The sequence below is a fragment of the Flavihumibacter fluminis genome (assembly GCF_021491375.1).
In the GTDB taxonomy this organism is placed as follows: domain Bacteria; phylum Bacteroidota; class Bacteroidia; order Chitinophagales; family Chitinophagaceae; genus Flavihumibacter; species Flavihumibacter fluminis.
Map to the genome: position 1 here is coordinate 286,979 of NZ_JAKEVY010000002.1, position 56,743 is coordinate 343,721.

Below are 56,743 nucleotides of genomic sequence, written 5' to 3' on the forward strand. Positions count from 1 at the left end.
AGTATTATATCATCGCCGGTGAAGCCAGTGGCGACCTGCATGGCAGCAACCTGATCCGCGAGATAAAGGCAAGAGATGCGGCAGCGGAAATCCGTTGCTGGGGGGGCGACCTGATGGAAGCTGCAGGAGCTACCCTTGTGAAACATTACCGCGACCTTGCCTTTATGGGATTTGTGGAAGTGGTGGCAAACCTCCGGACGATACTTCGCAACCTGGATTTCTGCAAGCAGGATATCCGGAAGTTCCAGCCGGATCTGCTGATCTACATTGATTATCCTGGCTTTAATCTGCGCGTGGCGGACTGGGCAAAAAGAGAAGGCTTTCATAATGTTTACTATATATCTCCACAGGTTTGGGCCTGGAAAGAAAACCGGGTGAAAACGATCAAAGCATCCGTTGATAGGATGCTGGTCATCCTACCCTTTGAGCTGGATTTCTATCGCAAATGGAATTACCCCGTGAGTTATGTAGGGCATCCCCTGGCGGAAGTGATAGAAAAATACAAGCAGGACAATGCATCGCTGCAGCGCAATCCGAAACTGATTGCCTTACTTCCCGGAAGCCGCAAGCAGGAGATCCTGAAAAAATTACCGGTGATGTTGTCCGTGACGCCTTCATTTCCGGATTATGAATTTGTAGTAGCAAAGGCACCGGGAGTAAGCGATGATTTTTATGCACCCCTGCTGGCGAAATTCCCCAATGTACGCACCACCAGCAATGCAACCTATGCGGTGTTGATGCAGGCTGAAGCAGCATTGGTCACCTCCGGAACTGCAACATTGGAAACGGCCCTGTTTGGAGTGCCGGAAGTCGTTTGTTATAAGGGTAACAAGATTTCTTATCTCATCGCGAAGCGCCTCATCAAAGTCAAATACATTTCATTGGTAAACCTGATCATGGACCAGCTGGTAGTAAAGGAGTTGATCCAGGACGATATGAATACACAAAACCTGGTGCAGGAATTGAAAAATCTCTTACATAATCAGGAGTACCGGAATCGCATAATTGGGGATTACAACCAACTTCGGCAGCTCCTGCAGAAGGGAGGAAATGCTTCTGCGAAAGCCGCGGAGGAAATTGTAGATTATGCAACCAGTTTGATCAGCAAAACAACAACGCCATAAATAAGCGTTGATACAAAAACACCTTTGGCGGTTTTATCTTTTCGGCTGTTGATATAAATCGTGAAGAGAATGGCATTCGCAATTAATGAAATGCTGCTAACACCAGTCAACAGTGATTTCAGTTGCTTCAGGTAACCAAGGTATTCTGTGAAACTCACATGCCGGGGCATGAACACGATCAGGTAGTAAATGACCAGTCCGATTAAAGGTGCAATGAACCCTAATACAAGTCCCAGTTGAAGATTATCTTTTTTTAGCATCGAGTTTCCAGCTTTTTTCAAGTTTGGCTTTAAGAACGTAATTCGTAAGGTCAAATTGTACAGGTACCACACTTACATAGTTATTCTGCAAGGCCCAAACATCTGTATCTCTTCCTTTATCAAAGTTGAGAAATTCTCCGGTAAGCCAGTAATAGCGGCGACCGTGAGGGTCCTGGCGCTCCAGAAAATCTTCCTGGTATTTGGCATAGGCCTGGCGGCAAAGCTTTATTCCTTTGATCTGTTCTTTTGGAACAGCGGGGATGTTCACATTTAGCACCAGGTGTTTATCCTGTTTTTTGCTCAGCACCATTTCCGTGATGATGCGTGCATAATGTGCCGCGGCGGTAAAATCAGCTTCGATGCTGTAGTCCAGCAGGGAGAAACCGATGGAAGGAATACTTTCAATAGCTGCTTCCACAGCAGCTGACATGGTGCCGGAATAGATCACATTGATGGAATGATTCGCACCATGATTGATACCACTCAGGCAAATATCCGGTTTGCGATGTAATACTTTATCTACCGCGAGTTTTACACAATCTACCGGGGTGCCAGTGCAGCCATAGGCTTCAATGCCTTCATATAATTGAACAGGGTGTAACCGGAGGGGAGATCCAATGGTGATGGCATGTCCCATACCCGACTGAGGCTTATCTGGCGCAACCACTACAATTTTCCCCAATCCGCGTACTGCTTCTACCAGGTTCTGGATTCCAGGGGCAGTAACGCCATCGTCATTCGTGATCAGGATAATAGGTTCTTCTTTCTTCTTTCTGCTTGGCATGGAGCAAATATACGTGAGACGTCAGACGTGAGACGTGAGAAGGGGGAGAAAATGGTATGGAAGAGGGGACAAAGGAGACGGGAAACGAAGGAGAAGGGGGGCATGGAAGATGGGCAGAGGAAGATGGAGAAAAGGGGGAATGGAAGGGGGAAGACAGGAAGAAGGGCAATGGAGGAGAGAAAGGTCTGATTCAGATTTCTGGGAAGTATCCTTGAGTGCTTGGACACTAGTTCACTGACGGTTCATTAGTGCTTCAATAATAGTGAAACAGTAGTGTGGGAGTGGTTGATATTGACTGACTGGATAGAGAAAAGTGGTCGAATGGTAAGAAAAAGTGATATGTCAGACGTGAGATGTGAGAAGGAAGAAGGAAAAAGGAAGAAGGAAAAAACACGATCTTATGAGCGTTGGGAATTTTTTCACGTCTCACGTCTCACGTCTCACATCTCACGTTTCACGTCTGACATCTCACATGTATCAAATATTTTTCTCAAAAAAATTTCTATTTGATAAATTTCTTAGTATTTTCGTACTAAATCTGTTAGCATGTCATTTGCCGGAAAAAATCTAAAGCATTTACGTAAACTGCGGGGATGGACGCAGGAGGATTTTGCTGCCAAATTGAAGATCAAGCGTTCCTTGCTGGGCGCTTATGAAGAAGAGCGGGCGGAACCGCGACTGGAAGTACTGGAAATGGTGAGTGAGTTGTTTAAAGTGAGTCTGGATGAGCTCTTCCTGAAAGATTTGTCTGAGACCAAGGGCAGTTATATTGCAAAACGCCGCGCTCAGAAACTGGCTGCTGAGCCCACTGTTATTCAGTATGTGCCGATGAAAGCAGCCGCCGGTTATTTGAATGGTTATGCAGATCCGGAGTTCATTGATGAGTTGAATACCTTCACCCTGCCCATGCTGGCCCCAGGTTCTTATCGTGCCTTTGAAATCGTAGGGGATTCCATGTTGCCAACCCCCAGTGGTTCTATCATTGTGGGGGAAAAGGTGGAAGACACAGAGAATCTTAAAACCAGCAATACCTATATCGTGGTTTCCCGCCAGGAAGGAATTGTTTACAAACGCATCATGAAAAATGGGCGGTCTAAACAGAAACTTACCCTGGTTAGTGATAACCCGGTTTACCAGCCTTACCAGATCGATGCCAATGATGTGCTGGAAATCTGGCAGGCACAGATGGTGATTACCCGGGCCAACCAGCAACAGCGCTGGGATGTGGATCAATTGGCTTCGATTGTTTCCAATCTGCACGACCAGGTTAATTCCCTGAAGAAAAAAATGAATTAGCAGGCTTACCCCTGAGATAAATCGGTTGTTTTTAGTACTATGGGTTAGTAAGGCCCCGTTTTTACGGGGCTTTCTTTTTTAGTATATACTAAACGCTTCTTTAAACGTGTTGCAATGCGCTTCTACTATATCCCGGATATCCGGAGAATAACCCCCACCCATGGATACGGCGCAGGGGATACCAGCTTTTTTAAGCGTGCTGAATACCATATGATCTCTTTCGCGGCAACCTGCTTTGCTTACTTTCAGTTTACCAAACTTGTCGGTTTCCAGGATATCCACTCCTGAAATATAAAAGGCAAAATCAGGTTGTACGTTTTCCAGCAATGCGGGCAGGTGTTTTGCTAGTAGCTCCAGGTATGCTTCGGTTGTGGTTCCATCTTCCAGCGGAACATCCAGATCCGATTGCTCTTTATGAAAAGGATAATTGTGCCGGCCATGCATGCTGAAGGTGAATACCTTCGGGTTTTGCTCAAAAAGTTTGGCGGTTCCATTGCCCTGGTGTACATCGAGGTCAACAACTATTGCCTGCTTAATTGTGCCCTCTTCCAGCAATACATTGGCTGCTACAGCTACATCGTTCAACAGGCAAAAGCCTTCGCCTCTGTCAGCAAATGCATGATGGGTTCCTCCTGCTACATTCAGCGCTACTCCATGCTGGAGGGCATGCCTGGCACAATCAAGCGTGCCCTGGGTGATGATAAATTCCCGTTTGGTTAAAGCCTCCGATTGAGGAAATCCAATATGACGCTGTTCTTTTGCTGAGAGTGTCTGATCAAGGAGCTTCTGCACATAACCGGCATCATGGGTTTTCAGTACCAATTCGGTAGGGCAGCTAGCCGGAGACACCAGTGCTTCTTCTGTGATGATTCCTTCATAGAGTAACTGCTCAGGTATCAGTTCATATTTCAACATGGGGAACCTGTGCCCGGGAGGTAATGGGTGTGCATAGATCGGATCAAATGCTATAAATCGTTCGCTGGGCTTCATTGTATGGGGATGATTTCCTGTCCGGCTATAGCAAATACCGCAGCACCTGGTTCCGGTGAAACTAATGCCAATCCGGAAAATCCACTGAATGCCGGCAGGATCGCTGTTGCTTTACCAAAATAGAAACAGGGAAGGCGAAGCGATTGTTTACCAGATCCACTTAGCAGTACTCCCGGATGCAGGTGACCTGAAAAAGTATAGGTATCGTCTTCTTCTTCTGGTAATTCTTCCGGGTCATGAATAAAACGGAACGGACCTTTGGTAAAAATGCCCTGCTGTACCTGGATATCCTGTTCCTCGTACCAGGATGCCTGTAAAATATCGTGATTGCCTCTTACCAGGGTAATCGCTAAGGCAGCATGATCCTTTCTCCAGCGCGCAAACCAGTCCGATTCCAGGTTGTGACTGCTATGAAAAAAATCACCTACAATAATGAGTTCTTTCGGTTTATAATACTGAACCAGGTGGAAGAGGCGCTGCAGGTCCTGCTTGAATACTTCCTGAGGTACCCCGATGCCGGATTTTCTGAAATGGCCGGTTTTCCCGAAATGCAGATCAGAAAGGATCAGAGCAGCTTGATCCTCCCAATAAATCGCTTTCATGGGGGTAAGCCAGAGCTGCTGACCGAAAAGGGTAAAAGAATGCGGCGCTTTCATCGGAGGACAAAGCTAAATGCTTTATTTTTAAGAATTCCTAAATCAAATAACCTCAATATGAACGTCCTCAATCCATTCGAACAAGAGAAGAAAAAGCTACCTACCATGTTGAATGTGCTGACCATTCTGACCTTTATTGGCTCTGCATTTCAGCTGGTCTCTATTCCGCTTTCCAAGTTTGGAATGAACTTCGCCAAAAAAGCACTGGAGAACCCGGAGGCACTGGAAGCCATGAGTGAAAAAGAAGTGTCTGATCTGGAGAAAAGCGTACGTGTATTTGATTTAATGGAAGCCAATTCAACTGCACTCTGGATCGTAACCATCCTGGCGGCAGTGCTGTGTATTTACGGCGCCATCCAAATGAGAAAACTGAAAAAAGATGGATTTTTTATTTATGCTGTAGGGGAAATTCTTCCGGTTATTGGATTTACCATCATTCTTGGTTTCTCCAATGTATTCATTGGAACCAGCAGTTATGTTTCCAACCTGGGACTTCCACTTCTGTTTATTATATTATATGCAACCCAGCTCAAACATTTGAAATAATTATTTCAGCAATTGCAATTGCATTTTACGCACCCGGTCTTCCAGGCTTTCGGAGGATAATTGCTCCCGCTTGCTGTCTACTTTGATCGGGAAGCAGAATGGCGTCAGTTTTTCAGGAAAACGCAAAATGATCCGGCTCTGTTGTATCCGTTCGAGCATATTTCGCAAACGGGTTTCTTCCATTTGCTGGTCAAATACTTCCTGATAGGCCTGCCGCATTAAGAGATTATCCGGCTCGTATTCCTGGAATACTTTAAATAGGAGCGAGGCACTTGCCTGTAAGTGTCTCGCTTTTTTATGTTCACCCGGATAACCCTGGAACAATAAGCCACCGATCACTGCGATATCCCTGAATTTTCGTTTAGCCATCTCCGTACTGTTCACACTTCGCTGGATATCTGCAAACAGGTTATCTGTACTGAAGAGTTCATACACATTGGTATCATCCACCGGGATGGGCTGATCACTCAATAATTCAAATCCATAATCATTCATTGCAAAGGAAAAGCTGATGGGCTGAATTTTACTGATGCGGTAAGCCAGGATGGCGGCCATCGCTTCATGCACCAACCTGCCTTCAAATGGATATACATATAAATGAAATCCATCTTTCGTTTCAATCTGTTCAATCAGTAATTCATTTTCTTCCGGTACCTGGCTGAGTTGATTCTGCAATTCAAACAAGGGAGCCAGCGCATAGAGTTCAATATTTTCTGGTCCCGCTTTTCCAGCTTCGTTTAAGGTATGCCGTAAGAGTTGTCCCAGGTTGGCAGACAAAGGCATGCGTCCCCCCATCCAGCTTGGTACAATCGATTTTTTACTGCTTGATTTTCGCACCAGCACGGTCATGTCCTTGATCATCACCAGCTCCAGGTTTCTTCCCGCCAGGGTAAAGACTTCTCCCGGTTCCAGTCTGGAGATAAACCATTCTTCTATCACACCGACATATCCACCGGATACGAATTTCACTTTCAGCATGGCATCACTTACTATGGTTCCAATATGCATGCGATGCCGCATGGCTACCCGTCTGCTTGTAATGCGGTACAGCCCATCAATCAGTTCTACTTTTTTGTATTCATCGTACTGCTGCAGTGCTTGTCCGCCATGTACGAGAAATTGTAATACCTGTTGCCATTCTGCTTTCGTCATCTCTCTGAAACAGAAGGTGGATCTCACTTCACGAAATGCCTGTTCAGCATTGAATCCCTCTGAAATGGCCAGTGTGCTGAGGTATTGAATCAGGACATCATAACATAACAGGAAGGGCTCCCTGGATTCAATCATTTCCTTATCCATGGCGGCTTTCAATGCGGCAGCTTCCACCAGTTCCAGTGAATGGGTGGGAAGAAAATAAATTCTGCTTACCGCACCCGGTTGATGACCACTTCTTCCGGCACGTTGTAAAAAGCGCGCGACTCCTTTTGGGGAACCAACCTGTATAACAGTCTCGACTGGCCGAAAATCAACACCTAAATCCAGGCTCGCTGTACAGACCACACATTTCAACGTACCTGCATGTAAAGCGTCTTCCACCCAGAGGCGCAAATCCTGCTCAATACTTCCATGGTGTAAGGCGATGGCACCTGCCAGTTGCGGCGCCACATCCAGAATAGTCTGATACCAGCGTTCACTCATCCCCCTGGTATTAATAAAGAGCAGGGTAGTAGTGCTCGCTTCAATGATGGGAATTATTTTTTCTACCAGCTTCAATCCAAGATGACCTGCCCAGGGATATTTTTCAATTTCATCAGGCAGGATAGAAATTAGTTCTGTTTGTTTGGGTAAACGGGCCCTGACGATCGTGCCTGGTTGTTCCAATGGCGATAACAATACCTCCATTGCCTGTTCCAGGTTACCGATGGTGGCAGATATGCCTACTATAGAAAAACTCAGTTCAGTTTCTTGTTCTTTTCTGAGTGCCGCTATTCTGCACATGGCCAGTTCCACCAGCACTCCCCGCTTGCTGCCAATCAGTTCATGCCATTCATCTACAGCAATAAGCCGAAGTGATTTTAAAAAATCCGGATACCCTTTCTGTGCCAGCACCAGGTGTAGGCTTTCAGGTGTTATGATTAGTATTTCCGGCGATTTTCTTTTTTGTTTCTGACGTTCACTGGTTGGGGTATCACCATTTCGTATACCCACGGTCCAGGGAATACCTAAGGCCTGCAATGCTTCTTCCATAGCGCGCCCGATATCTTTTGCCAGTGCTCTCAGAGGAGAGATCCACAAGAGCTGCAGCGCCTGCGGTCGTTTACTTCGGAAGGTTTCCGGATGTTCATTGATATATTGAATCAGGGCACCTAAAAAAACAGAAAATGTTTTTCCATATCCCGTAGGTGCATTTACCAGTCCGGATGAACCCGACAATATCAACTGCCAGGCTTCTTCCTGGTAGTCGAACGGGGTTCTGTTGTTTTCGGCTAACCAATCCCGTATGACCTGATATCCTATCGTTTGCCGGAGCTTCAATACTTAGATGGTTTTGAGATACTCCAGTACCGCCTTGCGTTCTGTGTCTGTTAGTTTATCGCCAAAATAGTGACCATAATTGCCGTACCCTTTCAGGGTGGTATTATAGATCTGGCTGCCACCTGGTTTATCTACCACTTTGTATTCCCAGCTCATGGTTTCGATATCATAGCGGGGTTTTTCAAAATTGCGTTGCCAGTAGGTGGGCCGCAGTTTGCTGTTCAGCACGGCTTCCAGTGTAGGTACTGAACCATTGTGCAAATAAGGGGCTGTGCTCCAGATACCATCCAGTGGTGGTGCAATATATCCATTGAAGGGCACCAGGCTTGCAGGATGATCTCCCTGCGCAAACCAGCTTTTATTGAACCAGTTTACAAACTGCGGATTCTGATAATTGCTCTGGTACAAGGCCGAATCCGTTTTAATGATCGAAGCGGGAATTAATAAATTCGGATACTCTTCTTCTTCACCATATTTCCCATGGCATTTCGAACAGTTATCAATAAAAAGTATACGCCCTTTTTCAGCCAATGCCTTATCCACTTTTCCAGGATAAGCAGGTGGGCGCAGGTTGTTGATATAAGCGAGTACATCACTGATTCGGCGATCCACTTCAGCTGCTTCAGAAGAGTCGGTAACAGTTAGCAGGTTGGATGCCATCAGAAATCTTCCAAAATCACCGCGACCGAATCCATTGTAGAACATGGCATTCTTTTTCCGGAGCAACCACCAGGCTGGTACATCACTGGGAATTACTTCTTTCGGGATATCCATATAAGCAGAGTCGGACCATTTCAGTGTTTTGGGATCGCGATGTGCCACCAGTACTGCAGCCAGCCGGTCTGCTGCATTTACACCCCGTACGGCAGTTGTCAAATAGGGACCGATGGTGCCTGCCACCTGCAGGAAGTTTTTGCTGGCTTCGTATTTGGCAGGAGCATTGGCTTTCATCATGGTGCCCATCATCTTGATGGCTCCCGGATTTAATTGTTGTCCCATGGAAAAATCGATCAGGGTATTGCCCATGCCTACTATCAAGGAATCATTAAACACCTGCGCATGGCATTGCATACAGTTGGGAGCCACCAGGTTTTCTCCATTTACAGCTTTCACCACGGTATAATCATGCGGTACGGTTGCATTCAGTCCGGTTCTTTTCAGGTAATTCTGCTGCTCCTTGCCTTTGCCCATCAGGAAAAAATCATAGGGAATACCTCCTTTTACATAATCTCCGGTGGTCAGGTAGTCAAATCCTTTGGCAGCATCACCGCTTCGTTGTTTGGAAGGAGGAATTGGCACCGGTTTATCTGGATTCAGCGCGGTTGTATGGCTGGTTAGCAACACCACGCCACTGCCGGCAAGCAGCACCAGTAAAAAAAAGATTCGGGTAAGCATAATTGCAGTATTGTTCCTTAATCTAACAAATTTCAGGCGTTGGCGGTTTTAATCTGCTTTATCATTGCCAAATTGTTGCAATAATTGCTGCAGATCCTCCAGCGTGTTGATATCCTGCACGGTTTTATCTTTTCGCCAGCGCAGGATTCGGGGGAAACGAAGTGCCACTCCACTTTTATGCCTGGAAGAAGCTGCAATTCCTTCAAATGCGATCTCAAAAACCAGTTCGGCTGGCACGGTTCGAACGGGACCAAATTTCTCCAGTGCATTGCGTTTCACAAAGGCATCCACTTCCAGCAGTTCCTTATCCGTGAGTCCTGAATAAGCTTTGGTGAAAGCCAGCAGTTTATCCTCCTTTCGCACTGCAAAAGTGTAATCTGTATAGAGATTGCTTCTGCGCCCATGGCCTTTTTGTGCATATATCAGTACGGCATCAATAGTCATGGGATCTGTTTTCCATTTCCACCAGTCGCCCCGCTTCCTGCCTACCTGGTATACCGAGTCCTTTTTCTTCAGCATGATGCCCTCGGCTACAAACTCTCTGGATCGGCTTCTGAGTTCCGCCAGCTCTTCCCATGTATTAAAGATCACCATAGGAGAGAGCAGTAGCTTAGGGTGTTGCACCTGGGCTACCAGCGCTTCTAATTTGCTTCTTCTTTGTTCCAGGGGCTGATCCCGCCAGTCGGTTCCTTCCCATTCCAATAAATCATAAGCGAAAAAATGGATGGGTGCTGCTTCCAGTTGTTTTTTAGTGATATTCTTTCTGCCAATCCGGGTTTGTAAGAGTGCAAAGGGCATGGGTTTGCCTTCCATGAAGGGCAGGATTTCACCATCCAAAACCAACCCGTCGGGTAAGGCCTCCAGTAATCCCTGATACTCCGGAAATTTCTCTGTTATCAATTCTTCTCCCCGGCTCCAGACAAAAAGTTCTCCGTTACGTTTGATTAATTGTCCGCGTATGCCATCCCATTTCCACTCTGCCTGCCAGTCGGCCGGATTCCCCAATTCAGCCAATACCCCTTCTATCGGATAACACAAATAAAAAGGGTAGGGCTTGGAGAAATCGGTGGCTGCAAAACTGCTGTCAAGCAATTGTTGCAAACTCGTCTGGCGCGGATCCCACTGACCGCTGATCAGGTAGGCCACCTGGCTTTGTTCCAGTTGTACCAGTTTGGCTAGTGCCTGCACCAATAATTGTTGCGATACCCCGATTCTGAATCCCCCGGTTATTAACTTGTTGAACACAAATCGTTCTTCGCGATTCAATTCATCCCAGGCCTGCAGTACAAATGTTTTTTTTGCTTCTACTTCCTGGTCGCTGAGTGCTTGCAAAGCCTCCAAATATGCCTGCAGAGAATGACTGGATTCATTAGTGGGAGGTGGCAATAACAAGGCAATGGTTTCAGCCAGATCCCCTACGGTATGATAGGATTCTTCAAATAGCCAGGCAGGTAAACCGGTTTGTTCAATGCACCATTCCCGGAGATAGGTGCTGCTGACCGTTCTTTTAGGCCGCCTTCCGGTGAAGAGTGCGATTACCCAAATAGTATCGGCTTCCGGTGCTGTTTCAAAATATCGCAACAGGGCTGCCAGCTTATCATTGGTTTTGGTACTGGAACCCAGTTGCTGCACCAGCTCAGCAAACAGGCGCATGCCGGTAGTATTATTCCTGCTCTTCGGTTCCATAATCCGTTTGAATTTCTTGTGCTTCGATTCCCTGTTCAGTTAAATACCTCGAGAAAGCTGCCTGGAAACCATGCGTTACATATACAGCAGATGCCCCTGTTGCTTTGACAGCAGTTTTCAATCCATTCCAGTCGGCATGATCACTTAACACAAATCCGGCATCTACATTTCTTCTGCGGGCATTTCCTCTGACCTGCATCCAGCCACTGCAAACAGCAACTTTAACCGGACCGAATTTCTTCAACCAACTACTGCCATCTGCACTGGGTGGTGCTACTACTATCGATCCCTTCAGTTGATTTCGGTTAGGCTCGACCGGTACACGTGCTACCGGAGTTAAATTCCATCCTGCCTGTATCAGTGTTTCCTGCACATTGGCGATGGCTCCATGTGCATAAATGGGTTGTTGCAGGGGAGCTAAACAACTGATGACGCGTTGCGCTTTTCCCAGGCTATAAGCCAGCAATACAGAACTGTATCCTGCCGCCTGGTTATCCAGTACCCATTGCCTGATTTGCTGGTATATAATTTCCTGGTCTTCCCATTGGTAGATGGGCAATCCGAATGTCGATTCTGTTATAAAATGATGACAGGATACCGGTTCGAATGGTCCACTGATCCCATCCGGCACTACTTTATAATCGCCACTTACTACCCAAACTTCTCCTTTGTGTTCCACCCGCACCTGGGAGGAACCGATGATATGTCCGGCTGGATGCAAACTTACCCTAACCCCATTTATATCCAATTGCTCTCCCCAGTCCAGTGATTGTACGTCCACCGGACCGAGTCTCAAATGCAGGAGTGGGGCAGTATCCGGGTGACAGAGATAGTGGTTGCTTCCCCAACGTGCATGATCACTGTGGGCATGTGTGATTACAGCCTTCTCCACAGGTTTCCAGGGATCGATATAAAATCCACCTGGGGGGCAATAGATTCCTGAGGGGGTGAAGGTGAGCATAGGAAGTATGAAGTATGAATTGAGAATTATGAAGTACGGGAGCGGCGGCAGCGTTCACTGCAATATTTCACTTCTTCCCAAACCGCGGCCCATTTTTTTCTCCAGGTAAAGGGCCGGTTACAGGTAATGCAAATCTTCTGTGGCAGATTGGCTTTTTTGACTTGCTTCATAAACTATTAACAACCCTTCAGCCGGGAAGGTTTATGCAAAAGCCAGGCCCGCCTTAATTCACTGTCGTGATCGTTCCATTCAGGAGTTTGACCACATACATTTTTTTATTTTCGAAATAATCCAGTTGTTGTTCCTGCTTATTGAGTAATACAGGCTGGATATCAAAATCAGTGAAGACCTGGTATTTTTTTTCTCCGAGTCCCAGTGCGAGGTTTGGCCCCTGTTCTGCTACCATTTTGCCAAAGCGATACATCACCTCATACCCGCGGAATACCATATCACTGGGACGTGCAAATAATTTATCGCGGAAATGATTGGTGATGGAGACACTCAAAGAATCCGTCCGAACAGGATTGAATGGTATGGTATAAAAGATTTCGAGGTCTTTGTATTCATCGCTTTCAAAATCCCGGATGCCATCCCAGGTAGGCATACCCATAATCTGAACAGGATAGGTTTTATTGAGTTCTGCTAAATGGCCGGCGAGTTTTCGGGCAAACTGCACATCCAGGCTTCCTGCTACTGCCAGCGTATTTTTGGTGCTATCCAGGTAGGGAAGCAGATTCTCTGCTTCGAAATCAGATGGCAGGGTTACATATTTCAATTTCAACTGGGCGCCTGGCTTGGATTTCTCCACATCAGTCAGGTATCCTTTTAAGCGCGTTTCCTGTGCGCCATTTCGGGTGAATACGATGATGGAGGCCTGGTTTCTTTTTTTCTCAAGGTATTCATAAATACCCTGTGCATGGGTAGCCAGTGTACTGTTGAGAATCACCATGTAGGGGTTGTTCGTGACGCCGGCATCATTGGGCAGGTTTACATTCACAAATGGCACCTGCTTTTTATTCGCAAAATCAGCCCAGGGCCTTACTTCATTATTGCCGATATGTCCAACCAGCAGATTGGCATTCTGAACTGCCGGATCCTGCATTAAGGTCTGCAGGTTTCTGTTCGAACGGGTATCAATCACGTTCACATCCAGCTCCACTTTTTCCTTATTCAGAGAATCAATGGCGAGCTGAACTCCTTCGTAAAATTCAAGTCCGGGTAATAAATAACGCGGAAACTGTTTCCCAAAGCGATATTGTCCTCCTGCATCAAATGCAGAATCGAGGTACAGCGGCAGCAGAAAAGTTACTACCTGCTTTTTTTTAGTTAGTTGTTGTGGCAGGGTTACCAGTGCACTGTCCTGGGCAAATACCGGGACAATCATTGAACTCATCAGAACAATCGTAAGAAAAAAAAGCCTGCTGTAATTGCGCATGTGCCTTGGGTTTAGTTACTTATTCCCATTCAATGGTAGCTGGTGGTTTACTGCTTATATCGTATACCACCCGGTTGATACCACGAACATTGTTGATTATATCACTCGAAATATGTGCCAGAAAATCATAGGGCAGATGAGCCCAGTCGGCAGTCATCCCGTCAACGGAAGTTACTGCTCTGAGCGCAACGGTATATTCATAAGTTCTTTCATCGCCCATAACTCCTACACTCTTTACTGGCAGCAGGATGGCGCCTGCCTGCCATACTGATTTATATAAGTTGTGTTCTTTGAGTCCGGAGATGTATCGGTGATCGGCTTCCTGGAGGAGTTTAACTTTTTCTTCTGTTATTTCACCGAGGATGCGGATGGCCAGCCCTGGGCCCGGGAAAGGATGACGATCAATTAATTCGTCCGGAATTCCCAGCTCACGACCTACTTTTCTTACTTCATCCTTGAAGAGATAGCGCAGGGGCTCTACCAGCTCCAGGTGCATCTGCTCCGGCAATCCACCCACATTGTGGTGAGATTTGATTGTTACAGAAGGACCGTGAACAGAAACACTTTCAATCACATCCGGGTAAATGGTTCCCTGGCCAAGCAATTCAATTCCTTCTACCTTTTTGGCTTCTTCCTGGAAAACATCAATGAATAATTTTCCGATGACTTTTCTTTTAGCTTCCGGGTCGGTTTTACCTGCCAGTTCCGAGTAAAAGCGATCTTTTGCATCCACCCCTTTTACATTCAGATGAAGATTGTCTTTATAGGTTTTTAATACCTGCTCAAATTCTCCTTTTCTGAGTACACCATTGTCCACAAAAATACCATAGAGCCGGTCGCCAATTGCTTTTGAAATCAGTGTTGCAGCCACGGTACTGTCCACACCACCACTAAGTGCCATGATCACTTTACGATCACCGATCTGCTTTTGCAGGGCAGCAACTGTATCTGAAATAAAATGGGCTGGTGTCCAGTCCTGCGAGCAACCACATACTTCCACCAGGAAGTTGCGGATCAGTTTTTTTCCTTCGATGCTGTGGTACACTTCCGGATGGAATTGCACAGCGTATAAGATTTCCTTGTCGTCATTTTTACGAAATGCTGCAATGGGGATGGATTGCGTATCCGCCAGCAGTTCAAATCCGGCGGGGATTTCTTTCACGCTATCTGCGTGACTCATCCACACCTGGCTTTGTTTGGACATGCCTTCGAAAATCCGGTCATCTTTCAGAATTTGAAGGATTGCCCGGCCATATTCGCGCTTGCTGCTTTTTTCTACTCTTCCTCCGAATTTTTTTGCCGTCAATTGGGCGCCATAACATACTCCCAAAACCGGAAGTCGGGAAATCATGGACTGAATATCCACATCCGGGGCGTTTTCATCATTCACAGAAAATGGTGATCCTGACAGGATAATCCCTTTTAAGCCGGGTTCATATTCGAAAGGTTTGTGATAAGGGATGATTTCGCAATATACATTGGCCTCCCGTACAGCCCTGGCAATCAATTGGGTATATTGAGAGCCAAAATCGAGGATGAGAATTTTTTCAGTCATGGTGGCGCGAAGTTACAATCTTTTTCCAGCCCTTCAGATTCCGGTAACTTTTTACAGGAACGGGCGTCTAAGACTGTAAATATTTTGTTTTTTTGACTAAATAACCTCACATGAAAAAAATTTTAATGGCTGCTCTCCTTGTCAGTCTTGGTTTCTCCGCCTGCGTATTCTCTACCGGCAAAAAAGTAAGGGGGGATGGAAATGTTACCAGTGCAAATCGTACGCCCGGTTCCTTCTCAGAAGTTGAGCAAAAAGGATCTTTTGATGTGGAACTGCTGGTAGGTGATCAACATGCTGTGATGTTGGAAGGAGAGGAGAATATCATCTCGAAAATTGAAACCTATATAGATGGTTCTACGCTGAAGATCCAGACTGAAGATGGATTTGATCTTCGTCCAACCCGGGATGTCCGGATTAAAGTAACTGCTCCTTCTTATAAGAAAGTGTACTCCTATGGTTCCGGAAATATTGTTTCTCAATCGATGGTGAAAAATGATGAGCCTATCGAAGTGGGAACCAAGGGCAGTGGTGATATCAAAATGGAAATCATGGCACCCGAAGTAACTGCCTCCATCTATGGCAGCGGCAATGTTACCCTCAAGGGAGAAACCAGGAAAGTGACCCTGGAATGTACCGGCAGTGGAGATTTAAATGCGGTTGACCTGCTTTCTGAAGAAGCCAATGTGGATATTAAGGGAAGTGGTAATGCCAGTGTGAACTCCAGCAAAAGCCTGCAGGTGGATGTGAAAGGCAGTGGCGATGTACGGTACAAAGGAAATCCTTCCATTCGCTCCGATATTCATGGTAGCGGAAACATTAAAAAACTGGATTAAGCCTTACTTGTCATAAAACTGCTGGTGCACCAGTTTGCCATTGCGATCATAGGTGGCCAGTGAACGGATGCGGCCCTGGGGATCATAATAAGACCAGGTGCCGCTTCTTTTTCCATGAGTATAGGAGCCGGAAGCGCGCAGTAAACCTTTACTTAGCCAGTGTTCCCAATGACCTTCGCGTAATCCGTTTCTGTAATAGCCAGAGTCTTTGGGTGTTCCGTTTGGAAAATAATTCATGTACAATCCATGATGCAGGCATTCCTTGAAGGGAGCCATATAAGCATTATCGCCTGCCTGCTCATTGATCTGCACACTTGCCAGCACCAGGCTGTCGATGGGGACGGGAGGCAGTTCCTCATGCCTTTTTCCATACAGGTGCCAGAAAGATTGAATTGGGGAGGTTGCCTGCGTGAGTGCATTTCGATCCTTCTGTGCTTCCTGGGCCAATGGCAGCAGCACATGTTTCGGATGTTTTTTTATTTCCTGCTTTACGCGTTGCAGTTTGGTAGCACTGTAGGTTCTGATAAATCTCGGTTGTCCATTGCTGTACCAGCCTTTCCATTCGCCATCAGGAATCCCCATTATGAAATTGCCTTTGTCCCGGATTTGAGCTGAATCAAACCAGCTCTGGTACAAACCATGAGGCAATTTTCGTTTATAGCTTACCGTGAAACGATACCCGTTTGAAGCAGCATTTCCATCCTGTTGGCCAGACCATAACAGCGCAGAGCCACTCCCGATAAGTATCAGCCATGTATAGAGTATTTGTTTCATGGACGCAAGTACTTGTTCAGGCACAAGGTAACAAGCCGATGGTAATCTAGTTCAGGCCTCATTATATTCTAATCTTTCTTAGCGTACCACCCGGTACACAGGGTAGCGGTTATGACCAGGTTCGAAATAGGGAGAATTTTTAAAGATAAAATCCAGTTGCTGACCGGCTGATTTGGCAAAACTGGTATCGGTTGCCTTTTTGTCTTCCAGTGCTTTTTGTAATGCCGGATTTTCTTTCAGGTATTTTTCTGCCGTGTCTTCAAATACATAGGAGCTGTATCCTTCTTTTTGTCCAAGTATGGGATCGAAAAAATTCCAGGTAAAATAGGAATCCATTCCCTGTGGCTCTAATACTTCTACCAAAAACCGGTTGGCTCGCTGGTTGAGAGGAATGTACCAGTCGCCTTTGCGAAACTGAACTTTTTCCTTGTGCGTGCTAACCTTCACATTGGTATTCAGGTGATGGCCCTCAAATGCTCTGGAAGATGGTGTGTACTGGTCAATTTTATAATACTCCACTTCCAGGGTGGTATCTTTTACCAGGGGGATCATCGTTACACGGTTGAGCTGAAGGAGTTCTGCCACTTTCCACCAGCCCTGCGGAAGGATATAGGCCGCTGGTTTGGATACTTCCTGTGCTACCTCATACTGATTAAAGAACCGGACGGTTTTCTCGAAAGGTTTGTTGCGATCGTAATAGAGTCGGGGCAGGCCGGATATACCACTTGGTTTTTTGCCCGCCTCATACCCTTTAAATACCAGGTCGCTCCATTTGTCACGATTCAGTTTCCATTGTAATGCAAATTGATCCGCCTTCTGTTGTTGTTCAAAACTTTGGCGGATCAGCGACTTGATGGTACCAGCATTTTCAGACACGAAACTTACAAAGGATTCCATCAGGGCATAGGTTGCGTCTACCCGTTGCGGATAGGGTTTGAGCATATGGGTTTCGGGTACAAAAGCAAAGCAGTTCCACAGGCTGGCATAACCGCTGGAATATCGCGGGCCTTCCAGGAATTCCGGCCAGCCGGATTCAGGAGTATCACCAAATGCATTCACATAGGGGATCAGGTCGTAACCGCGCTTTTTCATGAGACTGTATAATCCGGGTTCAAACTGTTTATTCATAAACTCGCCCATCACACCTCCCAGTTTATTATGCTGGGAAGCAATCAGCGTCATGATGTGTTGGTAATCCGCGCCATTTGAAACATGGTTGTCTATGAAAACATCCGGCTGGAGATAATGAAAAATCTGAACAAAACTGCGGGCTTCCCGGGTGTCGTTTTTTATAAAATCGCGATTGAGGTCGTAGTTCTGGGAATTGCCCCTGGAGCCAAAAGCAGCCGGACCATTCTGATCCACCCGGTAATAAGGAGAGCGGTTCAGGGCTCCTCCAATATTGTAAACCGGAACAATAGCCAGGGCCACATTATCCGGGATTTTCTTTTTGCCCTGGATCAGGTCGCGCAACCAAAGCATGCTGGCATCAATACCGTCAGGTTCACCGGGGTGAATTCCATTGATAATGAACAGTACCACCTTCTTCTGGCGATGCCATAGAACCGGGTCAGCTGATCCATCGTTTGAATAAAGTGCGAGGTGCAATGGGTGGCCGGCATCTGAGGGACCCATGGTTTTCAATGTCAGGCGACTTGATTGCTTATCCAGTTGCTGGTAATAGCGAATCACTTCCGGGTAGGTGGAAGTTTCTGCTCCTTTCGTTCTTTCATAAGGGGTAGGGGCGAGCTGTGCCTGGGATTGACAGCAATACATAAGAAGGACCAGTAAGATGCGGGGAGCTTTCATTTCCAGTGAATTAAGACGGGAAAATAAACAAAAAAAGGTCCAGTCTGGTGACTGGACCCGTATTTAGGTCAGATAGGTCGGGATCGAAATTGCTTATGCTGAAGCCACAGCGTTGGCACGCTTGGCGAGCTTGCTCTTCAGGTTGGCAGCCTTATTCTTGTGAATAACACCGCGCTTGGCCAGCTTGTCAATCATAGAGATCACGTTCGGCAAAGCTTCATCAACCGCTTTCTTTTCAGTAGTGGCCCTCAGATCACGAATTGCGTTACGGGTAGTCTTACCGTAGTAACGATTTCTATCACGGCGCTTGGCTGCCTGACGCACATCTTTTTTGGTTGCCTTATGATTAGCCATTCTTCTAAATTTTGGACGGCAAAGGTAATGGGAAAACTAAATACTAAAAAATAAAAATTAAAAAAAGTGATGGATATCTGAAAAACAACCCTTTTAACGTTTGTTAAACCGATTTGCAAATTACCGGTTTGAGTGGCTTTCTTCACTTCTTTTCCCGATATTTGCTGACCCATTTTTTACCCGTAAACAGGGCTATCCATATGAAGGATTTTTCGTATATAACCAATTCGTCTCCAGCCTTTATTGAATCACTTTACCAGGATTTTGTAAAAGATCCGGCTTCGGTTGATCCCGAGCTTCGGAAGTTTTTTGAAGGTTTTGACTTTGCAGTAGAACAGGGCCATGTAAATGGAAAGGAACAGGCGGTTTCAGGGGGAGCTACAACTCCCGGATTACCTGCTGATCTGGATATCAAAAAGGAGATTGCGGCTTATCGCATGATCCTGGGGTACCGGAACAAGGGACACCTGATTGCTAAAACCAACCCTATTCGTACACGCCGCGATCGTGGTGCCAACCTGGATCTGGGCTTTTTTGGTTTTACAGAGGCAGACCTGGACAGACAGTTTTATGCTGGCAACAGGGTGGGGCTTGGCACAACCAGCTTGCGGAATATCCTGGCTCACCTCGAAAAATCTTATGCGTCTAAAGTAGGTATTGAATTCAAATACATCAGCGACCAGGGTAAGGTAGACTTCCTGACCAATGCAATGGAAAAGGATTTTCATAAACCCCTGACGGTAAAGCAGGAAGAGCGAATCCTGGAAAAACTCAACCAGGGAGTAATCTTCGAGAAATTCCTTCATACCAAATATATCGGGCAGAAACGCTTTTCACTGGAAGGAGGAGAAACTACTATTGCCGCCCTGGATGCCATTATCAATACTGCTGGTTCTTTAGGGGTTCAGGAAGTGGTAATCGGAATGGCACACCGGGGCCGTCTGAATGTACTTGCCAATATCATGGGTAAAACCTATGAACATATCTTCAGTGAGTTTGAGGGAACCGCAGTAATGGACCAGACCATGGGTAGTGGAGATGTTAAATACCATATGGGATACAGTTCCGATGTGCAAACGCCCGATGGTAAAACAGTGCACCTGAAACTGGCACCCAATCCTTCCCACCTCGAAGCTGTTGATCCGGTAGTAGTTGGATTTGCCCGCGCTAAAGCGGATGTACTATATGGAAGTGAGTACGATAAAATTCTTCCGATCTTAATTCATGGTGATGCTTCCATAGCCGGACAGGGAATCGTGTATGAAGTATTGCAGATGAGCAAACTGGAAGGCTATAACACGGGTGGTACCATCCATTTTGTAATAAATAACCAGATTGGTTTTACTACTGATTTTGATGAGGCAAGAAGTTCGGATTACTGTACTTCTCTTGCCGCAACTGTGCAGGCACCGGTACTTCATGTAAATGGTGATGATGCGGAAGCAGTAGTGAAATGTGTAGAAATTGCCACCCGTTACCGCCAGCAGTTCAACCAGGACATCTTCATTGATATGGTTTGTTATCGCAAACATGGTCACAATGAAGGCGATGATCCGAAATTCACCCAGCCTGGTTTATATGCGTTGATTGATAAACATCCTAATCCGCGTGAAGTATATGTTACCCACCTGCTGGAAAGCGGAGATACAGATGCAAGGCAGATGGCCCAGGAAATGGAAAAGAAATTCTGGAGTGATCTGCAGGATCGCCTGGATGAGGTGAAACAAAATCCACTTCCCTATAAATACCAGTTGCCTGAGAAGGCCTGGAGAAGTTTACGTCGGGCAACTGAAGATGATTTTCATGCATCGCCCGTAACTGCTATCAGCAATGCGGATTTTGATTTATTATTTGAACAGTTAATGCAATGGCCTGATGACTTTAAGCCACTTAAAAAAGTGGATAAGATCATCCAGGACAAAGTGAAATTATACCAGGAAGAAGGAAAAATAGATTGGGCTACCGGTGAATTACTCGCTTATGCATCCCTGTTATTACAGGGGCATGACGTGCGGATGAGTGGCCAGGATGTTCGCAGAGGCACTTTCAGTCATCGCCACGCAGTATTGAGAGATGAAGAAACGAATAAGGCCTACAATCGCTTGAGCAGAATTCCCGGTGCAAATGGACAATTCCGGATTTATAACTCTCTGCTGAGTGAATATGGCGTGCTGGGTTTTGAATATGGTTATGCGATGGCCAATCCGCTTAGCCTGGTAATCTGGGAAGCACAGTTTGGAGATTTCTGTAACGGTGCCCAAACCATGATTGATCAGTTCATCGCAGCTGGTGAACAGAAATGGAACCGCATGAATGGGGTAGTATTATTATTGCCTCATGGATACGAAGGGCAGGGACCAGAGCATAGTTCTGCGCGGATGGAACGCTTCCTGCAGATGTGTGCAGAGTTGAACATGGTGATTACCAATATTACAACAGCTTCCAACTTCTTCCATGCATTGAGAAGGCAGATCACCTGGCCTTTCCGCAAGCCTATGATCAATTTCTCTCCAAAAGCGAACCTGCGTTTGCCGGATACCTATTCAACGAAAGCCGATTTCACTACAGGCTCTTTCAAAGAAGTAATTGATGATGCATCAGTTGAAAATGCAGGTGCCATTCGAAAAGTATTGTTCTGCAGTGGTAAAGTGTATTTTGATCTGGCTGCCAAAAAGCAGAAGGAAGGAGTGAAAGACGTAGCGCTGGTTCGGGTAGAACAATTGTATCCGTTGCCTCAAAAACAATTGGATGAATTGTATCAGAAATACAATAAAGCAACCTGGTTCTGGGTGCAGGAAGAACCATTGAATATGGGAGCAGCTTCTTTCCTTAAAATGAACCTGGCTACCATTAATTTTGGAGTGATCAGTCGCCAGCCAAGTGCATCTACCGCTACCGGTTATGCGAAAGTGCATGCACAGGAACAGGCGGAGATTATTGAAACAGCTTTTTCGATATAGGAGGTGAATGAATAAAATTATTACTTTGAATTTTGATTTATGATAGATATAAAAGTTCCGACAGTTGGGGAGTCTATAACAGAAGTAACGCTTATCAAGTGGTTAAAACCAAATGGTAGTTATGTTCACCGGGATGAAGTAATTGCCGAACTGGAAAGTGAAAAAGCGACCTTTGAACTCAATGCAGAACAGGCAGGTATCCTGGTTACCAAAGCAGCTGAAGGTGATACCATCAAAATCGGAGATGTGGTTGCATCCATTGATGAAACTGCTGTAGCGCCTGCAGGTAATGCCCCGGCAGCTAAAGCAGAAGAGCCCGCAAAGCCAGCTGCAGCACCTGCTGAAGCAGCTCCTGCAAAAGCTGTTGGAAAAGGTATCATTGAAATGAAAGTGCCAACTGTTGGTGAATCTATCACAGAAGTGACCCTGGTTAAATGGTTGAAGAAAGAAGGTGACCTGGTTCAGCGCGATGAAGTGCTGTGTGAACTGGAAAGTGAAAAAGCGACCTTTGAACTGAATGCAGAAGATGCTGGTCAACTCAGTCAGAAAGCCAAAGAAGGCGATGTAATCAAAATTGGAGATCCAATCGCTTCCATTAATACGGATGTGGCTGTTCCTACTACTGCCACACAGCCTGCTGCTACTGCAGCTAAACCTGCCGCACAGCCTGCTGCCACCAATGCACCGGTTACTGCTGTTCCCAATGATGTTAAAGCAACTCCGGTTGCTGCAGCTATTATTGCTGATAAAAAAATTGATCCCAAATCGGTACCTGCCAGCGGTAGCGGTGGCAAGATCCTTAAGAATGATGTGCTGGAAGCACTGAATAATCCGGGCCGTAAACCCGGTGCTGAACTCTTCACCCGCAATGAAAAGCGGGAAAAGATGAGCAACCTGCGTAAGACCATTTCCCGCCGCCTGGTTGAAGCTAAGAATACAACCGCCATGCTTACCACTTTCAATGAAGTGGACATGGGGCCAGTTATGGCTTTAAGAGCTCAGTATAAAGACAAGTTCAAGGAAAAGCATGGTGTGAACCTTGGCTTCATGAGCTTCTTCACCAAGGCTGTTTGTTTTGCCCTGCAGGAATGGCCTGCTGTGAATGCTTACATTGATGGAGACTCCATCGTTTACCATGATTATTGTGATATTTCCATTGCAGTTTCTGCACCAAAAGGACTGGTAGTACCGGTTATCCGGAATGCAGAAAGTATGGGTATGGCTGATATCGAGAAAAAAGTTGTGGAGCTCGCAACCAAGGCCCGTGATAATAAACTCACCATAGAAGAAATGACAGGTGGTACGTTCACGATCACCAATGGAGGTGTGTTTGGTTCACTCATGAGTACACCTATCATCAATATTCCGCAGTCAGCCATTCTGGGTATGCATAAGATTGAAGATCGCCCCATGGCAGTAAACGGTCAGGTGGTAATCAAGCCCATGATGTACCTGGCGCTTAGCTATGACCACCGCATTATTGATGGTCGTGAATCTGTAGGGTTCCTGGTTCGGGTGAAAGAATTGCTGGAAAAACCTGAACAACTGCTGTTCGGTAAGGATCCTGTCAAGACCTTGCTGGAACTCTGATGTTTGCCCGTGCACATCTGGTAGTTGCATTGCAACTTGTTCAGGGCTACACTGGTGATATCCCTTTTGTACACCATCTCAAACAGTATTTTTCAACGCATAAAAAACATGGCTCGCGCGATCGTAAACAGATCGCGCAGCTTTGTTATTGCTGGTTCCGGTTGGGTCATGCACTCAAACACCTGGAACCGGCTGACCGGATGATAGCCGGGCTCTTTCTCTGTTCAAAAGACCCCAATGGTTTGTTGCAGTCTTTGCATGAGGAATGGAATGAAAAAACAACGCTTCCGACAGAAGCTAAACTTGCGTTGATTGATCCTGAAAACAGTCTTTCACTTGCCGCATTTGCTTCAGCGCTATTCCCTTTGCAGTCGGCATTAAGTGCCGGCATAGATGCCACAGCGTTTGCCTGTTCACATCTTGAACAGCCTGATTTATTTATCCGTATTCGTCCGGCATACCTGGAGTCGGTTCAGAAAAAACTGAGCAAGGCCGGTGTTCCCTTTATTATGGAAACCATTGATGGTTGCAGGCTTCCGAATGGATTTAAGGTTGAAGAATTGTTCCGTTTGAACCAGGAACTGGTGGTGCAGGACCTGAATTCACAACGTGCGGGTGCGATGGTGGAGGAAATAGTCGGCAGTCTGCGTCAACAGGAAGACCTGGCTATCTGGGATGCCTGTGCCGCCAGCGGAGGTAAATCCATTTTTGTGTTTGACCGGTTACCTGGCGCCCGACTAACAGTGTCCGACATACGTAGTTCTATTTTACAGAATTTATACCAGCGTTTCCGCCAGGCGGGACTTTATTCATATTATGGCTTTGTGGCTGATTTATCTGATCCGGCCAAAGCAGGAGAGGAGTACAGGAAGCTGGCACTGCAACAGCTGATCCTTGCTGATCTTCCCTGCACCGGTAGCGGTACCTGGAGCCGGACGCCGGAACAGCTCTGTTTCTTTGATCCTGGTGCTATTGATAACTATGCTGCCTTACAGAAAAAAATCCTTTCATTGCTCATTCCCAAACTGGCAGATGGAGGCTACTTACTCTACATTACCTGCTCTGTATTTAGTAAGGAAAATGAAGCGAATATCAACTGGCTGCTGGAAACCTATCCGCTTCAATGTTTAAAAATGCAGACGCTGAATGGCTATTCGGAAAAGGCGGACTCCATGTTCGCGGCATTACTGCAAAAGTTGTAGGTTTATAGGATGAGAAATCGTCTGTTCTTCTGCGTTATTTTACTTGTCTGTTTTGCATTTTCCCTTCAGGCCGCAACGGTGGATACATTGCTGACCCGCAGTGTGTCCATGAAGAAGGATATCAAAGCGGTGGTAATCAAACCGGCTGGTTATGAAACCGGAAAACGGTTTCCGGTAGTTTATCTTTTACATGGTTACAGTGATAATTATCGTGGCTGGATTGAAAAAGTGCCTGTTATAAAAGAAGATGCGGACCGCTATAATGTCCTGATTGTTTGTCCGGATGGCGGTTACAGCAGCTGGTACTGGAACAGCCCTGTTGATCCTGCTTTTCAATATGAAACCTATGTGGCAGAGGAACTGGTAGCGATTATCGATCGTCAGTATAAAACCAATCCAACAGCTGCCGGTCGTGCTATTACCGGCCTCAGCATGGGAGGACATGGCGCATTGTATCTGGCTTTAAAACATCCGGATGTTTTTGGTGCAGCGGGAAGTATGAGTGGGGGAGTAGACATCCGCCCATTTCCAAATAACTGGGATATGGCAAAAAGGCTCGGATCATATGCTGAGAATAAAACACGATGGGAAGAAAATACTGTGATCAATTTGCTGCACCTGGCACAACCAGGTAAACCAGCCTTGATGATCGATTGCGGAACGGCAGATTTTTTCTTCGCTGTAAATGAAAGGCTGCACCAGGAATTACTGTATCGCAATATTCCTCATGAATACATAACAAGGCCGGGGGCACACAACTGGGACTACTGGAAGAAAGCAGTTCGTTTCCAGCTTTTATATTTTCATGAATTCTTCCGGGAGAAAAACAGTAATAGTTAATTGTGGCTGATCAGGCGTAAGCGAATACCTCCTCCCTCAGTTCTTCCATAAGGGAAGGGTTGCGCCGGATTACCCAAATTGTCCAGTGTTCTGGCTGAATAGGTCCAGTAGCGAAGTTCCTTATAGATCAGTCCCAGTTCTTTTGCATACACTTCTACACTATAGGTTCTGTAGGCATCCAGGTCTGGATCCTCTGGTTTTTCATTCTGCACACCGAGGGCTTCATCTGCCTGCAATACGGTTATTGTATTTTCAAATGGAGTATCAAAGGGACTAAAAGATTCGCCGATGGAAGAATAACTATATTCCCAGGCATCCAGATAATCCAGCGGACCACCCGGAGTAGTATTAATATGGGAATTCCCCCGCCAAACGGTATTCAGGTCAATTGGAAACACCAGTTTCTGAAAGCGAAGATTGTTTTCGATTACTTCCACTGCTTTTCTCATTGGAGTAATCATATAGGTCATGTTCGGAGTCCACGCATTTTCATCAGTACTGTTGAGAGGGCGCAGGTAACGGAAGACCCTCCAGCTGGGTCTGCCCAAATTATCAGTGATTTCAGCATCAACTACATCTTTGGCCTGGTAGCTGATAGTTGTAAAAGCGGTATCGTTAAAAGGAGTTTTGACAATGGAATCCAGCTGATAGATCAGGGTTTTGCCAGGTTCCAGCACCATATAGTCGGAAACATCTTCAAAATCCGGATTGGCTGTTTCTTTGCCGCAGGCAACCAGTGTGATCAACCCGGCCAGTAGCAGCCAGTTTCCGATTTTTTTTCTCATAGCGATGTAACGATTTTCCGGTTGGTTTATTGCTTATATAAGGTCGATGACAGGTCTCTGAATAATACCTCCACCAATCACATCATTCCCTTCGTAAAATACGGCACTTTGTCCAGGTGCGATACCCTTCACTTCTTCAAAAAACCGCACTTCCACACCTGCTTCATTCTGGTGCAGGGTGGATAAGGATCCTTTGTCTTTGTAGCGGATTTTGGTGGTTGCTTCCATTCCTTCAGGAACTCCTTCGTATTTGATCCAGTTGATCTTATTCACCTGCATAACAGAGCGATTCAGATCTTCTTCATCTCCCAGAACCACTGTATTGGTTTCAGGAAAGATGCCGGTTACATACACTGGTTTACCTAATGCGATATCCAGCCCTTTTCGTTGCCCGATGGTATAAAAGGGATAGCCTTTGTGTTTGCCAAGGATCTTGCCGGTTTTGTCAACAAATAATCCTCCGTCTACGCGTTCTTCCAGCCCACTCACCTTTTTCTTCAGGAATCCGCGGTAGTCGTTATCCGGCACAAAACAGATCTCATAACTTTCTGCTTTTTTGGCGAGTTCCGGATAGCCGAAATCATGAGCCATCTGGCGAATTTCAGTCTTCCGGTAAGTGCCTAATGGAAGCAGGGTTCTGCTTAACAGATCCTGTTGCAATCCCCAGAGCACATAACTCTGGTCTTTGGTTTCATCAAGTCCTTTGCTGATAAAATACCGTCCATTGGTATGCTGGTGAATATTGGCATAATGGCCCGTTGCGATATAGTCGCAATCCAGGGCATCTGCCCGTTTCAGCAGGGCCCTCCACTTGATATGCGTATTGCACATCACACACGGGTTAGGCGTACGTCCGGCCAGGTATTCGTCTACAAAATTTTCAATCACGAAATCACCAAACTCTTCCCGGATGTCAAGTATAAAATGGGGAAAGCCATGTTGTACAGCAGCCATCCTTGCATCATTGAAGGAGTCAATATTGCAACAGCCGGTTTCCTTTTTACTGGAACCGGAACTGGCATAATCCCAGGTTTTCATGGTAATGCCCACCACCTCATATCCCTGCTCGTGCAGCATCAGGGCGGTTACGGTACTATCGATACCACCGCTCATAGCCACCAGCACTTTTCCTTTTCTGCTCATTTGATCTGCATTGAAGTTGCAAATATACGAACACTTCCTTTGTCTCCTCCGTCTCCCATCTCCTCTGTCTCCCATCTCCTCTGTCTCCCTCCTCCTTTGTTTCCTCTTCCATACTTCCTATCTTCCATTTCGGTTAAACTACACATATGAGGAAATCATTATTTGTTCTTGGCTTCTTATTAGTTGCTCTATTGGTTCAGGCGCAGGATCTCAGTTATTATCTCCCAGCCGGACAACAATACCGGGCCTCGGTACCGGAACCGGAAAAAGTTATTGGCCATAAAGTAGGAGAGTGGCATATTACCCATGACCGACTGGTCTTGTACATGAAGGCACTGGCGGCTGCTGCACCGGATCGCATTAAACTGGAAGTGATGGGTACCTCTTATGAGGCGAGACAACAATTGGTGCTGGTCATTACCAGTGCAGCGAATCATCGCAAACTGGAAAGCATTCGCGAAGAACATCTTCGCTTAAGTGATCCAGGCTATACAGGTGCACTGAATTACCAGCAGATGCCGGCTGTTGTATATCAGGGATTTTCCATTCATGGAAATGAGCCCAGTGGAGCGAATGCCGCACTCCTGACGGCCTATCACCTGGCAGCAGCTGAAGGTCCGGCTATAGACTCCTTGCTCAATGAAGTGGTTATTCTTTTTGATCCATCTTTCAATCCCGATGGTCTCAATCGCTTTGCGACCTGGGCCAATATGCATAAGAGTCAGCACCTGGTAACGGATCCCGCAACCAGAGAGTTTAATGAAGTATGGCCCGGTGGAAGATTTAATCATTATTGGTTTGATTTGAACCGCGACTGGTTACCAGCCCAACACAGGGAAAGTCAGAACCGGTTAAGTATTTACCAGCAATGGCGCCCCAATATTTTAACGGATCACCATGAGATGGGAAGTGATGCTACCTTCTTTTTTCAACCCGGAGAGCCCAGCAGGGTTAATCCGCTCACGCCTGTAAAAAACCAGGAACTTACCCAGGCGGTAGCAAACTATCATGCGAAATTCCTGGATAAGATCGGTTCACTTTATTATACCAAGGAAGGTTATGATGATTTCTATTATGGCAAGGGTTCTACTTATCCGGATGCGCAGGGCTGTATCGGGATCTTGTTTGAGCAGGCATCCTCCCGTGGGCATGCCCAGCAAACCATCAATGGTGTATTGACTTTCCCTTTCACGATTCGCAATCAGTTTACCACTACTTTATCTACCCTTGCAGCAGCAAGAGACTTGCGGGTAGAACTGTTAAAGTACCAACGGGAATTTTATCAGCAAATGGCAAAGGAAGCTTCCGCGGCTCCGGTTAAAGCCTGGGTTTTCGGTAATGAGTCGGATGAATCCCGGACCGGCATTTTTGTTGAAATGTTGCGTCGTCACCAAATCGTAGTGGAACAACTTCAGCAGGATCTGAACCTGGGTAAACAAAGCTTTAAAAAAGGAAGCAGTTACCTCGTAAGAACACAACAACCGCAGTATAAATTGATTCAGACTTTTTTTGAGAAAATTCCGGAATACAAAGACAGTCTGTTTTATGATATCACAGCCTGGACTATGCCGATGGCGATGGGACTGAAGAACAGTGCATTAACAGCAGCACAAGTAGGTACAGTAAAATCTGTTGTATTAACTGATTGGAAAGGAACAAAAGGGAACTTGCTTGCGGATCAGAACGCCTATGCTTATGTATTTGAATGGAGTGAATATTATGCACCCAGAATGCTGAATAATTTATTGAAAGAGGGAGTTGTAGTACGGGTGGCAACCAAAACGTTTACAGCTAACATAAACGGACAACCGAGAATATTTCCATTGGGAACCTTGCTGGTTCCGGTACAGTTGCAAACAAAAGCGCGGACTGATTTGCATACTCTATTGAAAAGAGAAGCGGTTGCTGCCAATGTCAATGTGTTTGGATTGAATACCGGAATGTCGGCAGGAGGAGTGGATTTAGGTAGTCGTTCTTTGCAGCCAGTAACAAAACCCTCCATCGCCATGCTGGTTGGAGCAGGCGTAAGTGCGCTGGATGCGGGGGAAGTTTGGCATCTGCTGGATCAGCGATTTGGCATGCCTCCCAGTATGCTGGAAGCGTCTATATTCAATCGTATCAACCTGGCTACGTATAATACCATGGTATTGGTGGGTGGAAACTACAATGCCTTCCAGGCAGAGAAATTAAAAACATGGGTTCAGCAGGGAGGAACACTCATCCTCACGGAAGATGCAATTGAGTGGGCAAAGCAGGCAGGCATTGTTAAACTGGAGTTTAAGAAAACAGCGCCGGTACTGGATAGCACGAAACAGTATCCGTACGCCCAGCGTTCTATGATTGTAAATGCACAACAGATAAGAGGGGCAATTTTTCAGGCGCAAATGGATCTCACGCATCCATTGAGTTATGGATATGAAGAGGAGCAGGTGTACCTGTTTAAACAGAACAATGTTTTTATGAAAATCCCTTCCAACAGTTTTGCAGTTCCTTTCCGTTATGGTAAAGATCCGCTGGCAAGTGGCTTCGTTACACAACAAAACCTGGAAGCCGTTAAGCAATCCGCGGCGGTTCAGGTGCAGGCAAGTGGAAGTGGAAGAATTATCTGCATTGGAGACAATCCCAATTTCCGGGCCTACTGGCTGGGAGGAACAAAATTATTCCTGAATGCGATATTTTTCGGGCGACTGATTGAAGCAGGATCTGCAACTGCGGAGGAGGATTAATCAAAAGTTATCAACAAGGGTGAAAGAACGGTTTTTTGAAGGTCTCTACCAACGTATATTGCCTGTTCTAATTTTATTTACGTAGCTAAAATTGTTAAGTTATGATCAAGCTTCAGGTAATCGGAAATCTCGGCAGAGATTGCACAGTGAATAATGTAAATGGCCGCTCGGTGATGAATTTCACGGTAGCTCATACAGAACGATACAGGGATGCCCAGGGCAACCAGCAGGATAAAACCATTTGGGTGGATTGTGCTTATTGGTCAGATCGTACGGCTGTTGCACCCTATCTGAAAAAAGGAACTCAGGTTTATGTAGAGGGAACTCCCGAAGTTCGCACATATCAAAAAAATGATGGCAGCACAGGTGCTTCTCTCTCCATGAGGGTTTTGAATGTGCAGTTGCTGGGAGCTCGTCCTGAAGGTCAGGGTGGTGGATATGCCCAAGGCGGTGCACCGGCTCAACAGGGATATGGCCAGGGTGGCAGCTATTCTGCACCAGCTATGGGTCCTGCACCAGTGAGTATGGATCAGGGGGGAGATGACCTGCCTTTCTAAAATTGAAATCAATTTCTTTTCAAAAGGTGCATCCGGTTGGGTGCACCTTTTTTATTGTTTCTTTGCAGCATGGCAGAAACAGTAGTACGGTATGAAAATCTGGTTGAATTTACCAGGCAATTATTTCAATCGATCGGATGTTCAGCAGCAGATGCAACTACAGCAACCGAGGTTTTGCTAAGTGCTGATTTAAGAGGTATTGATTCACATGGTATCGCGCGGCTCAGCGGTTATATCCGGTTATGGGAAGCCGGTCGGGTGAATGCAACTCCATCCATCCGTATCATACATGAAACACCTTCTACTGCAGTAGTGGATGGCGACAGTGGATTGGGTTTGGTAGTAGCCCCCTACGCCATGAAAGTGGCCATGCAAAAAGCTGCCCAGGTTGGAACAGGCTGGGTGAGTGTACAAAATAGCAACCATTATGGTATCGCAGGATGGCATGCGATGATGGCCCTGGAGCAGGAAATGATTGGTATCAGTATGACCAATGCCTCTGCGCTGGTTGCCCCCACTTTCTCTACAGAACGATTATTGGGAACCAATCCTATTTGTGTAGCGATACCTGCTGGAGAAGAACCCGCTTTTGTGGCTGATATGGCAACTACCACAGCGGCGAATGGGAAGCTTGAAATTTTACAAAGAAAAAATCTGGAAGCACCTATCGGCTGGATCCAGGATGCTGAAGGGAAGCCTACCACTGATGCACATTCGTTAAAAACAGGTGGTGCCCTCTTACCGCTAGGTGGCGATCGTGAACATGGCAGTCATAAGGGATATGCACTTGGAGCCATTGTAGATATTTTTTCAGCTGTACTAAGCGGCGCCAACTATGGACCCTGGGTGCCTCCCTTTCCGGCCTATGTTCCAATGCCAACCGGTATGCCAGGCAAAGGCATTGGTCATTTTTTTGGCGCCATGCGTATAGATGCCTTTCGTCCGGCTGCTGATTTTAAAAAAGATATGGATAACTGGATTCGTCGGTTCCGTAGTGCTAAAACAGTACCAGGGGAGACCTCTGTACTGGTGCCAGGTGATCCGGAAAGAGAACTGGAATCGGTGCGGAGAGAACAGGGCATACCCCTGCTGGATCCTGTAATTGAAGATCTTCAATCACTTGCTCAAAAATTTTCAATTCCATTACGATTGGCGTAAATTCGCTGCCGCTTGATCAGAGATTAGGTGATTTTGTTTAATAATTTTAAAAAGGTTGGCTGATGAAAGTAATGAAGTTCGGTGGCACCTCTGTAGGGAAGCCGGAGAGAATGCACCAGGTTGCCCAGTTAATTACCAAAGACGGGGAACCCAAGATTGTTGTCTTAAGTGCACTTAGCGGCACTACCAATACACTGGTTTCAATTGGTGATGCACTTTCCAAAGGTGATAAGGCAGGTGCCAAACAGATCGTGGATCAGTTGGAAGCTCATTACAAACAGTTCATTCTGGATTTGTTGAAAAAAGACGATACCCGCGCCAAAGCCAACCAGCAAATCAGCGAACATTTTGAATTCCTGAATATCATTACGAAAATATCTTTCAACGATGCGCTGAATAAGGATATCCTGGCCCAGGGCGAGTTGATGAGCACCAAACTTTTTTCCATTTACCTGGAAGAGCAGGGCATTGATCATGCCCTGTTGCCGGCACTTGAATTCATGAGTATTGATGCCAATGATGAACCGCAACTGGGTTCAATCCGTAAAAAATTAATGACCATCCTCGCACAGCATTCCAGCAAGAAATTATTTATTACACAGGGTTATATATGCCGTAATGCCAGGGGGGAAGTGGACAACCTGAAACGTGGTGGCAGTGATTATACCGCTTCACTGGTAGCAGCAGCAACCAACAGTACGGTTTGTGAAATCTGGACAGATATTGATGGCATGCATAACAACGATCCAAGGGTTGTAAATAAAACTGTTCCTATTGAACAACTCAGTTTTGAAGAGGCTGCAGAGCTGGCCTATTTCGGAGCTAAAATTTTGCATCCCACCTGCATTTGGCCGGCACAACAGGAAAGCGTTCCGGTGAAACTGCTGAATACCATGCAGCCGGATGCGGCCGGTACAACCATCACTAAGGAAGCGGGCTCAGTTGGCGTCAAGGCGATCGCTGCCAAAGATGGTATCATCGCAATTAAAATTAAAAGCAGCCGCATGTTGCTGGCTTATGGATTCCTGCGGAAAATTTTTGAAGTCTTTGAAAAATATCGTACTCCAATTGATATGATCACTACTTCCGAAGTAGCCGTTTCGGTTACTATTGACAGTGATGTCTATCTGAAGGAGATTGTGAAGGAATTAGAACCCTTTGGTTCTGTTGAAGTGGATCGCGATCAGACCATCGTTTCAATTGTGGGTAATGAAATTGCTGAGACAAAAGATGTGCTGAGTCGTCTGTTTGATTCACTGAAACAAGTGCCAGTACGTATGGTTTCTTATGGTGGCAGCCGGCACAACGTATCCCTGTTGATACCTTCCGGCAGCAAACAACAAACCCTGCAATTGCTGAATTCCGGTTTATTCGGACTTTAATAAGAAGGCGGGCTTGGAAACTTATCGCTTCTTAAGGATCAGGTCCTGGTCGAACATCCACTGGTAAACGAATTTCATCCATTCGACATCACTGCTCGGATTGTTCATTCCAAAGCCATGCCCGCCTTTTTCATACGTATATAAATCGTTTTTGACACGGGCTTTATCCAGGGCCTCTTTTAGTTTGAGACTGTTGTCGATTTTTACGGTACGATCGTCCTTGGCATGCACCAGAAATACAGGTGGTGTTTTTTTCGTCACTTGGTTTTCCAACGAGAAAAACTTTACTTGTTCCGGATCAGGTTCCTGTCCGAGTAAAGCCTCCCGGCTACCCTTATGCGAAAACTCATCAGAGAAACTGATCACCGGATACACAAGTATTGAAAAATCCGGCCGTAGGGATGTTTTTAACGGATTCGGGATGAATGCCTGATCGAAATGAACAGTTGCAGAGCCGGCCAGATGTCCGCCAGCACTGAATCCCATGATCCCAACTTGTTTCGGATTGAGTTGCCAGAGTTTGGCTTTTTCACGAACGAACTGGATGGCACGCTGTGCATCCTGCAAGGGACCTATGGTTTTATTTTCCATGCTCTCGTCAGAAGGCAGCCGGTACTTCAGTACGAAAGCGGTTACGCCCCACTCATTGAATTTTTTTGCTACAGCTGCACCTTCGTGGTCGGCAGCGAGTACCCTGTATCCGCCACCCGGACAAATAATCACTGCTGTCCCATTGGCTTTCGAAGGGTCTGGTAAATAGACTGTGAGGGTTGGTTTCGTAACATTCGAAATAATCAAGCGTCCACTGCCTGCTGTTTCAGCCTTCTCAACCAGGGAAGATGGTTTAGAATTCGGAATTGAATCTGCCGGATAAAGCTCAAACACATCCTGGCCAACTGCAAAAAGACTTAGACTTGACATCAAAAAAAATAGGATGAACGCTTTCATTTGTTTCGCTTTCATCCTATGAATATAAATACAGTCTGGCTAATTTCAGTGCCTCATCTGTTAAATCACCAGCATGGCATCACCGTAGCTAAAAAAGCGGTACTTATCCTTGATGGCTTTTTTGTACGCTTCCATGGCCAGGTCGTAACCGGCAAAGGCGCAGGTCATGATCAGCAGGCTGGTCTTTGGCAGGTGGAAATTGGTAACCAGTGAATCCGCTATAGAGAACTCATACGGTGGGTGGATAAAGTGATTGGTCCAGCCCTCAGATGGTTTCAATAATTTTTCAGCTGTAAAGGAAGATTCAATTGCCCGCATGGTGGTTGTGCCGATGGAACAGATCCGGTGATTATTGGTTTTCGCCTTGTTCACAATCTGGCAGGCAGTATCATCGATACGATAGTATTCAGCATCCATTTTATGCTTGGAAAGATCCTCAACCTCAATAGGGCGGAAGGTTCCAAGGCCGGTATGCAGGGTTACTTCAGCGAAGCGGATGCCTTTGATCTCGAGGCGTTTGATTAACTCGCGACTAAAATGCAGTCCCGCAGTGGGAGCAGCAACCGCACCTTCATGCTTGGCATATACAGTCTGGTAACGCTCCTTATCTTCCTCATCCGGCTTACGCTTGATATATTTAGGTAGTGGCGTCTCTCCCAGGAACTCCAGCATTTGGCGGAACTCTTCATCGGTTCCTTCCCAGAGAAAGCGGATGGTACGACCACGACTGGTAGTATTGTCGATTACTTCAGCCACCAGTTCGTCGTTGTCTCCAAAATAGAGTTTATTACCTACGCGGATTTTACGGGCCGGATCTACAATTACATCCCAAAGGCGATTGGGTTTGTTCAGTTCACGAAGCAGGAACACTTCAATTTTGGCACCGGTTTTTTCCTTGCGGCCATACATACGCGCAGGGAACACCTTGGTGTTGTTTACAATGAATACATCCTTGTCGTCGAAATAATCCAGGATATCCCGGAAGGTCTTGTTTTCGATGTTTCCGGTCTTGCGATGAACCACCATCAGGCGGCTGTCTTCTCTTTTTTTCGCAGGGTTCTGGGCAATAAGATTAAGGGGGAGATCGAACTTAAACTGGGATAGCTTCATGTATTAAATGGTTTTTACAACCACCAGCCACACGACACATATCAACATCCAGGGAAGAGGGGTGTCTTGCACAACCCGGACTTACGGCTCCGGTATTGATATCATGTTACGGCATGATGTTTAAATGGGTGCAAAGGTAGGATTTAAACTTCATTTCGCAAAGATCTCGGCTCTTCCTGGTATTGCGTCTAGTAAACGTTTGGTAACCAATGAGGTAGGTTGGTTGATCACCTGGTTGGTACTACCCAATTCAGCTATTCTGCCCTTCTCCATTACCAGGATGCGGTCGCTGATGTATTTTACCACTCCCAGGTCATGTGTGATGAAAAGTGCGGTAAAGCCAAATTCAGCTTTTAATTCATTGATCAGGTTCAATACCTGCGCCTGAACGCTCACATCGAGGGCACTTACACTTTCATCAAACACTACAAAAGTCGGGTTGAGTGCCAATGCTCTTGCAATTCCAATCCGCTGTCGCTGACCACCACTAAATGCATGCGGATACCGGTAGTAATGTTCCGGTTGCAAATGGACTTTTTTGAGCAAGTCCATCACCTGTTCTTTTTGAGTTGCGGTGGGTAAGTCCGGATGATGTACCTGTAGCGTTTCCCGGATGGCTTCTCCAATTGGGATTCGTGGATTCAGGGAGCCATAAGGATCCTGGAAAACCAGCTGCATCTCTTTTCTGTACCGGCGTAAATTTCGCTTGGGCAACTCCGTAAGTTCAACTCCGGATATCCGGATACTGCCATTTTGAATAGGTATCAGTTGCAGCAATGCTCTCCCGAATGTAGTTTTCCCGCAACCGGATTCACCAACAATGCCAAGTGTCTCTCCTTTAAAAATATCCAGGTTGATTTCATCAACCGCTTTGGTGAATTCAGTTGGCTGGCCAAAGAACCGGCGTTTTTTCGGATACCAGACACTTAGGGAGCGGATCGAGATAAGGGGAGTCCCTTCCTCAATGGCAGCTGGATCTTTTTCTGCCGGTTTTTTTTCTTCCAGTTGTTTGTTTACTGGTTTATCGCCTAAAAAATCATCCACTACTGGAAGTTTCTGTCCTTTCTCATACAAAATTGGGCGACATGCCAGCAGAGCTCTGGTATAGGGGTGTTGCGGATTAGCAAATAATTCATCACAACTGCCTTCTTCCACTATTCTACCCTTGTATAAAACAATTACCCGATGTGCAAAATCACGTACCAGTCCCAGATCATGCGTGATGAACAACATTCCCATTTTCGTTTGTTCCTGAATGTTGGTTAATAGCTCCAGTATACTTTTCTGCACGGTCACATCCAGGGCCGTAGTAGGTTCATCTGCAATCAGCAGGGAAGGTTCGCATGCCAGTGCCATTGCAATCATCACCCGTTGTTTCTGTCCGCCGCTAAGTTGATGCGGATATTTCTTCAATACCAGCTCGGGTTCAGGTAATTGAACTTTTTGAAATAAATCAACTGTCTTTAACCGGGCGTCTTTTGCGGATACTCCGGTATGTGAACGTATTGCTTCTATTACCTGGTTGCCACAGGTGAAAACCGGGTTGAGTGCAGACATTGGTTCCTGGAAGATCATGGCGATCTCGCTTCCCCGGATGGAGCGAAGTTTCGTTCCGGATGCTTCCAGCAGGTTCAGCGCCTCCTTGCTATCTGATGTTGTGAATGCAATTTTCCCAGTCAGGTACCGTGTTGTTTTTTGGGGCAAAAGTTGCAATATTGAAAGGGAACTGACTGATTTTCCCGAACCGGATTCGCCAACAACTGCCACGATTTCTCCCCGGTTAACCTTGAAACTGATATCGTGCAAGGCCGTTCGGATTTCAGCTTCCTGGTGAAAGCCAACAGAAAGGTTTTCGACTGACAACAAGGGTAAGGCTTCCTGCATGTCAGGGATTTATTTTTTTTACATTGATAATGCTTAGCCGGGTAGGAGGGGTGGGATAATAAGCCATGCAAACCATACAGTCTTCTTTGTAATCGGCAGCGGCTAACTCAAATGTAAACAGATCTCCTTCACTGATTCCTGCTTCAGCAAAATTGCATCTGCTTTCCACCGTGAAAACATTGGAGTAATCCGACTTTCTTTTTTCGTCGTAAAATCTCGCAGTTAATAAAGCCGGATCCAGCTTTCCTGAAACCAGCACAACAACATAGTGATTGCAGATCTCACTGATCACCAATTTGCCGGTAAATGGAGTGGCTGGTTGGTTTTGAACTGCTGTTGATTTACAACTCCAGCCCGTAATAGTCAATAATAAACTGACCAGCAGTGTGTTCATCCGCATCACGTAAAGTTTAAAAGCGCAGGTGCCTTACCGTTAGTCCGTCGTTGATCAGCTGTTTCAGCGAATCTATTCCTATTCTGATATGCCGCTCAACAAACTCGGTGGTAACTTTTTTATCGCTCTCTTCTGTTTTTACGCCTTCGGGTATCATAGGGGAATCACTTACCAGCAACAAGGCGCCGGTTGGGATCTTATTGTAAAACCCTACCGAAAAAATGGTAGCGGTTTCCATATCTATTGCATAGGCCCTGACTTTTTGCAGGTATTCCTTAAATGATTCATCGTGTTCCCAAACCCTTCTGTTGGTGGTATAAACAGTACCTGTCCAATAATCCACACCATGATCCCGAATAGTAGTGGATACCGCTTTTTGTAAGGCGAACGCAGGAAGTGCAGGTACTTCCGGAGGAAAATAATCATTGGAAGTACCCTCTCCACGAATAGCTGCTATCGGCAAAATCAGATCCCCTACCTTATTTCTCTTTTTTAAACCACCACATTTCCCCAGGAACAACACCGCTTTGGGTTCAATGGCGGTTACCAGGTCCATTACCGTGGCTGCAGTCGGACTTCCCATTCCAAAATTGATAATAGTGATATCCTCAGCTGTTGCACATTGCATTGGTTTGCCTAAGCCCACAACTTCAACTTTGTGCCATTGGGCAAACCATTCCACATAGTTACTGAAATTGGTAAGCAGTATATATTTTCCAAAGTTCTCAAGCGGTTGACCGGTATATCTAGGCAACCAGTTCTGCACTATTTCCTCTTTTGTTTTCATGGCATTCGTTTTTCCTTTCCGACAAATCAATTTCAGCAATATACGATTTTCGAATCATAGCTTTGGCAAATGATCCGAATGGTTTATCCTGATATCAACCTGAAATGGAAAGAAGCAAATGGTCAGCGGCTTGTCTTTGATCCGATCCGAAAAAAATGGCTGGTGCTGACTCCTGAAGAATGGGTGCGTCAGCATGTGCTGCAATATCTGTTAGTGGTGAAAGGATATCCGCAGGCTTATATAGCAGTTGAAAAAACCATGCAATTGGGTGAATTGAAAAAGCGATTTGATTTGCTGGTGTATGATCAGGAGCACAAGCCGTGGCTGATGGTGGAATGCAAGGCAATGGATATCCAACTCAGCGAAGCCGTATTGCATCAGATTTTACGGTATAACCTGGCAATTCCGGTTACTTATCTAGTCATTACGAATGGTGCAGAAGCGATGATTTATCACCGGGCAGAAGGAAGGTTATCTGTTCTCGCAGAATTCCCCGCATATTAAAAAAAGGTGTTGATGAAACCACCAACACCTTTCAAAAAATCCATATAATCTCTTACGGGAAAATGCCCAGTTCATTGTAGCTGGTGGCTACTTTGTTGATGGCAACTACATAGGCGGCTGTACGCATATCCGGAATAGATGGATTCTGCTTCCAGCATTCCATAATTTCACGAGTAGCAGTGATCATGGTTTCTTCCAGTCCGGAATATACCAGGTCCACCTCATCGGGCCCGTGTTCGATCATGATTTTATGATTCTCGGCTACTTTTTTACCGGTCAGGCTTTCAATCTGGTTGATGATGTTTTTATTCTGATTTTCAGTAAAACGCTTTTCCAAACGGCCATAGCGAACATGGCTCAGGTTCTTCAACCACTCGAAATAAGAAACGGTTACACCTCCCGCATTCAGGTACATATCGGGAACAACCAGTGTTCCTTTGGAAGCAAAAACTTCATCTGCTTCAGGAGTCAACGGACCATTCGCAGCTTCTCCAATAATACGAGCTTTAATTCGGGGTGCATTTTCACCGTTGATAACGTTTTCCAGGGCGGCAGGAATCAAAATCTCACAATCCAGTTCCAATGCATCATTGGAATTCGCCAGGTTCAATGCTCCAGGGAAATTCAGAATGGATCCGGTTTTCTTGCGGTGCTGGAATACTTCGTCTTCATTCAGTCCGTCTGGGTTCATAATTGCTCCTTCGTATTCAGCTATGGCAATTACTTTAGCTCCACCTTCACGGAAAAACTTGGCAGCATGATAACCCACATTACCCAGGCCCTGAATTACAACGGTTTTTCCTTCAATTCCGAGGTCCAGTCCAAGGCGTTGCATTACATCCGGCATGCTGCACACTTCGCGGATACCATAGAATACACCCAGGCCGGTTGCTTCTCTGCGTCCACGAACTCCTCCCTGCGTAACTGGCTTTCCGGTTACGCATCCTAATGCGTCCACTTCACCCGGTTTCATACTCATATAGGTGTCGAGGATCCAGGCCATTTCACGTTCGCCGGTTCCATAATCAGGAGCAGGTACATCGGTACCCGGACCGATAAAATTCTTCTTGATCAGTTCGTGTGTATAACGGCGGGTAATTTTTTCCAGTTCGTAAGGGGTATATTTTTTAGGATCGATGGATATACCACCCTTTGCGCCTCCAAATGGAACATTCACAATAGCGCACTTGTAGGTCATAAGTGCAGCGAGTGCCATCACTTCATCAAGGTTAACCGCAGTTGCAAAGCGGATACCGCCTTTGCAGGGTGTTTTGTGATGAGAGTGTTGTACACGATAGGCTTTAACAACTTCAATCTTATCTCCGATTTTAACCGGAAAATGCATCCGGTAAACCGAATTACATTGTTTGATTTGTTCAAGAATTCCCGGATCCCAGTTGGTGAACTTCGCTGCCTTGTCAAAGCTCTTCTCTACTGCTCCAAAGAAGCTGTACTCTTGATGTCCAGACATAACGTTCGTTTTTTGTTAGGTGTTTTTTATATGTGTTTACGCAATCGTCTTCTCTTACAACGAAAAAAGATCAGGCTTCGTTTTCCAGCTTGGTGATTTTTCTGTCCAGGCGGATCAGGTAGATTAATATTCCTACTACGATAAGTACCACAACTGCAACCACTGCATAGATTTTTCCATTGGCATGCAGGGCGTCAGCCATCTGTACGGGCCCATCATCATTCATAGGCGCCTGAGCAGATAACCGGGTTGAAAGTAGCAGCAGGATCGCGATCAGCCCCTGCCATTTTATATTACGCATGTTGAAGTTTTTTTTCTTCCAAATTTTTAAGCCGGATGGATAAGCTGGCAATCCACACTCCCAAAAGGGTCCAGCCGGGGAAAGCCACGAAGTAAAATAAGTACCTCATACGGCTGTCTACATCACCCGGATTTAATGCCGGATTGCCCATTCCTCCGGGGTGCAGGCTCTCCAGCAGGCGGGGAATGATCCAGATGGTTGGAAAGAGCATCGCGAAGGCGAAAATGTTATAGACCGCTCCAATCTTTGCTCTTTTGTCCGGATCAATCATGGAATTCCGCAACACCAGGTAAGCGAAGTAGATCAGAAACGCGATCGCTGCACCAATTTGCTTGGGATCGTTACTCCAGGGTTTGCCCCAGGTGTAATTGGCCCAGATCATGCCGGTTGATAATCCCAATATGCAAAACAGCAGCCCTATATTGGCATATTCAACCGCCAGGCTATCGTGTTTCAGATTCCCGCTACGCAGGTATTTAACTGAATTAACAACGGAAACAATAAAGAAGATCATCATCCCAAACCACATCGGCACATGGAAATAGTAATTCCGGATGGTTTCATTCAGAATGGGTTTGGCGGGTACATCGCCCAGGAAGCCGGCTACTGAAATGGTGAGTAGCTGCAGGATGCAAAGGATTTTCCACCAGGCTAAGCGCATAATAACGAATAAGTGCGGCAAAATTAGGGGAAAAGAATCAGTCCTTCCACAGAAAGGGAAAGAGGATAATGGCCAGGGCAACCACTAACAGATCAAGTCCCGCCAATAATAGTACAATCATGCCCAAACTATCCTGAATTACCTGGCTAAATGCGGTATTAGCCAGCTTCATCATCAATAAAATTTGAGGAATAATTAACGGAAATCCGAGGATGGCCATCAGGGCAGCATTCTGTTGTGCGCGGGCAGCGATCGCTGATAAAAAGGTAAAAACAAGACTGAGTCCCAATCCGCCAAAAACTGCCAAACCCATGAACCGGAGTCCATTTTGAACAGGGTTTCCTAATAGCAAACCAAAGAGGATCCAGGAAACCAGGCTGAGCAAACCCATGAGTAAAACGTTGAACAGCAGTTTGGATAAAATAAAATCCCGGGGCCCGGCTATGCTGTAAAAATAGAGCAGCCGGCCGCGGCTTTCCTGCAGAAAACTCTTGGCTACTGCATTGACACACACAAATAACTGGATCATCCAGAAGAGACCATTCCAGACCTGGTCTTCAGGCTGCCCCATAGCCAGGTAGAGTACAAAAATGGTGCTGGCCACGTATAACAGGATTCCGTAAAACGTGTATTGCTGGCGGAATTCCAGCAGTAAATCTTTTTTAAAAAGGGCAATGACCGATTTCATGTATCAGTTTTTTTCGTCATAACAGGTTCTGCAACGGGGCTCATAAGATTCCTTTTCTCCCAGCAAAACCTGGCCACCCTGGGCGATCTTTCTGTAACTGAAAGAGGCAATATTTCCACATTTTACGCAAATGGCATGCAACTTGGTGATATAATCTGCCTTGGCCAGCAGAAAGGGCATCTGCCCAAATGGTTTTCCAAGGTAGTCCATATCAAGTCCGGCTATGATGACCCGAATACCCTGCCTGGCCAGTTGGTCGCAGACATCGGGCAATTGGTCGTCAAAGAACTGGGCTTCGTCAATACCTACCACGTCCACATTGGAGGCCATCAATAAAATGGTTTGGGAATTGTCGATTGGTGTGGAAGTGATAGCGTTTTCATCGTGGGAAACGATTTGTTGTTCATCATAACGAACGTCGATGGCCGGTTTGAAAATCTCGACTTTCAGATTGGCAATCCGGGCACGTTTCAGGCGTCTGATCAGTTCTTCGGTTTTGCCTGAAAACATTGAACCACAGATGACTTCAATCCATCCACGGCGGCCGCCATTAAGTGTAGGTTCTATAAACACGCTCTATACAATTGATGCGGAACAGGCAACTCATCAAAGGTTAACAGATCCTTTGATGAGTATTGATTCAGTTCCAACTTTATTTTAATAACTTTATGAAATCCAATACTAACCCAAAAGTACCATATCAAATGGAAAGAGTTAGAGCACTGATTAATAAGCTTCAGGAACAGGCGGACCAGGGAGCGGAGGTTTCCGTTTTACTGATGACTGCGCAACTGTTACAAGCGGCTCTTCAGGAACAGGCTTCGGCTGCTTCTGTACACCGAAATGGAAACTCAAAAGTAGCTGTTGTATTACCTTCTCTTAATAATCCCATTCAGAAAATCGTTGCGGAACCAGCTCCGGTTGTTTCGGAAACCGTGGTGGAGGTGACTCCAAAAGTGCCGGAGCCGGAAACAGCCCTGCCTTCCGATTGGCTGCATTCCCTGATGCAGGAGATTCCAACCCTGGCTCATCAGAAGGAAATAAGAGAACTGAATGATGTAATGAGTCAGCAATTGACCGGTGCTTCTCTTAATGATAAATTGAAGCAGGGTGCCATTGAAGTGGCGGATGTGCTTACCCGGGAGCCTGTGCGGGATCTCAAAAAAGCCATCGGTATTAATGATCGTTTTGTGTTTGTACAGGAATTATTCCGCGGTGATGAAGTGATGTATGAGCGCAGCATTAAAACCATCAATTCCTTTAATATTCTGCAGGAAGCTGAATACTGGATTGAGCGGGAACTCAAGCTGAAGCTTGCCTGGGATGATTCCAAAGAAACCGTGCGACATTTTTGTCAACTCGTAAGAAGGCGCTTTTCCTCCAAATAAGTCTGAATGTATGCACTTGCTCCACGGCGACTCGCAACAAATGTTGCAGCCGCACGGGAGGCGGTTGCTAAAGCATTTTCCTCCGTCAGCAGCTGATTGAAGCGATTTTCCAGTTCCAATGCTGTTGAAACAGCGAAGCCCCCACCTTCCTCAATGAGTTCAGTAGCCTCTGGAAACCGATCATATACAGGGCCGTGAATGACGGGCACGCCATATACCGCCGCTTCCAGAATATTGTGCAAACCATCGTCTCCGAATCCACCCCCTACATAAGCCAGCTTTGCGTATTTATACAGGCGCGATAACATTCCGATATTATCGATGATCAGCACATTTGCAGTGGTTCCGGCATCCGGTGACTGCTTCCATACAGAGAATCGGACAGTGTGTTGGAACAATTTCTCCATGTCTCGCAGGTGCTCCTCATAAATCTCATGCGGAGCGATTATGAACCGGATATCAGGGCGGGTATTAGCAAAATGGTCCAGTTCCTCCTCATCTTCCGGCCAGGTGCTGCCACAGACAATGACAGGGTTGTTCCCTACAAAATCTTCTATTTCCGGAATAGGTTCAAATTTTTCCGCAATAGCTGAAACCCGGTCGTACCGTGTGTCTCCAGCTACTGTGGTTTTGTGAATACCAACCTTACTTAGCAGCTCAGCGGAAGCCCCATCCTGCAGGAAAAGATGCTGAAAACAGGTAAGCATATGTCGGTGCAACCGGCCATAGCTCCTGAAAAAAGGTTGGGATTTGCGAAATCGGCCGGCGATCAGGATAACCGGGATATTTTTACCAGAGAGAATATTGAGAAAATGATACCAGAATTCATAGCGCACCCAGATAACCAGTGACGGGCTAGCTGTTTCAATGAATTGGCGTGCATTCCGGGCGCTGTCCATTGGCAGGTAGCAAACATAATCAGCTCCAGCATAGTTTTTCCGGATTTCATACCCGGAGGGAGAGAAAAAACTAAGCAGAATACTATGATTCGGGTAATTGGCGCGTATCCATTCCAGGATAGGCCGCCCCTGCTCGAACTCTCCAAGGGAAGCGCAATGCATCCAAACCAGCGGCCGCTGATCCTGCTGTCGAAACCGGATCAGTGCCTGTTCCCATTCTTTCCGGCCTTCCACCCATTTTTGGGCTTTGGGATTCCAGCGGGCTGCCAGTTGCAATGCCCACCGGTAGAAAACAATAAACAGATTGTATAGTAAAAGACTCACTGAATCAATTGGTTAATATCAGGCAAAGCTAAATTCAAAGTTCCACCCAACCTATATTTTGCTATTTTTGTGCCCATTTTAAAAGAGGAGGGAGACTTATGCGACCTATACAAATGGTGGATTTAAAAAAGCAATACCAGGAAATTAAAGCCGATGTGGATGCGGCAATCCATGAGGTGCTGGATTCAGCTGCCTTCATAAATGGGAAGGCTGTGCAGGACTTCAGTAAGTCGCTGGCCAATTACCTGGATGTAAAGCATGTAATCCCCTGTGCAAATGGAACCGATGCCCTTCAAATTGCTATGATGGCGCTGGATCTTCAGCCGGGTGATGAAGTGATTACACCTTCTTTCACCTATATCGCAACAACCGAAGTGGTGGCATTACTGCGACTGCAGCCGGTATTTGTGGAAGTGGATCCCAAAACCTTTTGTATTGATCCGGCAGCCATTGAAAAAGCTATCACTCCCCGTACAAAAGCAATTGTACCGGTTCATTTATACGGACAGGCAGCCAATATGGAAGCTATCATGGAAATTGCGAACAGGCATGGATTGGCTGTGATTGAAGACAATGCTCAGGCAATCGGAAGTGATTATTATTATAAAGATGGTAGCTCGCGCAAAACTGGAACGATAGGAACTATAGGTTGTACTTCTTTTTTTCCGTCCAAAAACCTGGGCTGTTATGGGGATGGTGGCGCGATCTGTACCAATAATGATGAACTGGCAGACAAAATGCGCATGATCGCCAATCATGGTCAGAAGGTTCGGTATTATCATGAGATGGTGGGTTGCAATAGCCGGCTCGACAGTATTCAGGCTGCAGTGCTGAATATTAAACTGCCCAAGCTTGACCAGTACATCGAAGCCAGGAGAAAAGCGGCCGATTATTATGATCAGGCATTTGCTGGGCATAAAAAAATTACTACTCCATACCGCGCTTCCAATAATAAACATGTCTTTCACCAGTATACGCTTATTTTGGAAGGAATAAACAGGGATGGCTTACACCAATACCTGGCTGAGAGAGAGATTCCATCCATGATTTATTATCCAGTACCGGCGCACAGACAGAATATGTTTGCAGCCCTGGGAGGAAATAAATTTGAACTGGAGGTTACCGACTGGTTGACCGAGCGAGTGATATCCTTGCCGATGCATACAGAGCTGGATCAGGAACAATTGGCCTATATAACGACGGAAGTTTTAGCTTTCGCAGATAAAAATTAAACTTGAAATCCGAATGAAAATTGCAGTTGTAGGAACCGGTTATGTTGGTTTGGTTACCGGAACTTGTTTTGCTGAAACAGGTAATGAAGTTATCTGTGTTGACATCGACCAGTCAAAAGTGGATCGTTTGTCCAATGGAGAGATTACTATCTATGAACCCGGACTTGAAAAATTATTTCTCCGTAACCTGAAAGAAGGTCGGCTGAGTTTTACTACCAGTCTGGCGGATGGAATCAAAGATGCGGTTATTATTTTTCTGGCCCTTCCAACACCTCCGGGTGCAGATGGTGCGGCAGATCTTCGGTATGTACTAGGTGTAGCTGAAGATATTGGTAAATTGCTGACTGATTACAAGGTACTGGTAGATAAGAGTACGGTTCCTGTAGGTACCGCGGATAAAGTGCGAGAGGCTGTAGCAAAAAATTACAACGGTGAGTTTGATGTGGTATCCAATCCTGAGTTTTTACGGGAGGGAGTAGCCGTTGATGATTTTATGAAACCCGATCGGGTGGTTATTGGAGTTAGTTCAGAACGAGCCCGCAAGCTGATGGGAGATTTGTATGCCCCTTTTGTTCGTTCAGGTAACCCGGTAATCTATATGGATGAGCGTTCTGCTGAATTGACGAAATACGCAGCCAATTCCTTCCTGGCAACCAAGATTTCTTTCATGAATGAAATTGCCCAGCTTTGCGAGAGACTGGGTGCTGATGTGGATATGGTGAGATTAGGAATTGGAAGTGATGATCGTATCGGCAAACGTTTTTTGTTTCCCGGAATCGGATATGGCGGAAGTTGTTTCCCAAAAGATGTTCAGGCGCTAGTTCAATCAGCCTCACAAGTTGAATATGATTTTCGCATACTGAATGCAGTTATGGATGTAAATGAGAAACAAAAGACTCATTTATTACCCAAGATTCGCCGGTATTTTGGAAATGATTTAAAAGGTAAAAAGTTTGCACTTTGGGGCTTGGCATTCAAGCCGAACACCGATGATATCCGGGAAGCACCGGCTCTTTATATGATTGATGAATTGATTAAGGAAGGGGCATCGGTAACTGCTTTTGACCCGGAAGCAATCCGGAACGTTAAGCAGGTACTGGGAGATAAAATCAGTTATGCAGAAAATCAGTATGATGCTTTGCAGGATGCAGATGCTCTGGTAATCGCAACGGAGTGGAATGAGTTCAGAACACCTGATTTTTTGAAAATGGTGGTCAGAATGAGAAACAAAGTGATTTTTGATGGCCGTAACCTGTTCGATACAAAAGCCATTGCCGAACTTGGATTTCATTATGAAAGTGTTGGCAGAAATACAGTAACCGGTTCTTCAAAATAATGCTATGAAAAAACGAGTATTAATTACCGGTGCAGCCGGATTCCTTGGTTCTCATCTTTGCGACCGCTTTATAAAAGAAGGTTTCAGTGTAGTAGGGATGGACAACCTGATTACCGGCGACCTTAAGAATATTGAACATCTGTTCAAACTGGAACAATTTGAATTTTACCATCACGATGTAAGTAAATTCATTCATGTTCCGGGGAATTTGGATTATATCCTGCATTTCGCTTCACCGGCCAGTCCGATTGATTACCTTAAAATTCCCATTCAGACGCTAAAAGTTGGCGCACTTGGAACACATAACTGCCTGGGACTGGCAAAAGCCAAAGGGGCTCGTATCCTGGTGGCTTCCACTTCAGAAGTTTATGGTGATCCTCTGGTTCATCCGCAAACGGAAGAGTATTGGGGTAATGTTAATCCTGTTGGGCCTAGAGGGGTTTATGATGAGGCCAAGCGTTTCATGGAATCCATCACTATGGCGTATCATACCTATCATCAGGTTGAGACACGTATCGTACGCATCTTCAATACGTATGGTCCCAGAATGCGACTCAATGATGGAAGGGCATTGCCTGCATTCATCGGACAAGCATTACGCGGAGAAGATCTGACTGTTTTTGGTGATGGATCACAGACTCGTTCCTTCTGTTATGTAGACGATTTGATTGAAGGTATATACCGGCTGCTGATGAGTGATTATGTAAACCCGGTTAATATTGGTAATCCGGATGAGATCACATTGAAGGAATTTGCCGAGGAAATCATCCGTCTTACCGGAACAGAGCAGAAGATTGTATACCGGCCATTACCTAAAGATGATCCGAAACAACGGAAGCCGGATATAACCAAAGCCAAAGAAATTTTGGGATGGGCACCTACTATAAGCAGATCGGAGGGCGTAAAGATTACTTATGAGTATTTTAAATCGCTTCCGTATGAAGAGCTCTTCAAGCAACCCAAAGAGTTTACATCACCCAACCAAAAACATTAACGGAATGTCTACTTTACTGATTACCGGAGGTGCTGGTTTTATTGGGTCGCATGTAGTACGACTGTTTGTTACAAAATATCCGGCATATAAAATTGTCAATCTCGATGCGCTTACCTATGCAGGTAACCTGGAGAATCTTAAAGACATAGAACAGGCTCCCAATTATTTTTTTGAAAAGGGAGATATTACCGATGAAGGCGGGATGCAGCAATTATTTGACCGATATGATTTTGACGGAGTAATCCACCTGGCAGCTGAAAGCCATGTAGACCGTAGTATTGCTGATCCTTTACAGTTTGTAAAAACCAATGTCCTGGGTACTGCAAATTTGCTGAATGTGGCCAGGAAGAGTTGGGCAGGTCGTTTTGAAGGAAAACGGTTTTATCATGTTTCCACAGATGAAGTGTATGGATCCTTAGGGGAACAAGGAATGTTTACAGAAACAACTCCCTACGATCCGCGTTCTCCTTATTCCGCATCCAAAGCTGCCTCAGATCATTTTGTGATGGCATATTATCATACCTACCATTTGCCGGTGGTTATGAGCAATTGCTCCAATAATTATGGCTCCCATCATTTTCCGGAGAAACTGATTCCGCTAATGATCAATAATATCCTGAACAAAAAACCATTACCGGTTTATGGAAAGGGTGAAAATGTGCGCGACTGGCTGTGGGTGGAAGATCATGCAAGGGCAATTGATCTGATTTATCACGAAGGTGCAACTGGAGACAAATACAATGTGGGTGGATTTAATGAATGGAAGAATATTGACCTTGTGCATCTCCTTTGCACTATCATGGATCGTAAATTGGGACGTGCTGCCGGAGAATCCGCTCAGCTAATAACCTATGTTACTGATCGCCCTGGACATGATTTAAGGTATGCCATCGATGCCACCAAACTGAATCGCGAATTAGGATGGAAACCTTCACTTCAGTTTGAAGAGGGTTTGGAGAAAACTGTGGACTGGTACCTGAATAACACGGATTGGGTGGAGCATGTTACAAGTGGAGATTATCAGCATTATTACAAAGAACAATACGAACACCGTTCCTGATGGCATTTACAGAAACCGGATTTCCCGGACTCCTGATTTTTGAACCAACTATTCATGGTGATCACCGGGGTTATTTTTTTGAATCCTATAATGCAGCAATATTTGAGGCTGCAGGGATTTACTACCAGTTTGTACAGGATAATCAGGCAAGGTCAGGTTATGGGGTGATTCGTGGGTTACATTACCAGGTTCCACCTTTTGCACAAACCAAACTGATTCGAGTACTGGAAGGTCGCATCCTGGATGTGGTAGTTGATTGCAGAAAGAACTCTCCCAGTTTCGGAAAAGTGTTCAGCATTGAATTAAGTGCAGCAAACAAAAAACAATTATTGGTTCCAAAAGGCTTCGCACATGGTTATTCGGTGTTAAGTGAAACTGCTGAAGTGCTTTATAAATGCGATGCTTTTTACAATAAAGCTGCAGAAGGGGGAGTGCTGTTTGATGATCCTGCTTTGGAGATCGACTGGAAAATTCCCGTGGAAGCCAGAAAAATTTCTGACAAAGACCGGATACTGCCCTGCTTTGCAGATATTGAACATGTCTTTCAATTTGAACCATGAAAAAAATACTGGTAACAGGAGCAAATGGTCAGTTGGGTTCAGAATTACAGGAGCTATCGGTCTTGTTCCAGCATCAATATCAATTTCTGTTTACTGATCGTGCCGATTTTCCTTTGGAACAGGAAAAACAAATGGCCGATTTTTTTGCCATCCATCAACCTGATTTTTGTATTAATTGTGCTGCCTATACTGCTGTTGATAGGGCAGAAACAGAGCGTGAACAGGCAATGCTGATTAATGGTTGGGCTGTTGGAAAAATTGCCCGGTTATGTGATGAGTACAGTTGCCGGCTGATTCACATTTCAACAGATTATGTATTCGATGGAAATAGTTCAGTTCCATTGGCTGAAGCTGCTCCGGTAAATCCTGTCAATTATTATGGGCTTTCCAAGTTGAAAGGAGAGGAGCAGGCGCTGGCCTTCTCACCTTCCTCCATCATCATCCGAACTTCCTGGGTATACTCTTCCTATGGAAATAATTTTGTGAAAACGATGATTCGGCTGATGAGTGAGCGTCCGCAAATCAAAGTTGTAAATGATCAGATCGGAGCGCCAACCTATGCTGCAGACCTTGCAAAAGCAATTCTGCAAATCATTGAGTTTCTTGATACACCAGGAGGGGCATCCCGGCCGGGTGGAATATATCATTACTGCAATAGCGGAAAAATTAGCTGGTTTGATTTTGCACAGGCTATATGTCAGAAGATTCATGCAACCTGTGAAGTCCTGCCCATTCCCTCATCAGACTATCCAACACCCGCAAAGCGGCCCGCTTTTAGCCTTATGGCAACGGAAAAAATCCAGCGTGATTTTGGGGTGCCTGTTTATCCCTGGGAAGATAGCCTGGATACCTGTTTACTTAAAATGCAACAATTCCTGGCCTGATCATCTTCACCGCTGTGACTTTGGAAGGCTGGACCTGACAAGTTTATAGGAATTATCAATCCATTCCTTTATAAGCCTGTCAGGAATGGAGTTGTCCATAACAATTGTATTCCAGTGTTTCTTGTTCATATGATATCCAGGCTGCACGGCAGGATAGCGTTCCCTTAATTCGATTGCTTCATCCGGATCAGCTTTTAGATTGATGCTTTCAAATAAATCCACATCTGTGAATGCAAACATTTTTCCCTTAACCTTAAAAACAAGTGTTTCGGGTCCGAATGGAAATTCTTCGGTGACATCTGGAAAAGACAGGCAAAAGTGGCGGAAAGATTCAATATCCATTGGGTTGGCAATATAAAAAAAGCAGGTCGTTAAACCTGCTTTTTGTTGCCCGACCAGGATTCGAACCTAGACAAACAGAACCAAAATCTGTCGTACTACCATTATACTATCGGGCAATCCGTCCCTTAAGGGAGTGCAAAAATAAAGGGTGTGTCCATTTCTGCCAAAAAAAAATTCCAAAAAGAGGATATCTTCTTAAATCCTCTAAATGCTTAATTTTCAAACATGTTAGCACCTTCCCGCAGAAATTTTCTGCAACAGTTATCAAAACTAGGTTTAGGCTCGTTGTTCATAGGCGCTTCAGTACCTGCATGGAGCCGGCAGTTGGAAGAAACTCTTTCAAAGTTCCGGTCTATGGATGCAGAGCGCCTGGCTTCAGAAGAGGATTTCTGGTACAGCATTCAGCAGGCCTACACTGTTTCCCCGGCTATTATTAATCTGAACAATGGGGGTGTGAGTCCGTCTCCAAAGGTGGTTCAGGAGGCTATGAAACGTTATCATGACCTTAGTAATGAAGGTCCCAGTTATTTCATGTGGAGGATACTGGACCAGGGTAGAGAACCTTTGCGTGCCAACCTCGCCAGGCTGGCGGGATGTGATCCCGAAGAGCTGGCCATTCAGCGTAATGCGTCAGAAGCACTGGAAACGGCCATCTTTGGCATTCCGCTGAGAGCGGGCGACGAAGTGGTGCTTTCCAAACAGGATTACCCCAATATGATCAATGCGTGGAAGCAGCGGGAAAAAAGAGATGGAATCAAGCTGGTTTGGATAAACCTGGAGTTGCCTTCAGAAGACGATAACTACCTTACCCAGCAATATGTAAAAGCGTTCACCAATCGCACACGTGTGGTGCACATCACCCATATCATCAACTGGAATGGACAGATACTGCCGGTTCGTAAAATTGCTGATCAGGCACGTTCACGCGGAATTGAGGTATTAGTGGATGGAGCCCACAGTTTTGCGCATTTTCAATTTCGTATCGATGAACTGGGGGCCGATTATTTTGGTACCAGTTTACATAAATGGCTAAGCGCCTGTATCGGAACCGGATTTCTATATGTCAGAAAAGAGAAAATTGAAAAGTTGTATCCGTTATTTGGTGCACCAGCCGGACAAGAAACGAATATCCGCAAATTTGAAAACCTGGGTACCCGGCCCTTTTTCATTGAGCAGGCCATCGGTAAAGCAATTGAATTCCAGGAAATGATTGGTGCAGAACGGAAAGAAAAGCGACTTCACTACCTCAAAAATTATTGGATGGAAAGGGTTGAAAAATTACCAGGCGTGGAATTAGGTACTTCTTTAAAACCTGGTTTTGCCTGCGCTATTGGATTAGTTTCAGTTAAAAACCGAAAGCCGGCTGAATTAGATCAGTTCCTTTTTAATAAATATAAAATCCACACTGTAGGAATTGAGTGGGAAAATATTAAGGGGGTTCGTATCACTCCGCATGTGTACACCACTACTCGTCAATTGGATACCCTGGTACAGGCAATTACTGAGTTTGCAAAGACCTGATCCAGTCGCTGATTAAGGCTACACCTTCCTTGTGAATTTGCTCCCTGCCTAATTCCGGCATGGCAATACCAGGATCATTTGTATTCATACGGTATACAAGAATCGATTTTTCCGGTTTACCGGGCACGATCGCATAACTCAGATTACCTGATCCCCTGCCAGCAGCTACCGGTGTTTTGTGGATGCCCAGCAAGTGAGGGTCCTTGTTATGTATATCAAGAAAAAGTCCCGAGGTATTGGCAGGCCCGCCTGGACTGTGACAATGCCCACAATTGATATCCAGATAGGAACGGGCTCTCGCGTTAAGTGAAGCTGTTGAATTTTCCCAATCTGCATTAGCTGGAACTCCATCAGCAGGCAATCCTTTTAACCAGCCTTTGTTTGCCCATTTGCTCAGTTGATTTCCTCTGATACCTGTGAAACTAACGGTCTTGTTCAGGTGCCTTGCACTGATACCTATCGGAAGAAATTCTTTACCATTGGTATGGCATCCCTTGCACTGATTTTTGTTTGGTATCACATAATTGGTACGTTGTTTTTTACCCTTATTATCGATGTATGAAACAGTACGCGTATCGCCTGCTACATCATAATAAGCTTCTGTTTGTTCCTCGTTCCAGATATAGGGTAATGCATTCCATCCGGTTGCTTCATGGATTAGGAGACGGGTTTCAATCAGTTTTCGCCCCTTGCCTGGATTACTGAAATCAAGCGGGTAATAAAAGTGCTTGATGAGCACCGTTCCTATGGGCAGCTCAAATGGTTGGGTAGGGTGGTAATTCATTTGGCCGTTTTCAGGCAACACGATATATCTTAGTTTCTCTGCATAGTTGCTGAAGAGTGAACTGTTCAATTCATAGGGTATGATTCCAGGTGCCGGATTTAATTCCGCCAGTGGCCCAACGAAATATTGATAGTCGGATAATTTTTCTTTGGGAGTGAATGATGATACGCTGCTGTCAAGGTGACTCATCAGTCCCAAACTGAGCAATAGGGCACAAATAATCGAAAAGGTTTTCATTGCATTTGTACATTAACGGGAATGGAGAGGTTGCAGGAATACGGACCGGTATCGCGACTAATATTTTTGAATCCATTGGCAGCATCAATGTTGGCAAAACTTTGGTTATGGTTATTGGAAATACAGATGGCGGGTTTACCTGCTGCCTGCGGATCGGGGATACCGTCATACAGAATATGCGGTACCTTTTTCCCAAAGCGTAATTTGAACCGAAAAAGTTTACCCATCCGGCCTTGCATGGTTGCCCGTTCATTTCTTCTTTCGTAGAAATTGTCGTGGATGGAAATTGCTGATGGATAGGGATGATAACTGCTGTCGTTGATCGGATTTTCAGTGATATAGTAGCTGACAACTACAGTGCCTGCAGTACGGTTATTAACAATGCGATTATCATGTATATCAACATGATTGGCAGCCAGAATCATTATTCCGGTTCCGGGAGGAACTTTGCCAACAATATTTCCCTTGGGTGCAAAATTATCATGGTTGTTATCCAGCACCTCATTGTTGTGAAGTTTGGTAAAACCTCCTCTTTTTACAATGAGATCAGGTAAGTCAAATACCAAAATTCCACCGGTATTATTGAAAGCTTTATTGTTATGTACTTCGGCATAAAGGGAATTCTCAATTTCTATTCCTGCGACATTTTCTGTTGCCGTTGAATTACGAACGATAATATGGTGTGATTGCCCTACGTATATACCTGCATCACTTGCTCCCCTGGCATAACAACTGTCGATCAATACCCGCTGGCATTGAACAGGATAAATTCCATAACCCCCATTGGACGAATGTGCACCACGGGTCCATTCTGTTTTTACATTAAGAAAACGGATGCCATCCACCAGCTGTGTTTTGATAGCATCTCCTTTGGTATTTTGTACAGTGAGTTGTTCAATCGTTATATTGGAGCCATTGGTGATACGGATGCCTTCTGCTCCCGAGATTTGTCCGGCGAAATTCAGTATGGTTTTATCTGGCCCTTTTCCCCGAATGGTAACGCCCTGCTTGCCATCCATGGAAAGGGTGGTACTAATGGTGAAAATGCCTTCTGGCAGTTCCACCAATCCGTTGTTGTCCACCTCAATGAATTGTGCCTGGAGCTTTCGTTGAATGTCAGGTTGTGCCTGAAGCAGGCAAGCCCAGCTGATTAACAGCAGCAAAAGGGAAGATTTTTTCATAGTACAAGCGTCTTCCCTAATGTACGAAATTCAGACCGCCTTAACCAGGTAATAATTCTTTTTACCTTTCTGGATAAGCAGGTAGCGGTTGTGCAGCAACTGGTCGGCTCCGGGTTTAAAATCAATGGCCGGGATCTTTTCTTTATTGATGCTTACGCCTCCACTCTGTACCATTTTACGCGCTTCGCCTTTGCTGGGGAAGATACCGGTTTCTGCGAGCAGGGTAACAACATCTGTAGAATCACCAATTCGTTCCATTGGAAACTCATGCTGGGGCACTCCTTCCATTACCTGGAGTAACTGTACTTCAGTCAGGCTTCTGATGACCTCTGTGGTAACATTTCCAAATAGGATATCTGAAGTCTTAACTGCAAACTCATAAGCATCCTTCCCATGTACCAGGCTGGTAATTTCTTCTGCCAGTTTTTTCTGAAGCAGTCGCAGATGCGGGGCTGCCTCGTGTTCCTGTTGAAGTGACTCAATTTCAGCTTTGGGCAGGAACGTGAAGATCTTGATCCATTTGGCTGCATCTTCATCAGAAGCATTCAGCCAGAACTGGTAGAACTGATAAGGCGATGTTTTCTCCGGATCGAGCCAAACATTTCCTTTTTCGGTTTTACCGAATTTACCACCATCAGCTTTGGTTAACAGGGGACAGGTAAAAGCAAAAGCCTCACTGCCACCCATCCGGCGGATCAGTTCGGTACCGGTGGTGATATTTCCCCACTGGTCGCTTCCGCCCATCTGGAGTTTACAGTTTTTATGCTGGTTTAGCCAGTAAAAATCATATCCCTGGATCAGTTGGTAGGTGAACTCCGTGAAACTGATACCGCTGTCGCCTTCAATTCTTTTCTTCACCGAATCCTTGGACATCATATAATTAACTGTAATATGTTTGCCCACATCGCGAATAAAATCCAGGAAACTGATGTTTTTGAACCAGTCGTAGTTGTTGACAATTTCGGCGGCATTCGACCGGGAGGGGTCAAAATCCAGGAATTTTTCCAATTGGGCACGGATGCCGGCCAGGTTCATCTGAAGGGTGGCCTCATCCAGCATTTTGCGTTCTTCGGCTTTGAAAGAGGGGTCGCCCACCATTCCGGTAGCACCTCCGATCAGGGCAAATGGCTTATGACCGGCTTTTTGCAGGTGAATTAATAGGAGAATGGGAACCAGACTGCCAATGTGAAGACTGTCTGCGGTTGGATCAAAGCCAATATAGGCCGAAGTCATTTCTTTGTTTAATTGTTCCTCCGTTCCGGGCATGATATCCTGCAACATGCCTCTCCATCGTAATTCTTCTATTAAATTCATAAAAAATGCTGCAATTTGCAGCAAAACTAACGTAATCGGATTAGCCGGCGAAAGGCAATATTGGCCCGGCGGCGGCGTTTTAGTCCATTAGCGTAATCTTTGCTTATCCTGAAAGTTGTCTGATGAACCTAATTAACCGAGGATTCTTATTCTGCCTTTTGATGGTGCCTATGGCGCTGTCTGCACAGTTTCGAAAATATTCCAATGAATTTCTGAATATAGGCGCAGGAGCCAGAGGCCTGGGGATGGGCTCGGCGCAGGTAGCGTCTGTTTCAGATGGTACGGCGGGTTATTGGAACCCGGCTGCGCTGGTGCATGTTAAGAACCAGGCCCAGGTGAACATTATGCATGCCGAATATTTTGCGGGTATTGGCAAATACGATTATGCCAATATTGCGCTTCCCCTGAAAGATGGTAAAAGAACGATCGGGTTATCAGTACTGCGGTTTGCTGTAGATGATATTCCAAATACGGTTTTCCTGGTAGAACCGGATGGTACCATCAATTTTGATAACATCACCACCTTTTCTTCTGCTGACTATGCTTTTCTTTTTTCTTATGCGCAGGAACTGAAAATGAAGGGGTCCCCTGATAAAAAACTCAATCTTGGATTTAATGCCAAAGTCATACATCGTAAGGCGGGTGATTTTGCAACTGCCTGGG

The 56,743-nt window shown here is 45.6% G+C and carries 55 protein-coding genes and 1 tRNA gene (2 of these 56 cut by a window edge); 23 read left to right on the forward strand and 33 right to left on the reverse strand.

Translation table 11 applies throughout. From position 1 onward, the window contains the following. Positions 1-1,124 carry the 3' portion of a lipid-A-disaccharide synthase gene (gene lpxB / locus L0U88_RS07500; protein ID WP_234865173.1) on the forward strand. Its footprint begins 4 nt before the window's first position, so the window shows 1,124 of its 1,128 coding nt (coding positions 5-1,128); its start codon lies beyond the left edge, outside the window; its stop codon occupies positions 1,122-1,124. On the opposite strand, the gene L0U88_RS07505 is transcribed toward lpxB, so the two are convergent. Both L0U88_RS07505 and surE read right to left on the reverse strand, forming a co-directional pair. Continuing rightward, positions 1,085-1,384 carry a hypothetical protein gene (locus L0U88_RS07505; protein WP_234865176.1) on the reverse strand — a complete coding sequence of 100 codons (300 nt, stop codon included), beginning with the start codon at positions 1,382-1,384 and terminating at the stop codon, positions 1,085-1,087. The genes lpxB and L0U88_RS07505 overlap by 40 nt on opposite strands. Continuing rightward, on the reverse strand, positions 1,368-2,168 hold the full coding sequence (gene surE, locus L0U88_RS07510; RefSeq protein ID WP_234865177.1) for a 5'/3'-nucleotidase SurE: 801 nt from the start codon (positions 2,166-2,168) through the stop codon (positions 1,368-1,370). The genes L0U88_RS07505 and surE overlap by 17 nt, the downstream gene beginning before the upstream one ends. A 56-nt stretch (positions 2,169-2,224) precedes the next feature. Here surE and L0U88_RS07515 point away from each other — a divergent pair, with 56 nt between their 5' ends. Together L0U88_RS07515 and L0U88_RS07520 are read left to right on the forward strand one after the other, a co-directional pair. Next, on the forward strand, positions 2,225-2,383 hold the full coding sequence (locus tag L0U88_RS07515) for a hypothetical protein (protein WP_234865179.1): 159 nt from the start codon (positions 2,225-2,227) through the stop codon (positions 2,381-2,383). A 331-nt stretch (positions 2,384-2,714) separates the two neighbouring features. Next, entirely contained in the window at positions 2,715-3,464 is a 750-nt protein-coding gene (locus L0U88_RS07520; protein ID WP_234865181.1) for an XRE family transcriptional regulator, read from the forward strand. Between the two features lie 78 nt (positions 3,465-3,542). Here the strand turns inward: L0U88_RS07520 and L0U88_RS07525 are convergent, their stop codons facing one another. Beyond that, positions 3,543-4,454, reverse strand: coding sequence for a histone deacetylase family protein (locus L0U88_RS07525; protein ID WP_234865182.1), 912 nt, complete (start codon positions 4,452-4,454; stop codon positions 3,543-3,545). Continuing rightward, the gene (gene pdeM / locus L0U88_RS07530) at positions 4,451-5,110 is read right to left on the reverse strand and encodes a ligase-associated DNA damage response endonuclease PdeM (protein WP_234865183.1); all 660 of its coding nucleotides are present in this window, start codon (positions 5,108-5,110) and stop codon (positions 4,451-4,453) included. The genes L0U88_RS07525 and pdeM overlap by 4 nt, the downstream gene beginning before the upstream one ends. A 57-nt stretch (positions 5,111-5,167) precedes the next feature. Here pdeM and L0U88_RS07535 point away from each other — a divergent pair, with 57 nt between their 5' ends. Further along, the gene (locus L0U88_RS07535; protein WP_234865184.1) at positions 5,168-5,656 is read left to right on the forward strand and encodes a hypothetical protein; all 489 of its coding nucleotides are present in this window, start codon (positions 5,168-5,170) and stop codon (positions 5,654-5,656) included. On the opposite strand, the gene L0U88_RS07540 is transcribed toward L0U88_RS07535, so the two are convergent. Genes L0U88_RS07540 through guaA form a run of 7 tightly spaced genes read right to left on the reverse strand, consistent with a single transcriptional unit; the run spans position 5,657 to position 15,163 of the window. Next, a complete protein-coding gene (locus L0U88_RS07540) occupies positions 5,657-8,131 on the reverse strand; it encodes a ligase-associated DNA damage response DEXH box helicase (RefSeq protein ID WP_234865187.1) in 2,475 nt (824 codons plus the stop codon). It abuts the gene before it with no gap. Between the two features lie 3 nt (positions 8,132-8,134). Beyond that, positions 8,135-9,526, reverse strand: a complete 1,392-nt coding sequence (locus L0U88_RS07545) for a c-type cytochrome (RefSeq protein ID WP_234865189.1) — start codon at positions 9,524-9,526, stop codon at positions 8,135-8,137. A gap of 48 nt (positions 9,527-9,574) precedes the next feature. Beyond that, complete coding sequence (locus L0U88_RS07550) at positions 9,575-11,212, reverse strand: ATP-dependent DNA ligase (RefSeq protein ID WP_234865191.1); 1,638 nt, start codon at positions 11,210-11,212, stop codon at positions 9,575-9,577. Then, on the reverse strand, positions 11,190-12,173 hold the full coding sequence (locus tag L0U88_RS07555) for a ligase-associated DNA damage response exonuclease (RefSeq protein ID WP_234865193.1): 984 nt from the start codon (positions 12,171-12,173) through the stop codon (positions 11,190-11,192). The genes L0U88_RS07550 and L0U88_RS07555 overlap by 23 nt, the downstream gene beginning before the upstream one ends. Positions 12,174-12,199: 26 nt before the next feature. Continuing rightward, entirely contained in the window at positions 12,200-12,343 is a 144-nt protein-coding gene (locus tag L0U88_RS21050) for a DUF2256 domain-containing protein (RefSeq protein WP_353620639.1), read from the reverse strand. A 53-nt stretch (positions 12,344-12,396) separates the two neighbouring features. Next, positions 12,397-13,608 carry an ABC transporter substrate-binding protein gene (locus L0U88_RS07560; RefSeq protein WP_234865195.1) on the reverse strand — a complete coding sequence of 404 codons (1,212 nt, stop codon included), beginning with the start codon at positions 13,606-13,608 and terminating at the stop codon, positions 12,397-12,399. 19 nt (positions 13,609-13,627) lie between these two features. Continuing rightward, positions 13,628-15,163, reverse strand: a complete 1,536-nt coding sequence (gene guaA, locus L0U88_RS07565) for a glutamine-hydrolyzing GMP synthase (protein WP_234865197.1) — start codon at positions 15,161-15,163, stop codon at positions 13,628-13,630. A 110-nt stretch (positions 15,164-15,273) separates the two neighbouring features. On the opposite strand from guaA, the gene L0U88_RS07570 reads away from it, so the two are divergent. Further along, complete coding sequence (locus tag L0U88_RS07570) at positions 15,274-15,996, forward strand: head GIN domain-containing protein (protein ID WP_234865199.1); 723 nt, start codon at positions 15,274-15,276, stop codon at positions 15,994-15,996. Positions 15,997-15,999: 3 nt separating this feature from the next. Here L0U88_RS07570 and L0U88_RS07575 read toward each other — a convergent pair whose 3' ends face one another. The 3 genes from L0U88_RS07575 to rpsT form a co-directional block, all read right to left on the reverse strand. Then, positions 16,000-16,770: a toxin-antitoxin system YwqK family antitoxin gene (locus tag L0U88_RS07575; RefSeq protein WP_234865201.1), complete on the reverse strand. Its 771-nt coding sequence runs from the start codon at positions 16,768-16,770 to the stop codon at positions 16,000-16,002. A 78-nt stretch (positions 16,771-16,848) separates the two neighbouring features. After that, on the reverse strand, positions 16,849-18,579 hold the full coding sequence (locus L0U88_RS07580) for a M14 family metallopeptidase (protein ID WP_234865203.1): 1,731 nt from the start codon (positions 18,577-18,579) through the stop codon (positions 16,849-16,851). Between the two features lie 93 nt (positions 18,580-18,672). Further along, positions 18,673-18,933 carry a 30S ribosomal protein S20 gene (gene rpsT / locus L0U88_RS07585; RefSeq protein ID WP_234865205.1) on the reverse strand — a complete coding sequence of 87 codons (261 nt, stop codon included), beginning with the start codon at positions 18,931-18,933 and terminating at the stop codon, positions 18,673-18,675. Positions 18,934-19,133: 200 nt separating this feature from the next. Between rpsT and L0U88_RS07590 the strand changes: the two genes are divergently transcribed. Genes L0U88_RS07590 through L0U88_RS07605 form a run of 4 tightly spaced genes read left to right on the forward strand, consistent with a single transcriptional unit; the run spans position 19,134 to position 25,525 of the window. Continuing rightward, a complete protein-coding gene (locus L0U88_RS07590; RefSeq protein WP_234865207.1) occupies positions 19,134-21,893 on the forward strand; it encodes a 2-oxoglutarate dehydrogenase E1 component in 2,760 nt (919 codons plus the stop codon). A 39-nt stretch (positions 21,894-21,932) separates the two neighbouring features. Then, positions 21,933-23,483, forward strand: a complete 1,551-nt coding sequence (gene odhB, locus L0U88_RS07595; protein ID WP_234865209.1) for a 2-oxoglutarate dehydrogenase complex dihydrolipoyllysine-residue succinyltransferase — start codon at positions 21,933-21,935, stop codon at positions 23,481-23,483. Continuing rightward, positions 23,483-24,685: an RsmB/NOP family class I SAM-dependent RNA methyltransferase gene (locus L0U88_RS07600; protein WP_234865210.1), complete on the forward strand. Its 1,203-nt coding sequence runs from the start codon at positions 23,483-23,485 to the stop codon at positions 24,683-24,685. Before odhB ends, L0U88_RS07600 begins: the two co-directional genes overlap by 1 nt. Before the next feature lie 9 nt (positions 24,686-24,694). Beyond that, a complete protein-coding gene (locus tag L0U88_RS07605) occupies positions 24,695-25,525 on the forward strand; it encodes an alpha/beta hydrolase (RefSeq protein WP_234865212.1) in 831 nt (276 codons plus the stop codon). Here L0U88_RS07605 and L0U88_RS07610 read toward each other — a convergent pair. The 3 genes from L0U88_RS07610 to L0U88_RS07620 are packed head-to-tail and all read right to left on the reverse strand — an operon-like array spanning position 25,522 to position 27,599. After that, the gene (locus L0U88_RS07610) at positions 25,522-26,310 is read right to left on the reverse strand and encodes a hypothetical protein (RefSeq protein ID WP_234865213.1); all 789 of its coding nucleotides are present in this window, start codon (positions 26,308-26,310) and stop codon (positions 25,522-25,524) included. The genes L0U88_RS07605 and L0U88_RS07610 overlap by 4 nt on opposite strands. Before the next feature lie 33 nt (positions 26,311-26,343). Further along, positions 26,344-27,453, reverse strand: coding sequence for a tRNA 2-thiouridine(34) synthase MnmA (mnmA, locus tag L0U88_RS07615; RefSeq protein ID WP_234865215.1), 1,110 nt, complete (start codon positions 27,451-27,453; stop codon positions 26,344-26,346). Further along, positions 27,450-27,599, reverse strand: coding sequence for a hypothetical protein (locus tag L0U88_RS07620; RefSeq protein ID WP_234865217.1), 150 nt, complete (start codon positions 27,597-27,599; stop codon positions 27,450-27,452). Before L0U88_RS07620 ends, mnmA begins: the two co-directional genes overlap by 4 nt. On the opposite strand from L0U88_RS07620, the gene L0U88_RS07625 reads away from it, so the two are divergent. The 4 genes from L0U88_RS07625 to L0U88_RS07640 all read left to right on the forward strand — a co-directional run bounded on the left by L0U88_RS07625 (position 27,600) and on the right by L0U88_RS07640 (position 33,276). Then, the gene (locus L0U88_RS07625) at positions 27,600-30,179 is read left to right on the forward strand and encodes a M14 metallopeptidase family protein (protein ID WP_234865219.1); all 2,580 of its coding nucleotides are present in this window, start codon (positions 27,600-27,602) and stop codon (positions 30,177-30,179) included. A gap of 101 nt (positions 30,180-30,280) precedes the next feature. Next, complete coding sequence (locus L0U88_RS07630; RefSeq protein WP_234865220.1) at positions 30,281-30,736, forward strand: single-stranded DNA-binding protein; 456 nt, start codon at positions 30,281-30,283, stop codon at positions 30,734-30,736. A gap of 69 nt (positions 30,737-30,805) precedes the next feature. After that, a complete protein-coding gene (locus tag L0U88_RS07635) occupies positions 30,806-31,894 on the forward strand; it encodes an Ldh family oxidoreductase (RefSeq protein WP_234865222.1) in 1,089 nt (362 codons plus the stop codon). A 62-nt stretch (positions 31,895-31,956) separates the two neighbouring features. Continuing rightward, the gene (locus L0U88_RS07640; protein ID WP_234865224.1) at positions 31,957-33,276 is read left to right on the forward strand and encodes an aspartate kinase; all 1,320 of its coding nucleotides are present in this window, start codon (positions 31,957-31,959) and stop codon (positions 33,274-33,276) included. 21 nt (positions 33,277-33,297) lie between these two features. Here L0U88_RS07640 and L0U88_RS07645 read toward each other — a convergent pair whose 3' ends face one another. From L0U88_RS07645 to L0U88_RS07665, 5 genes are all read right to left on the reverse strand, one after another. Continuing rightward, positions 33,298-34,197, reverse strand: a complete 900-nt coding sequence (locus L0U88_RS07645; protein ID WP_234865226.1) for an alpha/beta hydrolase — start codon at positions 34,195-34,197, stop codon at positions 33,298-33,300. Positions 34,198-34,284: 87 nt separating this feature from the next. Beyond that, positions 34,285-35,334, reverse strand: a complete 1,050-nt coding sequence (queA, locus tag L0U88_RS07650) for a tRNA preQ1(34) S-adenosylmethionine ribosyltransferase-isomerase QueA (protein ID WP_234865228.1) — start codon at positions 35,332-35,334, stop codon at positions 34,285-34,287. 150 nt (positions 35,335-35,484) lie between these two features. Then, positions 35,485-37,218, reverse strand: coding sequence for an ABC transporter ATP-binding protein (locus L0U88_RS07655; RefSeq protein WP_234865230.1), 1,734 nt, complete (start codon positions 37,216-37,218; stop codon positions 35,485-35,487). Position 37,219: 1 nt separating this feature from the next. After that, positions 37,220-37,618 (reverse strand): hypothetical protein, encoded by a 399-nt coding sequence (locus tag L0U88_RS07660; RefSeq protein ID WP_234865231.1) that lies wholly within the window; start codon positions 37,616-37,618, stop codon positions 37,220-37,222. A 10-nt stretch (positions 37,619-37,628) separates the two neighbouring features. Next, positions 37,629-38,399 carry an AMP nucleosidase gene (locus tag L0U88_RS07665; RefSeq protein ID WP_234865233.1) on the reverse strand — a complete coding sequence of 257 codons (771 nt, stop codon included), beginning with the start codon at positions 38,397-38,399 and terminating at the stop codon, positions 37,629-37,631. A 69-nt stretch (positions 38,400-38,468) separates the two neighbouring features. On the opposite strand from L0U88_RS07665, the gene L0U88_RS07670 reads away from it, so the two are divergent. Further along, positions 38,469-38,903 carry a type I restriction enzyme HsdR N-terminal domain-containing protein gene (locus tag L0U88_RS07670; protein WP_234865235.1) on the forward strand — a complete coding sequence of 145 codons (435 nt, stop codon included), beginning with the start codon at positions 38,469-38,471 and terminating at the stop codon, positions 38,901-38,903. A gap of 52 nt (positions 38,904-38,955) precedes the next feature. On the opposite strand, the gene L0U88_RS07675 is transcribed toward L0U88_RS07670, so the two are convergent. From L0U88_RS07675 to L0U88_RS07695, 5 genes are all read right to left on the reverse strand, one after another. Next, a complete protein-coding gene (locus tag L0U88_RS07675) occupies positions 38,956-40,374 on the reverse strand; it encodes a Glu/Leu/Phe/Val family dehydrogenase (protein ID WP_234865236.1) in 1,419 nt (472 codons plus the stop codon). A gap of 70 nt (positions 40,375-40,444) precedes the next feature. Beyond that, positions 40,445-40,675: a CcmD family protein gene (locus L0U88_RS07680; protein ID WP_234865237.1), complete on the reverse strand. Its 231-nt coding sequence runs from the start codon at positions 40,673-40,675 to the stop codon at positions 40,445-40,447. After that, positions 40,668-41,336 carry a cytochrome c biogenesis protein CcsA gene (ccsA, locus tag L0U88_RS07685; RefSeq protein ID WP_234865238.1) on the reverse strand — a complete coding sequence of 223 codons (669 nt, stop codon included), beginning with the start codon at positions 41,334-41,336 and terminating at the stop codon, positions 40,668-40,670. Before ccsA ends, L0U88_RS07680 begins: the two co-directional genes overlap by 8 nt. Positions 41,337-41,373: 37 nt before the next feature. After that, a complete protein-coding gene (locus L0U88_RS07690; protein ID WP_234865239.1) occupies positions 41,374-42,024 on the reverse strand; it encodes a heme exporter protein CcmB in 651 nt (216 codons plus the stop codon). 3 nt (positions 42,025-42,027) lie between these two features. Next, a complete protein-coding gene (locus tag L0U88_RS07695) occupies positions 42,028-42,597 on the reverse strand; it encodes a thymidine kinase (RefSeq protein ID WP_353620640.1) in 570 nt (189 codons plus the stop codon). 131 nt (positions 42,598-42,728) lie between these two features. On the opposite strand from L0U88_RS07695, the gene L0U88_RS07700 reads away from it, so the two are divergent. Further along, entirely contained in the window at positions 42,729-43,412 is a 684-nt protein-coding gene (locus L0U88_RS07700) for a DUF8457 domain-containing protein (protein ID WP_234865241.1), read from the forward strand. On the opposite strand, the gene L0U88_RS07705 is transcribed toward L0U88_RS07700, so the two are convergent. Beyond that, positions 43,379-44,635: a 3-deoxy-D-manno-octulosonic acid transferase gene (locus L0U88_RS07705; protein WP_234865243.1), complete on the reverse strand. Its 1,257-nt coding sequence runs from the start codon at positions 44,633-44,635 to the stop codon at positions 43,379-43,381. The two genes, L0U88_RS07700 and L0U88_RS07705, sit on opposite strands and share 34 nt — an antisense overlap. A gap of 98 nt (positions 44,636-44,733) precedes the next feature. Between L0U88_RS07705 and L0U88_RS07710 the strand changes: the two genes are divergently transcribed. Genes L0U88_RS07710 through rfbD form a run of 6 tightly spaced genes read left to right on the forward strand, consistent with a single transcriptional unit; the run spans position 44,734 to position 50,701 of the window. After that, positions 44,734-45,867: a DegT/DnrJ/EryC1/StrS family aminotransferase gene (locus L0U88_RS07710; RefSeq protein ID WP_234865245.1), complete on the forward strand. Its 1,134-nt coding sequence runs from the start codon at positions 44,734-44,736 to the stop codon at positions 45,865-45,867. Between the two features lie 13 nt (positions 45,868-45,880). Continuing rightward, on the forward strand, positions 45,881-47,203 hold the full coding sequence (locus tag L0U88_RS07715; protein ID WP_234865247.1) for a UDP-glucose dehydrogenase family protein: 1,323 nt from the start codon (positions 45,881-45,883) through the stop codon (positions 47,201-47,203). A gap of 4 nt (positions 47,204-47,207) precedes the next feature. Continuing rightward, entirely contained in the window at positions 47,208-48,197 is a 990-nt protein-coding gene (locus tag L0U88_RS07720; RefSeq protein ID WP_234865249.1) for a UDP-glucuronic acid decarboxylase family protein, read from the forward strand. 4 nt (positions 48,198-48,201) lie between these two features. Beyond that, a complete protein-coding gene (rfbB, locus tag L0U88_RS07725) occupies positions 48,202-49,257 on the forward strand; it encodes a dTDP-glucose 4,6-dehydratase (RefSeq protein ID WP_234865251.1) in 1,056 nt (351 codons plus the stop codon). Next, complete coding sequence (gene rfbC / locus L0U88_RS07730; RefSeq protein WP_234865253.1) at positions 49,257-49,817, forward strand: dTDP-4-dehydrorhamnose 3,5-epimerase; 561 nt, start codon at positions 49,257-49,259, stop codon at positions 49,815-49,817. Before rfbB ends, rfbC begins: the two co-directional genes overlap by 1 nt. After that, positions 49,814-50,701 (forward strand): dTDP-4-dehydrorhamnose reductase, encoded by an 888-nt coding sequence (gene rfbD, locus L0U88_RS07735; RefSeq protein ID WP_234865255.1) that lies wholly within the window; start codon positions 49,814-49,816, stop codon positions 50,699-50,701. Before rfbC ends, rfbD begins: the two co-directional genes overlap by 4 nt. Positions 50,702-50,707: 6 nt before the next feature. Here the strand turns inward: rfbD and L0U88_RS07740 are convergent, their stop codons facing one another. Together L0U88_RS07740 and L0U88_RS07745 are read right to left on the reverse strand one after the other, a co-directional pair. Next, positions 50,708-51,043 (reverse strand): MmcQ/YjbR family DNA-binding protein, encoded by a 336-nt coding sequence (locus tag L0U88_RS07740; RefSeq protein WP_234865257.1) that lies wholly within the window; start codon positions 51,041-51,043, stop codon positions 50,708-50,710. A gap of 45 nt (positions 51,044-51,088) precedes the next feature. Further along, positions 51,089-51,159: transfer RNA gene (locus tag L0U88_RS07745), tRNA-Gln, on the reverse strand. A 109-nt stretch (positions 51,160-51,268) separates the two neighbouring features. Between L0U88_RS07745 and L0U88_RS07750 the strand changes: the two genes are divergently transcribed. Further along, positions 51,269-52,564 carry an aminotransferase class V-fold PLP-dependent enzyme gene (locus L0U88_RS07750; protein ID WP_234865259.1) on the forward strand — a complete coding sequence of 432 codons (1,296 nt, stop codon included), beginning with the start codon at positions 51,269-51,271 and terminating at the stop codon, positions 52,562-52,564. Here L0U88_RS07750 and L0U88_RS07755 read toward each other — a convergent pair. The 3 genes from L0U88_RS07755 to tyrS are packed head-to-tail and all read right to left on the reverse strand — an operon-like array spanning position 52,542 to position 56,080. After that, positions 52,542-53,585 (reverse strand): SO2930 family diheme c-type cytochrome, encoded by a 1,044-nt coding sequence (locus L0U88_RS07755; RefSeq protein ID WP_234865261.1) that lies wholly within the window; start codon positions 53,583-53,585, stop codon positions 52,542-52,544. The two genes, L0U88_RS07750 and L0U88_RS07755, sit on opposite strands and share 23 nt — an antisense overlap. Beyond that, positions 53,582-54,766 carry a parallel beta-helix domain-containing protein gene (locus tag L0U88_RS07760; protein ID WP_234865263.1) on the reverse strand — a complete coding sequence of 395 codons (1,185 nt, stop codon included), beginning with the start codon at positions 54,764-54,766 and terminating at the stop codon, positions 53,582-53,584. The genes L0U88_RS07755 and L0U88_RS07760 overlap by 4 nt, the downstream gene beginning before the upstream one ends. Positions 54,767-54,796: 30 nt before the next feature. Next, positions 54,797-56,080, reverse strand: coding sequence for a tyrosine--tRNA ligase (tyrS, locus tag L0U88_RS07765; RefSeq protein ID WP_234865266.1), 1,284 nt, complete (start codon positions 56,078-56,080; stop codon positions 54,797-54,799). A gap of 122 nt (positions 56,081-56,202) precedes the next feature. Between tyrS and L0U88_RS07770 the strand changes: the two genes are divergently transcribed. Then, a protein-coding gene (locus tag L0U88_RS07770) for a putative type IX sorting system protein PorV2 (RefSeq protein ID WP_234865268.1) crosses the window boundary here: on the forward strand, positions 56,203-56,743 show its 5' end (the start). 581 nt of this gene lie beyond the right edge of the window; only the first 541 of its 1,122 coding nucleotides appear in the window; it begins with the start codon at positions 56,203-56,205; its stop codon lies off the right edge, out of view.

What these genes read in the sequence shown, in the direction of transcription:
- L0U88_RS07670 (WP_234865235.1), top strand. Translation starts at nt 38,469, where the DNA reads ATGATCCGAATGGTTTATCCTGATATCAACCTGAAATGGAAAGAAGCA.
- L0U88_RS07640 (WP_234865224.1), top strand. Translation starts at nt 31,957, where the DNA reads ATGAAAGTAATGAAGTTCGGTGGCACCTCTGTAGGGAAGCCGGAGAGA.
- L0U88_RS07675 (WP_234865236.1), bottom strand. Translation starts at nt 40,374, where the DNA reads ATGTCTGGACATCAAGAGTACAGCTTCTTTGGAGCAGTAGAGAAGAGC.
- L0U88_RS07560 (WP_234865195.1), bottom strand. Translation starts at nt 13,608, where the DNA reads ATGCGCAATTACAGCAGGCTTTTTTTTCTTACGATTGTTCTGATGAGT.
- L0U88_RS07755 (WP_234865261.1), bottom strand. Translation starts at nt 53,585, where the DNA reads ATGAAAACCTTTTCGATTATTTGTGCCCTATTGCTCAGTTTGGGACTG.
- L0U88_RS07525 (WP_234865182.1), bottom strand. Translation starts at nt 4,454, where the DNA reads ATGAAGCCCAGCGAACGATTTATAGCATTTGATCCGATCTATGCACAC.
- rfbD (WP_234865255.1), top strand. Translation starts at nt 49,814, where the DNA reads ATGAAAAAAATACTGGTAACAGGAGCAAATGGTCAGTTGGGTTCAGAA.
- L0U88_RS07555 (WP_234865193.1), bottom strand. Translation starts at nt 12,173, where the DNA reads ATGCTCACCTTCACCCCCTCAGGAATCTATTGCCCCCCAGGTGGATTT.
- L0U88_RS07680 (WP_234865237.1), bottom strand. Translation starts at nt 40,675, where the DNA reads ATGCGTAATATAAAATGGCAGGGGCTGATCGCGATCCTGCTGCTACTT.
- pdeM (WP_234865183.1), bottom strand. Translation starts at nt 5,110, where the DNA reads ATGAAAGCGCCGCATTCTTTTACCCTTTTCGGTCAGCAGCTCTGGCTT.
- L0U88_RS07620 (WP_234865217.1), bottom strand. Translation starts at nt 27,599, where the DNA reads ATGTGTAGTTTAACCGAAATGGAAGATAGGAAGTATGGAAGAGGAAAC.
- L0U88_RS07645 (WP_234865226.1), bottom strand. Translation starts at nt 34,197, where the DNA reads ATGTCAAGTCTAAGTCTTTTTGCAGTTGGCCAGGATGTGTTTGAGCTT.
- rpsT (WP_234865205.1), bottom strand. Translation starts at nt 18,933, where the DNA reads ATGGCTAATCATAAGGCAACCAAAAAAGATGTGCGTCAGGCAGCCAAG.
- L0U88_RS07630 (WP_234865220.1), top strand. Translation starts at nt 30,281, where the DNA reads ATGATCAAGCTTCAGGTAATCGGAAATCTCGGCAGAGATTGCACAGTG.
- L0U88_RS07660 (WP_234865231.1), bottom strand. Translation starts at nt 37,618, where the DNA reads ATGCGGATGAACACACTGCTGGTCAGTTTATTATTGACTATTACGGGC.
- L0U88_RS07610 (WP_234865213.1), bottom strand. Translation starts at nt 26,310, where the DNA reads ATGAGAAAAAAAATCGGAAACTGGCTGCTACTGGCCGGGTTGATCACA.
- ccsA (WP_234865238.1), bottom strand. Translation starts at nt 41,336, where the DNA reads ATGCGCTTAGCCTGGTGGAAAATCCTTTGCATCCTGCAGCTACTCACC.
- guaA (WP_234865197.1), bottom strand. Translation starts at nt 15,163, where the DNA reads ATGACTGAAAAAATTCTCATCCTCGATTTTGGCTCTCAATATACCCAA.
- L0U88_RS07590 (WP_234865207.1), top strand. Translation starts at nt 19,134, where the DNA reads ATGAAGGATTTTTCGTATATAACCAATTCGTCTCCAGCCTTTATTGAA.
- L0U88_RS07520 (WP_234865181.1), top strand. Translation starts at nt 2,715, where the DNA reads ATGTCATTTGCCGGAAAAAATCTAAAGCATTTACGTAAACTGCGGGGA.
- L0U88_RS07635 (WP_234865222.1), top strand. Translation starts at nt 30,806, where the DNA reads ATGGCAGAAACAGTAGTACGGTATGAAAATCTGGTTGAATTTACCAGG.
- L0U88_RS07625 (WP_234865219.1), top strand. Translation starts at nt 27,600, where the DNA reads ATGAGGAAATCATTATTTGTTCTTGGCTTCTTATTAGTTGCTCTATTG.
- L0U88_RS07570 (WP_234865199.1), top strand. Translation starts at nt 15,274, where the DNA reads ATGAAAAAAATTTTAATGGCTGCTCTCCTTGTCAGTCTTGGTTTCTCC.
- L0U88_RS07665 (WP_234865233.1), bottom strand. Translation starts at nt 38,399, where the DNA reads ATGAAAACAAAAGAGGAAATAGTGCAGAACTGGTTGCCTAGATATACC.
- rfbC (WP_234865253.1), top strand. Translation starts at nt 49,257, where the DNA reads ATGGCATTTACAGAAACCGGATTTCCCGGACTCCTGATTTTTGAACCA.
- L0U88_RS07580 (WP_234865203.1), bottom strand. Translation starts at nt 18,579, where the DNA reads ATGAAAGCTCCCCGCATCTTACTGGTCCTTCTTATGTATTGCTGTCAA.
- L0U88_RS07720 (WP_234865249.1), top strand. Translation starts at nt 47,208, where the DNA reads ATGAAAAAACGAGTATTAATTACCGGTGCAGCCGGATTCCTTGGTTCT.
- L0U88_RS07575 (WP_234865201.1), bottom strand. Translation starts at nt 16,770, where the DNA reads ATGAAACAAATACTCTATACATGGCTGATACTTATCGGGAGTGGCTCT.
- L0U88_RS07515 (WP_234865179.1), top strand. Translation starts at nt 2,225, where the DNA reads ATGGAAGAGGGGACAAAGGAGACGGGAAACGAAGGAGAAGGGGGGCAT.
- L0U88_RS07655 (WP_234865230.1), bottom strand. Translation starts at nt 37,218, where the DNA reads ATGCAGGAAGCCTTACCCTTGTTGTCAGTCGAAAACCTTTCTGTTGGC.
- L0U88_RS07750 (WP_234865259.1), top strand. Translation starts at nt 51,269, where the DNA reads ATGTTAGCACCTTCCCGCAGAAATTTTCTGCAACAGTTATCAAAACTA.
- L0U88_RS07545 (WP_234865189.1), bottom strand. Translation starts at nt 9,526, where the DNA reads ATGCTTACCCGAATCTTTTTTTTACTGGTGCTGCTTGCCGGCAGTGGC.
- L0U88_RS07690 (WP_234865239.1), bottom strand. Translation starts at nt 42,024, where the DNA reads ATGAAATCGGTCATTGCCCTTTTTAAAAAAGATTTACTGCTGGAATTC.
- rfbB (WP_234865251.1), top strand. Translation starts at nt 48,202, where the DNA reads ATGTCTACTTTACTGATTACCGGAGGTGCTGGTTTTATTGGGTCGCAT.
- L0U88_RS21050 (WP_353620639.1), bottom strand. Translation starts at nt 12,343, where the DNA reads ATGAAGCAAGTCAAAAAAGCCAATCTGCCACAGAAGATTTGCATTACC.
- surE (WP_234865177.1), bottom strand. Translation starts at nt 2,168, where the DNA reads ATGCCAAGCAGAAAGAAGAAAGAAGAACCTATTATCCTGATCACGAAT.
- tyrS (WP_234865266.1), bottom strand. Translation starts at nt 56,080, where the DNA reads ATGAATTTAATAGAAGAATTACGATGGAGAGGCATGTTGCAGGATATC.
- odhB (WP_234865209.1), top strand. Translation starts at nt 21,933, where the DNA reads ATGATAGATATAAAAGTTCCGACAGTTGGGGAGTCTATAACAGAAGTA.
- L0U88_RS07605 (WP_234865212.1), top strand. Translation starts at nt 24,695, where the DNA reads ATGAGAAATCGTCTGTTCTTCTGCGTTATTTTACTTGTCTGTTTTGCA.
- L0U88_RS07740 (WP_234865257.1), bottom strand. Translation starts at nt 51,043, where the DNA reads ATGGATATTGAATCTTTCCGCCACTTTTGCCTGTCTTTTCCAGATGTC.
- queA (WP_234865228.1), bottom strand. Translation starts at nt 35,334, where the DNA reads ATGAAGCTATCCCAGTTTAAGTTCGATCTCCCCCTTAATCTTATTGCC.
- L0U88_RS07700 (WP_234865241.1), top strand. Translation starts at nt 42,729, where the DNA reads ATGGAAAGAGTTAGAGCACTGATTAATAAGCTTCAGGAACAGGCGGAC.
- L0U88_RS07600 (WP_234865210.1), top strand. Translation starts at nt 23,483, where the DNA reads ATGTTTGCCCGTGCACATCTGGTAGTTGCATTGCAACTTGTTCAGGGC.
- L0U88_RS07710 (WP_234865245.1), top strand. Translation starts at nt 44,734, where the DNA reads ATGCGACCTATACAAATGGTGGATTTAAAAAAGCAATACCAGGAAATT.
- L0U88_RS07715 (WP_234865247.1), top strand. Translation starts at nt 45,881, where the DNA reads ATGAAAATTGCAGTTGTAGGAACCGGTTATGTTGGTTTGGTTACCGGA.
- L0U88_RS07550 (WP_234865191.1), bottom strand. Translation starts at nt 11,212, where the DNA reads ATGGAACCGAAGAGCAGGAATAATACTACCGGCATGCGCCTGTTTGCT.
- L0U88_RS07505 (WP_234865176.1), bottom strand. Translation starts at nt 1,384, where the DNA reads ATGCTAAAAAAAGATAATCTTCAACTGGGACTTGTATTAGGGTTCATT.
- L0U88_RS07535 (WP_234865184.1), top strand. Translation starts at nt 5,168, where the DNA reads ATGAACGTCCTCAATCCATTCGAACAAGAGAAGAAAAAGCTACCTACC.
- mnmA (WP_234865215.1), bottom strand. Translation starts at nt 27,453, where the DNA reads ATGAGCAGAAAAGGAAAAGTGCTGGTGGCTATGAGCGGTGGTATCGAT.
- L0U88_RS07760 (WP_234865263.1), bottom strand. Translation starts at nt 54,766, where the DNA reads ATGAAAAAATCTTCCCTTTTGCTGCTGTTAATCAGCTGGGCTTGCCTG.